This is a genomic window from Treponema bryantii NK4A124 (genome assembly GCF_000421345.1).
GTDB lineage: Bacteria > Spirochaetota > Spirochaetia > Treponematales > Treponemataceae > Treponema_D > Treponema_D bryantii_B.
Genome location: NZ_ATWV01000016.1, coordinates 1 through 55,675 on the forward strand (window position 1 = coordinate 1; position 55,675 = coordinate 55,675).

Annotated in this window: 41 protein-coding genes and 1 tRNA gene; 27 read left to right on the forward strand and 15 right to left on the reverse strand. The window is 40.7% G+C overall.

Features of this window, described 5'->3' with window-relative positions:
• From G626_RS18365 to G626_RS0113275, 4 genes are all read left to right on the forward strand, one after another.
• The coding region (locus tag G626_RS18365) for an IS66 family transposase (RefSeq protein WP_022933274.1) at positions 1-300 on the forward strand (300 nt) is incomplete at its 5' end.
• Between the two features lie 254 nt (positions 301-554).
• Positions 555-1,196 (forward strand): lysophospholipid acyltransferase family protein, encoded by a 642-nt coding sequence (locus tag G626_RS0113265; protein WP_196800497.1) that lies wholly within the window; start codon positions 555-557, stop codon positions 1,194-1,196.
• A 50-nt stretch (positions 1,197-1,246) separates the two neighbouring features.
• A complete protein-coding gene (locus tag G626_RS0113270; protein WP_022933276.1) occupies positions 1,247-2,854 on the forward strand; it encodes a PP2C family protein-serine/threonine phosphatase in 1,608 nt (535 codons plus the stop codon).
• Between the two features lie 19 nt (positions 2,855-2,873).
• The gene (locus tag G626_RS0113275) at positions 2,874-3,296 is read left to right on the forward strand and encodes an ATP-binding protein (RefSeq protein ID WP_022933277.1); all 423 of its coding nucleotides are present in this window, start codon (positions 2,874-2,876) and stop codon (positions 3,294-3,296) included.
• Here G626_RS0113275 and G626_RS0113280 read toward each other — a convergent pair.
• On the reverse strand, positions 3,282-3,581 hold the full coding sequence (locus G626_RS0113280) for an STAS domain-containing protein (RefSeq protein ID WP_022933278.1): 300 nt from the start codon (positions 3,579-3,581) through the stop codon (positions 3,282-3,284). The genes G626_RS0113275 and G626_RS0113280 overlap by 15 nt on opposite strands.
• Positions 3,582-3,601: 20 nt before the next feature.
• Positions 3,602-4,579, reverse strand: coding sequence for an SUMF1/EgtB/PvdO family nonheme iron enzyme (locus tag G626_RS16755; protein WP_081647555.1), 978 nt, complete (start codon positions 4,577-4,579; stop codon positions 3,602-3,604).
• 157 nt (positions 4,580-4,736) lie between these two features.
• Here G626_RS16755 and G626_RS0113290 point away from each other — a divergent pair, with 157 nt between their 5' ends.
• Positions 4,737-5,351, forward strand: coding sequence for a flavodoxin family protein (locus G626_RS0113290; protein WP_022933280.1), 615 nt, complete (start codon positions 4,737-4,739; stop codon positions 5,349-5,351).
• Here G626_RS0113290 and G626_RS0113295 read toward each other — a convergent pair.
• Positions 5,348-6,046 carry a queuosine precursor transporter gene (locus G626_RS0113295; protein ID WP_022933281.1) on the reverse strand — a complete coding sequence of 233 codons (699 nt, stop codon included), beginning with the start codon at positions 6,044-6,046 and terminating at the stop codon, positions 5,348-5,350. The two genes, G626_RS0113290 and G626_RS0113295, sit on opposite strands and share 4 nt — an antisense overlap.
• A 162-nt stretch (positions 6,047-6,208) precedes the next feature.
• Positions 6,209-7,111, reverse strand: coding sequence for a DMT family transporter (locus G626_RS0113300; protein ID WP_022933282.1), 903 nt, complete (start codon positions 7,109-7,111; stop codon positions 6,209-6,211).
• 85 nt (positions 7,112-7,196) lie between these two features.
• Here G626_RS0113300 and G626_RS0113305 point away from each other — a divergent pair, with 85 nt between their 5' ends.
• From G626_RS0113305 to G626_RS16760, 3 genes are all read left to right on the forward strand, one after another.
• Positions 7,197-8,123 carry an HD-GYP domain-containing protein gene (locus G626_RS0113305; protein WP_022933283.1) on the forward strand — a complete coding sequence of 309 codons (927 nt, stop codon included), beginning with the start codon at positions 7,197-7,199 and terminating at the stop codon, positions 8,121-8,123.
• Between the two features lie 203 nt (positions 8,124-8,326).
• The gene (locus G626_RS0113310; RefSeq protein ID WP_022933284.1) at positions 8,327-9,658 is read left to right on the forward strand and encodes an MATE family efflux transporter; all 1,332 of its coding nucleotides are present in this window, start codon (positions 8,327-8,329) and stop codon (positions 9,656-9,658) included.
• Between the two features lie 248 nt (positions 9,659-9,906).
• A complete protein-coding gene (locus tag G626_RS16760; RefSeq protein ID WP_022933285.1) occupies positions 9,907-12,510 on the forward strand; it encodes a glycoside hydrolase family 127 protein in 2,604 nt (867 codons plus the stop codon).
• On the opposite strand, the gene G626_RS0113320 is transcribed toward G626_RS16760, so the two are convergent.
• Both G626_RS0113320 and G626_RS0113325 read right to left on the reverse strand, forming a co-directional pair.
• Complete coding sequence (locus G626_RS0113320; RefSeq protein WP_027727200.1) at positions 12,481-12,969, reverse strand: YkgJ family cysteine cluster protein; 489 nt, start codon at positions 12,967-12,969, stop codon at positions 12,481-12,483. The two genes, G626_RS16760 and G626_RS0113320, sit on opposite strands and share 30 nt — an antisense overlap.
• Positions 12,970-13,055: 86 nt before the next feature.
• Complete coding sequence (locus G626_RS0113325) at positions 13,056-13,940, reverse strand: diacylglycerol/lipid kinase family protein (RefSeq protein ID WP_331270667.1); 885 nt, start codon at positions 13,938-13,940, stop codon at positions 13,056-13,058.
• On the opposite strand from G626_RS0113325, the gene G626_RS18315 reads away from it, so the two are divergent.
• Together G626_RS18315 and G626_RS0113335 are read left to right on the forward strand one after the other, a co-directional pair.
• Entirely contained in the window at positions 13,906-14,073 is a 168-nt protein-coding gene (locus G626_RS18315) for a hypothetical protein (RefSeq protein WP_022933288.1), read from the forward strand. The two genes, G626_RS0113325 and G626_RS18315, sit on opposite strands and share 35 nt — an antisense overlap.
• 264 nt (positions 14,074-14,337) lie before the next feature.
• Positions 14,338-15,843 carry a hypothetical protein gene (locus G626_RS0113335; RefSeq protein WP_022933289.1) on the forward strand — a complete coding sequence of 502 codons (1,506 nt, stop codon included), beginning with the start codon at positions 14,338-14,340 and terminating at the stop codon, positions 15,841-15,843.
• On the opposite strand, the gene G626_RS0113340 is transcribed toward G626_RS0113335, so the two are convergent.
• The 4 genes from G626_RS0113340 to rsmI all read right to left on the reverse strand — a co-directional run bounded on the left by G626_RS0113340 (position 15,840) and on the right by rsmI (position 18,968).
• Positions 15,840-16,655 (reverse strand): TrmH family RNA methyltransferase, encoded by an 816-nt coding sequence (locus G626_RS0113340; protein WP_022933290.1) that lies wholly within the window; start codon positions 16,653-16,655, stop codon positions 15,840-15,842. The two genes, G626_RS0113335 and G626_RS0113340, sit on opposite strands and share 4 nt — an antisense overlap.
• Positions 16,655-17,803 carry an iron-containing alcohol dehydrogenase gene (locus G626_RS0113345; protein ID WP_022933291.1) on the reverse strand — a complete coding sequence of 383 codons (1,149 nt, stop codon included), beginning with the start codon at positions 17,801-17,803 and terminating at the stop codon, positions 16,655-16,657. Before G626_RS0113345 ends, G626_RS0113340 begins: the two co-directional genes overlap by 1 nt.
• A 148-nt stretch (positions 17,804-17,951) precedes the next feature.
• Positions 17,952-18,239: a flagellar biosynthesis anti-sigma factor FlgM gene (locus G626_RS0113350; RefSeq protein ID WP_027727202.1), complete on the reverse strand. Its 288-nt coding sequence runs from the start codon at positions 18,237-18,239 to the stop codon at positions 17,952-17,954.
• Between the two features lie 21 nt (positions 18,240-18,260).
• A complete protein-coding gene (gene rsmI, locus G626_RS0113355) occupies positions 18,261-18,968 on the reverse strand; it encodes a 16S rRNA (cytidine(1402)-2'-O)-methyltransferase (RefSeq protein ID WP_022933293.1) in 708 nt (235 codons plus the stop codon).
• 84 nt (positions 18,969-19,052) lie between these two features.
• On the opposite strand from rsmI, the gene G626_RS0113360 reads away from it, so the two are divergent.
• On the forward strand, positions 19,053-20,825 hold the full coding sequence (locus tag G626_RS0113360; RefSeq protein WP_022933294.1) for an AMP-dependent synthetase/ligase: 1,773 nt from the start codon (positions 19,053-19,055) through the stop codon (positions 20,823-20,825).
• Positions 20,826-20,936: 111 nt separating this feature from the next.
• Here G626_RS0113360 and G626_RS0113365 read toward each other — a convergent pair whose 3' ends face one another.
• Complete coding sequence (locus G626_RS0113365; RefSeq protein ID WP_033421889.1) at positions 20,937-22,190, reverse strand: hypothetical protein; 1,254 nt, start codon at positions 22,188-22,190, stop codon at positions 20,937-20,939.
• 24 nt (positions 22,191-22,214) lie between these two features.
• Between G626_RS0113365 and G626_RS17710 the strand changes: the two genes are divergently transcribed.
• The 4 genes from G626_RS17710 to G626_RS0113390 all read left to right on the forward strand — a co-directional run bounded on the left by G626_RS17710 (position 22,215) and on the right by G626_RS0113390 (position 28,779).
• Positions 22,215-23,438 (forward strand): C40 family peptidase, encoded by a 1,224-nt coding sequence (locus tag G626_RS17710; protein WP_196800498.1) that lies wholly within the window; start codon positions 22,215-22,217, stop codon positions 23,436-23,438.
• A gap of 66 nt (positions 23,439-23,504) precedes the next feature.
• Positions 23,505-24,131: a hypothetical protein gene (locus G626_RS0113380; RefSeq protein WP_156003352.1), complete on the forward strand. Its 627-nt coding sequence runs from the start codon at positions 23,505-23,507 to the stop codon at positions 24,129-24,131.
• Positions 24,132-24,219: 88 nt separating this feature from the next.
• Positions 24,220-25,797, forward strand: coding sequence for a glycoside hydrolase family 9 protein (locus G626_RS16770; protein ID WP_022933299.1), 1,578 nt, complete (start codon positions 24,220-24,222; stop codon positions 25,795-25,797).
• A 33-nt stretch (positions 25,798-25,830) separates the two neighbouring features.
• Positions 25,831-28,779, forward strand: coding sequence for a hypothetical protein (locus G626_RS0113390; RefSeq protein ID WP_022933300.1), 2,949 nt, complete (start codon positions 25,831-25,833; stop codon positions 28,777-28,779).
• 27 nt (positions 28,780-28,806) lie between these two features.
• On the opposite strand, the gene G626_RS0113395 is transcribed toward G626_RS0113390, so the two are convergent.
• Positions 28,807-29,547 (reverse strand): NAD-dependent protein deacylase, encoded by a 741-nt coding sequence (locus G626_RS0113395; protein WP_022933301.1) that lies wholly within the window; start codon positions 29,545-29,547, stop codon positions 28,807-28,809.
• 130 nt (positions 29,548-29,677) lie between these two features.
• Here G626_RS0113395 and G626_RS17715 point away from each other — a divergent pair, with 130 nt between their 5' ends.
• The 6 genes from G626_RS17715 to glmS all read left to right on the forward strand — a co-directional run bounded on the left by G626_RS17715 (position 29,678) and on the right by glmS (position 44,226).
• Positions 29,678-35,722: an Ig-like domain-containing protein gene (locus G626_RS17715; RefSeq protein WP_022933302.1), complete on the forward strand. Its 6,045-nt coding sequence runs from the start codon at positions 29,678-29,680 to the stop codon at positions 35,720-35,722.
• A 14-nt stretch (positions 35,723-35,736) separates the two neighbouring features.
• A complete protein-coding gene (locus G626_RS0113405) occupies positions 35,737-36,870 on the forward strand; it encodes a hypothetical protein (RefSeq protein WP_022933303.1) in 1,134 nt (377 codons plus the stop codon).
• Positions 36,857-38,326: an HD domain-containing phosphohydrolase gene (locus tag G626_RS0113410; protein ID WP_022933304.1), complete on the forward strand. Its 1,470-nt coding sequence runs from the start codon at positions 36,857-36,859 to the stop codon at positions 38,324-38,326. The genes G626_RS0113405 and G626_RS0113410 overlap by 14 nt, the downstream gene beginning before the upstream one ends.
• A gap of 56 nt (positions 38,327-38,382) precedes the next feature.
• Positions 38,383-40,695, forward strand: a complete 2,313-nt coding sequence (locus tag G626_RS16780) for a putative glycoside hydrolase (protein ID WP_022933305.1) — start codon at positions 38,383-38,385, stop codon at positions 40,693-40,695.
• Between the two features lie 58 nt (positions 40,696-40,753).
• On the forward strand, positions 40,754-42,235 hold the full coding sequence (gene mnmE, locus G626_RS0113420; protein ID WP_022933306.1) for a tRNA uridine-5-carboxymethylaminomethyl(34) synthesis GTPase MnmE: 1,482 nt from the start codon (positions 40,754-40,756) through the stop codon (positions 42,233-42,235).
• 77 nt (positions 42,236-42,312) lie between these two features.
• Entirely contained in the window at positions 42,313-44,226 is a 1,914-nt protein-coding gene (gene glmS, locus G626_RS0113425; RefSeq protein WP_022933307.1) for a glutamine--fructose-6-phosphate transaminase (isomerizing), read from the forward strand.
• Between the two features lie 533 nt (positions 44,227-44,759).
• On the opposite strand, the gene G626_RS0113430 is transcribed toward glmS, so the two are convergent.
• Together G626_RS0113430 and G626_RS0113435 are read right to left on the reverse strand one after the other, a co-directional pair.
• A tRNA-Ile gene (locus G626_RS0113430) sits at positions 44,760-44,832 on the reverse strand.
• Between the two features lie 77 nt (positions 44,833-44,909).
• Entirely contained in the window at positions 44,910-45,566 is a 657-nt protein-coding gene (locus tag G626_RS0113435; RefSeq protein ID WP_022933308.1) for a helix-turn-helix domain-containing protein, read from the reverse strand.
• A gap of 211 nt (positions 45,567-45,777) precedes the next feature.
• On the opposite strand from G626_RS0113435, the gene G626_RS0113440 reads away from it, so the two are divergent.
• From G626_RS0113440 to G626_RS0113465, 6 genes are all read left to right on the forward strand, one after another.
• Entirely contained in the window at positions 45,778-46,194 is a 417-nt protein-coding gene (locus G626_RS0113440; RefSeq protein WP_022933309.1) for a hypothetical protein, read from the forward strand.
• Between the two features lie 165 nt (positions 46,195-46,359).
• On the forward strand, positions 46,360-47,523 hold the full coding sequence (locus G626_RS17720) for a hypothetical protein (RefSeq protein WP_022933310.1): 1,164 nt from the start codon (positions 46,360-46,362) through the stop codon (positions 47,521-47,523).
• Positions 47,516-48,286: a ParB N-terminal domain-containing protein gene (locus tag G626_RS0113450; protein ID WP_022933311.1), complete on the forward strand. Its 771-nt coding sequence runs from the start codon at positions 47,516-47,518 to the stop codon at positions 48,284-48,286. Before G626_RS17720 ends, G626_RS0113450 begins: the two co-directional genes overlap by 8 nt.
• Positions 48,283-49,080, forward strand: coding sequence for an HU family DNA-binding protein (locus tag G626_RS17725; protein WP_022933312.1), 798 nt, complete (start codon positions 48,283-48,285; stop codon positions 49,078-49,080). The genes G626_RS0113450 and G626_RS17725 overlap by 4 nt, the downstream gene beginning before the upstream one ends.
• Positions 49,081-49,774: 694 nt before the next feature.
• Complete coding sequence (locus tag G626_RS0113460) at positions 49,775-53,260, forward strand: hypothetical protein (protein WP_022933314.1); 3,486 nt, start codon at positions 49,775-49,777, stop codon at positions 53,258-53,260.
• A gap of 3 nt (positions 53,261-53,263) precedes the next feature.
• Positions 53,264-55,171 carry a hypothetical protein gene (locus G626_RS0113465; RefSeq protein ID WP_022933315.1) on the forward strand — a complete coding sequence of 636 codons (1,908 nt, stop codon included), beginning with the start codon at positions 53,264-53,266 and terminating at the stop codon, positions 55,169-55,171.
• Positions 55,172-55,350: 179 nt separating this feature from the next.
• On the opposite strand, the gene G626_RS0113470 is transcribed toward G626_RS0113465, so the two are convergent.
• On the reverse strand, positions 55,351-55,675 hold a 325-nt coding region (locus tag G626_RS0113470), incomplete at its 5' end, for an IS66 family transposase (RefSeq protein ID WP_022933316.1).

Genomic DNA, 55,675 nt, shown 5'->3' on the forward strand with positions numbered 1-55,675 from the left:
AACTACAGTTTTGTTACACCTGATACAAATGCCGCTGAGCGTGCTATAAAACCGTTTGTAATGGCAAGAAAGAATTTCTTGTTTTCTGGCAGCGGCAAGGGAGCCGAAAGTTCATGCTTCCTTTTCTCTCTGATTGAAACTGCAAAGTTCAACGGCAAAGCTCCGGAAGATTATCTGCGTTGTCTGTTTGAAAAAGCACCATATGCTGAAACCGAAGAAGACTGGAAAAAACTCCTGCCATGGAACATCGAAATTACACCCTTCCAGTTCCGCGGCGAATGGATGGAACTAGCTAAATAAGGTTAGATTTGACGGATACATTTGAATTGCTGTAAACAGCAGATCCAAAAATTCATACTGACTCATTGCATTTGTGGTCAAAAATTTTGACCACAAATAATCCAATCTTTTTCCCCCTTTGAACAATCCCTCAAAAAGTGTTATTATTACCTAACTAGAAAAAAATGGATAAAAAACGCAGCGCTTCGATTCTTTTTAAGGCAATATCAAGAAATTTTTTCAAAATTTTGGTCTACTATCCAAAAATGGTGTATATGGCTTTTCATCAGCATAAATATACTGTGGACCAGATGTATGCTTATTGTCTTAAGATGATTAAGTTTGCGGTTGATGAGGCGGGGCTTAAGGTACAGGCTTTTGGGCTGGAAAATATTCCGGAAAAAGACGGTTTTTATCTTTGTGCGAATCATCAGGAAAAATATGATCCGCTTGCAATCTGGTATTGTTTTCCGCGGCAGCTTGGGGTAATTCTGGATGATGTTGCTACCCACAGGCCTTTTATCCGCGAGGTTTGCAGGCTCATCAAATCAAAAAAACTTGTTAAGCACAGCACTCACTCTGTAGTTAAGGCTTATTCCGAAATTACTAAAGAATTAAAAGCCGGCCAGAATTATATGGTCTTTCCGGAAGGCGGCTATGAAGAAGAGCAGGGCAAGCTTGGAGAATTTCACGCTGGAAGTTTTAAGAGCCCACAGCGTGCTCACTGTACAATTCTGCCGGTAGCCATTGTTGATTCCTACAAAATCTTTGACCGCGGTTTTCAAACAACAAATCCTATTCAAATTCACTACCTCAAGCCTATTGCGCCGGAAGAGTACGACGGCATGTCTACCACAGAAATTGCTGAGCTGGTAAAGGCCCGTATTCAGGCTCATCTGGACATCTACCAGAAGTAATTTTTTCCTTTTCTTCAATTCTGTTGTATAATTAATGCGAGGTATTTCTTATGAAAAAGAAGCTGCGCATTTCTGTTCTTGGGCTTGAGCTGATTTTTGGGGCACTTGTTTTTGGTGCCGTCATGTGTCTTGTAAATTCTTATAACGGTTACCGAGAATTTAAAAACGAACTGGAAGTTATTTACGGAACTGTAACCGAGCAGTTTGCCCAGACGGCAGCTACCTATGTAGACGGCGACAAAATTGACCACTGGCTTACCGACGGCGCTGACCAGGAGTGGGTAGAAACAACCAGGCGTCTTGTAGATATTACTGAAGCTGCAGAAATTGTTTATGTTGCAGTCATGAAGGTTTCAGAAGATTATTCACAACGTATTTATGTTTTTGACACTGTAAACAGCAAGGAAGTAAAAAGCAAGGTTTATGAGCTTGGCTACAGGCAGTCTCTTGAAAAGAAAACGGCTGATTATATCGAAAAGCTTCGTGACATTCTTGAGCGGGGCGAGAGTAACAGCATGTTTTCTTACAAAAAGGGTGGCGGCCATGTAACCAGCTCCGTTCCTCTTTACAATTCTGAGGGAAAGCCTTGTGCCATTGTTAGTGTCTACAAACCAATGCATGAAATTAAGGCCTATAAAAAGCGCTTTCTTAAATCTATCATAATCTGGGCTCTTGTGGTTACGGCTGTCTTTGTTGCTCTTTACGCTCTCTTTTTGTATATGGGAATTATCCGGCCTATTCTTTTCGTAACTGAAGAAACCAGCCACTTTGCAGAGCACCAGGGAGAGCTTACGGGAATTTTGAAAAAGGTTCACGGCCGTAACGAAATTGCTACTCTGGCAAAGTCTGTAGAAAAGATGAGTCTTGATATGAACCGTTACATCAAAGACCTTACCAATGCCACTGCCGAAAAGGAACGGCTTGGTGCAGAGCTCAACGTTGCTAAAAAAATACAGGCAGAAATGCTGCCCCGTGTTTTTCCTCCTTATGATAATCATAAAGAAGTTGAGCTTTTTGCTTCCATGGAACCTGCCAAGGAAGTTGGCGGAGACTTTTATGATTTTTATATGATTGATGATGACCACTTTGCAGTTGTTGTCGGCGATGTTAGCGGCAAGGGTGTTCCTGCGGCCCTCTTTATGGTCATTACAAAAACTCTTCTCAAGGATACCGCTGCCCACGAACTGGACCCGGCAAAAATCTTTGAGCATGTAAACCAGATTTTGTGCGAAGGAAATGAGAGCGGACTTTTTGTTACCTGCTGGCTGGGTATTCTTGCTCTTTCTACAGGCGAACTCAAATTTGCAAATGCAGGCCACAATGCGCCTCTTATTTCTCAGAATGGCGAAATCAAATATCTTACTACCAAGCCTAACCTTATGCTTGCCGGCATGGACGGTATTCCTTACACAACTCATACTACACAGCTTGCAGCCGGTGACCGTCTCTTTATTTATACCGATGGTGTTACTGAGGCAACCAATTCTTCAAACGAACTTTACGGCGAGAACCGCCTGATTACTGTTATGAAATATGCCATCGATAAATCTTCGCGCGGGGTGCTCGATATTGTCCGCACCGACATTGATGAGTTTGTGGAAGATGCTCCTCAGTTTGATGATATTACAATGCTTGAGATGACATATCTGGGAAAGTAGGGAGAGGGGCGATTTGGACATGAACGAGAGTAAAACATTAAAAATACAAGCTTCTGATAAATGCATGCAGGCGGTTAATGATTTTGTTCATTCCATGCTGCCGGCCGGCTGCGATGAAATGCTCTTAAATCAAATTGATTTAGCAGTTGAAGAGATTTTTGTAAACATTGCGCATTATTCGGGCTCGGCAGAGGCGGTTGTTAGCTGCGACTATCATATAAGCGGAGATGGCAGCGGAACTTTGACTCTTGTTTTTAAGGATAGTGGTAAGCCTTTTAATCCGCTGGACAAGGCCGATCCTGACCTTAGCTTGAGTGCCGAGGAACGCAGAATCGGCGGCCTTGGAATTTTCCTGACAAAAAAGTTTATGGATTCTGTGGAGTATGAGTACGTGGATGGGATGAATTGCCTGACGATTAAAAAGACCTTACTCCACGGATAGAATACTATCCATACCTGTAGCTTCGAGTACCTGCTTGCAGAAGGCAGATGGCTGGCGGATAATCATCTTACCACCTGTAGGCAGCATGAGCTTGTGAGCCAGCAGAATTACGCGCAGTCCTGCACTTGATACATACTGAATATTTGAAAGGTTCAGATAAAGTGTCTGAATATCTTTTGGAATCTGTTTAAGCTTTGCTTCGAGCTCTGGCGCGGTTCCTGTGTCCAGGCGGCCACCAATTACGAGTTCAAGAGCATTTGAAGATTTGTTTTCTGTTATAGTCATATTTTTACCTCTCTAATTTATTACATCGTGTCGCCGACAGCACTGCAGCAAACTCTAAAGCCAAGGCTGCTGCTCTTTCCGTTTGGAGCACTACCGCTGCGGTAGAAAACCGTACACTGCTGCGGGTCATCAAGCCAGCTTCCGCCGCGTTTTACGTGCATATCGCCTGTACTTGGGCCGTGTGGGTTAGTCTGTGCGCCGGATGGCAGATTTGGAAGATAATAGTCCCAGCACCATTCGGCAACGTTTCCGCACATATCATAAAGCTTAAGGCCGTTAGGGTCTTTGCAGGCAACGTCGTGTGTTGTAATTGCTGAGTTTTCTCCATACCAGGCAACGGCATTAATATTTGCGCTTCCCGCATAAGGATTTGGTGTAGAAGTTTTTCCGTCACGGGCTGCATATTCCCATTCTGCTTCGGTAGGAAGGCGGTAGCCGTTTGCCGTAAAGTTGCAGTTGATTCTCTTCCATACCGGGCTGGTGGCTTCAAAGGCGCTTAAATCAGTTGTCGTACCAATGCTGTAGCATGGCATAAGGCCGTTTAATTTGCTGAGCATATTGCAGTAGATGATTGCTTCGCACCAGTTTACACTTTCAACCGGACGGTTTTCGCCCTGCAGCTTGGAAGGATTTTTTCCCATTACGTGGGCGTACTGCATCTGAGTTACAGGAACCTCGCTCATATAAAAGCTTACCAGTGTAACAAGGCTGTTAGTAGAGCCGCCGCCCATTACGAACTGTCCGCCTGGAATCAAAATCATTTTTGGATTTTTATTGATTGTAACGCGCGATTTATCTTCGGTCTGTGCTACACCGGCACCTTCTTTTACAACTTTAACAGGAACGCCGCAGCGGGAACAGAATTTGTCCATTGTGCTGAGGGTGTTGCCGCATTCTTCGCAGGAACGTAAAACCTTAACATCGCTGGTAGGGTATCCGCAATTAAAACAAAAGTGTGCTTGGTCAGGAAGCATCGTGCTACATTTGATACATTTCATATAGTATATTATAAACCATATATTGAAAAATAGAAAACAGAAATCGTTACTGGCGTGGGGCTGTTAAAAATTTGTTCATTTTTTATGGAGATTTTTTCATTGATTTATAGGCCTCTCTGCCTTATCTTTAAATCAGATTATTTTATAAGAGGTTATTATGAAGGTTTTACTGGTGAATGGAAGTCCGCGTGCTAACAGCAACACACTGCTTGGCCTGCACGAGATGGAAAAGATTTTTGCAGAGCAGGGCATTGAGACTGAGATTTTTAATATCGGAAATAAAGATATCCGGGGCTGTATTGCCTGCGGCCGCTGTGGAGAATTAGGCCATTGTGTTTTTGATGATGCAGTGAACGAGTTTGCCAAAAAGTTTGAGGGGGCAGATGGCATTGTTGTGGGGTCGCCTGTTTATTATTCAGCTCCAAACGCAACTGTTCAGGCTTTCTTACAGCGCCTTTTTTACAGCAGTCATTTTGATAAAACTATGAAGGTTGGTGCCGGCTTTGTTTGTGCCCGCCGCGGTGGTACAACTGCTTCTTTTGATGTTTTGAATAAGTTTTATACAATCAGCGGAATGCCGGTTGCAAGTAGTCAGTACTGGAATAATATTCACGGGGGTGCCTGTGGAGAAGCGGCCCAGGATGCAGAAGGAATGCAGACTCTGAGAGTTCTTGCCCGCAACATGTCCTTCCTTATAAAGTCCATAGCTCTCGGAAAAGAGAAGTATGGACTTCCGGAAAAAGAAGAACATGCCTGGACGAATTTTATTTAATTTGCCGAGGTTTCGCCGGCAATTTTTCGTGCCAGGTAAACGAATGGTGTGTCCAGCAGGGAAGTCGCGATGTAAATTACATAGCAGCTTCCTGTGATTGCGAGAAGCTCTCGGAAGGTGTAGATTCCAAGGAAAGCTCCAAAGTTAAAGAGCACGATGTTTACAAACTGAGAAATCAAAGTAGAAAAATTGTTACGGAACCAGAGCATTTTTGTGTGGCTGCCGGTTTTCTTTTCTGTGAGATTCCACCAGGCGTGGTAAAGAGAAACATCAACAAATTCAGAAATTACGTAAGCAATCAGACTTGAAAGCAGCATGCGTGGAGTGTTAGAGAAAAGTCCGCGAACAAATTCGCTTGCCCAGTCGCCCTCGGCAGGAATGTAGTGAATCCACATAAAGCTCAAAAGAATAAAAGAAAGGCTTGTGAAAACGCCGGCAAGTACCCCCTTGTTGGCTTCCTTCTTTCCATAAAGCTCGCTGAGAATATCAGTTGCGAGGAAGGTTGCAGCAAAGAGTGTGTTACCCAAAGTCTGATCCATACCAAAAGCGTGCACAAGAATTGTAACTTCAATGTTTGCAAGAACTGTACAGATTCCAATCCAGGCGAAAAGTCCGCCTTTACCAAAAACTTTCAAAAAGAGCAAAGTGCCCCCGAAAGCCACCAAAAGTGTGATAACGAGAAAAAGTTCATTCATTTGAAATGACCTCAAAAAATAGAATTGACCTGGTTTTGATTCGCAGCTAGCGTCATTGAGACGTCTCCGTGTAGCTGCCGGCAGGAAGGACTTCGAACTGCCTCTTGTGTCAGAATAAAATATAGAATTTTTATGATTTATGCAATATACGCCGCTATGCGGCTACTCAACTACTGGTGATTCTTCCGCGTGGCGATGTGTGTAAATATAATTCACAACTGCCATGCTTATAATGATGATATAGCCGGCAAGGCTCATCCAATCCGGGAACTGGCCAAAGAAGACCAGACCGAAAAGGGTTGAAAAGAGAATCTGAGAATAATCATAAATAGATATTTTGCTTGCAGGCGCATGGTAGTAGGCTGCTGTAATTGAGAACTGACCTCCTGCTGCACAGCCGCCGGCACACAAAAGCATAAGAGTCTGCTGCAGGCTCATAGGATTAAAGCTTGTAATCATATAAGGCACAGAAAGCATCATTGAAAAGGCAGAGAAGAAGAGAATGATGATTTTGCCGTTGCATTTGAGGTAACTTAATTTACGGATGCTGGCGTAAGCGAGCCCCGCACCAACACCGCCCATAAAAGCAGCCAGGGTTGGAATCATCTGAGTGAAATTAAAGGATGGTTTTACAATCAAAATAGAGCCGCTGAAGGCGATGATAATGCAAACAAGAGGCACAGGCTTGATCTTTTCACGCAGAATTATGTAGCAGAATATAATAGTAAAGAAGGGCGCCATTTTATTGAGGATTGCGGCGTCGGCAAGCAAAATGTGGTCTATTGCGTAAAAGTTCCCGAACACTCCTACAGAGCCGGCAAAGGCGCGGAGGAACAGATAAAGCGGAGCTCCCTTAGGAATGCGAACTGCTTCGCGCCCCTGGTGGCGGACATCTCTCAAAGTTCCGCCCAGGGCAATTAAAAAGGCCACAGCGTTTCTGAAAAAAGCCTTCTGCACAAAGTGAATGTCGCCTGCCAGCCTTACAAAAACGGCCATGAGTGCAAAGAAAAATGCCGAGCAGATTATGAAAAATATTCCCTTAGAAGTGTTTGACAAGGACTTCATTTCTTTAATTATACTGCAATTTACGCTGCCCGACAACGACTAATCTTTCGCTTGACTTTTAGCACTTTGGTATTAGACTTGATTTATGTTCATTTTAGGGCAGACTCTGATTCTGCTGGGATTTGTCCTGCAGATTGCTAACTTGATAATAGATATCCGCTTTATTTTTTCCAAGAGGCATAATGTTACGGAAAACAGGAGAAGCCAGTTTCTTGACTTTCTGATTTTAAGTATGGTTGTGCTCTTTTGTGTTGTCTATCTTATTATTTTTTTTGTAAGAGTTCAGACTGTCTGGGTTGGAATTCTTTTGTTTGCCGGTGCGGTTTTTGTTACTACCGTGCTGCTTTGGATTTTTACGCTTACAAAAGAAATCAGAACTTCGGCCTTTGCTATTTCCGAAACCCTGATTGGAATTGTCGAGGCCCGTGACCCGAACCTCAATGGTCACAGCCTTCATGTTCAGGAGCTTTCGCTTTTGATTTATAAAAATCTGCCGGCCGGTTTTAGACGTAGAATAAATGAAGAAAATCTGAAATATGCGGCACTTTTTCATGATGTCGGAAAACTCGGAGTTCCAGAAGCAATTCTGAATAAGCCCGCTGCCCTTAATCCAGAAGAATGGAATGTCATGCGCCGCCACCCGGAAATCTCCGTGCAGATTCTACGCCCGCTAAAATCCTTTGAGCTCATTAAAGAATGGATTTTGTATCACCACGAGCGCATTGACGGCTCGGGTTATTTTGGCATTCCCGGCGACAAGATTCCTTTTGCCGCCCGCATAATTTCCGTAGCCGACACTTACTCCGCAATAACTATGGCCCGTTCTTACAAACCCGGTAAGTCTCACGAAGAGGCTGTCGAAATCCTGCAGCGGGTAGAAGGCAAGCAGCTGGATACCTATATCGTCTCTCTTTTCTGTACAATTCCAAAGGAAGAGGTTGTGGCCTGCATGGAAAGAGTAAAAGAGAAGATTCGTGAACAGTCTTCCGTTTCTGAAATGCTGGAGGTGTAGGTGGGGGCGTTACGGGGGCGGAGCCCCCGTAGAGAGGGACAGACAGGCATAGCCTGTCTGTGCGCATTTTGGAGGAGAAGCCTAAAACGGCCCGCTGACGCAGCCCGTTTTTTAACGGCTTTCCAATAAGAGCGTTTATTACATATTTTTTCATATAATCATACAATTTCAGGGCGCGGCGACTCGCTATAATCACCATTAGTATGAGAGATAATACTGTTAACATGACGGAAGGCAGTCCTGTCCGTCTGCTGCTGGCTTTTTCGGTGCCGATGCTGATTGGGAATATTTTTCAGCAGCTTTATAATCTTGTGGATTCGGTGATCGTCGGTCAGTTTGTAGGGGCCCAGGCTCTGGCGGCTATTGGTGCTACCGGTTCGATTACCTTTTTCTTTTTTGCGCTTTGTAACGGAATTGGTGCGGGTGGCGGAATTGTTACTTCTCACTTTTTTGGAGAGGGCAGCACGGACAAGGTAAAAAACTGTATTGCCAACACTGCTTACATCATGCTGGTGATTCCGACTACGATTGGTGCGATTGCCTTTTTTACTGCCGGCCCGATTCTGCACCTTCTCAACACGCCGGATTCTATCATGGCTGATTCAAAGGCCTATATGCAGATTATGTGCGTCTGCATGGTGATGATTTCGGTTTACAATTTTGCTTCTTCCATGCTGCGGGCTCTGGGTGATTCTAAAACTCCGCTTTATTTTTTGATTTTCTCCTGCATTCTCAACGGCGTGCTGGATGTGATTTTTGTTTACAACCTCAAGCTTGGCGTTTGGGGTGCTGGTATTGCTACTCTGATTTCCAATATGGTCTGCGGTATTCTCTGCCTTGTTTTTGCTTTTAAGACAAATCCATATTTTAAGCTGTCGAGGGCAGACTGGCGTGTGAATCCTGTAATTATTGGACGTTGTATTAAGCTTGGTGTGCCACTTTCCCTTCAGTTTTCGCTGATTGCAATTTCCTGCATGGCGCTTCAGCGTGTTGTAAACTCCTTTGGGCCTGTTGCAGTTGCGGCCTTTACAGCAACAAGCCGCATTGAGCAGCTGATTCACCAGCCTTATGGAACTCTGGGAACGGCTCTTTCAACTTATACCGGCCAGAACTACGGGGCAAAAAAACATGACCGCATTATAGAAGGCTACCGCAAGAGTATGATCATGATGGCGATTTTTACGGTTGTAATGATTCCGTTGATTCAGATTTTCGGCAGCCCGATTACAAGGCTTTTTGTAAAGGAGCCTGAAGTTATTGAGATGGGAGCTAAGGCTTTGAGAATTACCAGCTGGTTCTACATCTTCCTTGGCGTGATTTATGTTGTGCGCGGAGTTCTCAACGGAATCGGCGACGCCACCTTTGCGCTGATTAACGGTGTGACCGAAGTTGTGGGCCGCTTTGTTGTGCCGGTGGCTTTGGTCGCAATTCCGCTGATTGGGGTCTGGGGCATCTGGTGGTCGGTCGGAATCGTATGGTTCTTAAGCGGACTTACAGCCTGGTTGAGATATTTGTATATGAAGAAAAAGATATAATGGATTGCCGCGTCATTGCGAGGAGCCCGGAGGGCGACGTGGCAATCCATAATGACAATTCTTTAATGAGTAAAAAACTTGATGGTTGAGCCTATTGAAAGCACTGTATTATATGACCATATAATATGATGAAATCCCATAAAAAGCATAGTATAATTATTGCTGCAAGTATATATGCGCTGGCGTGTGGAACGTCAGCTTTTCTTATTTCCTGCAGCAATGCAAAAGGTGACCAAGGAGAAATAAAAATGAGTAAAAATTTTGATTCAGAAGTTAAACGTTTAACTAATATAAAGGCTTTCAGCCTGGCTGATGTGAAGCTTGAAGACGAATATTTTCTTGATGTAACTCAAAAGGATATTGATTTTTTGAACACCTTTGATGTGGACCGGCTTTTATATAATTTCCGGCTCACAGCGGGGCTGCCGAACAAGGCAAAAGCACCGTATAGCGGCTGGGAAAACACCCGAATCGGCGGACACACTCTTGGGCATTACCTTGCGGCTGCGGCACAGGGAATCGCGGGCGGTTATGGGGACTGCAAGGGGAGTGACGGAGTGAGCCTGTGCGAGCGTCTTGCTTTACTGATTGAAGGCCTTGCAGAATGTCAGGCAGCAAGTGGCCGCGACGACCGCTGCAAGCCGGGCTTTATCTTTGGCGCCACAATGGCAGACCCGGCAAAGCCAGAGCTTCAGTTTGATAAGCTGGAGGCTGGAAATCAGGCAGACACCTGGGTGCCCTGGTATACGATGCATAAAATTATGAATGGCCTTGTGGAAACGGCTAAGCTTGCGGGTGGCCAGACGGCTGAGTGTGCCCTGGACATTGCAGAAAAGCTTGGCGAATGGATGTACAATCGAACCTCCCGCTGGGACGAGGAAACAAGAAAGCGCGTACTCTCTGTTGAATACGGCGGAATGAACGACTGTCTTTATGAGCTTTATAAAACTGCGAAGGCGGCCGGCTATGCACAGGCAGATCATTTTAAGCAGGTAGCCCATACTTTTGACGAAGAATATCTTTTTAAGGAGATTCTGACGGCACCGGCGGTAAAAGGAAAAGATGCCAATATTTTGAATAACCGCCACGCAAATACAACTATTCCAAAGTTTGTTGGCGCAGTGAATCGCTGTCTTACTTTGAAGGAAGAAGGCGACCCTGCATCTGAAGCAGAACAGAAGCAGTATCTTGAATACTGCAAGGCCTTCTGGAATCTGGTTACCCAGCATCATACTTATATTACCGGCGGTAACAGCGAGTGCGAGCATTTTGGTAAGGATGATATTCTTGATGCAGAGCGCAGTAATACAAACTGTGAGACCTGTAATGTTCACAATATGCTAAAGCTCACCCGTGCCCTTTTTATGCTGACCGGCGAGCGCAAGTACGCAGACTATTACGAGAACACTTTTATCAACTCAATTCTGGCTTCTGTAAACCGCGAGACCGGAATGACAACTTATTTTCAGCCTATGGCTACCGGCTGCTTTAAGACCTACTGTAATCCTGATGTAAACAAAAACTTTTTCTGGTGTTGTACTGGAACCGGCCTCGAAAACTTTACCAAGCTGGGCGACAGTATTTATTTTTATGATGATGAAAATGCGGCTCTGATTGTGAACCAGTATTTCAGCTCGACTGTAAACTGGAAGGCTCGCGGCATAAAGCTTTTCCAGAAATCAGACATCCCGATGGGAGAGGCTGTGACCTTTACAGTGGAGGCTCTGGGCGAGTCTGCAGCGGCCCTTTCTGATTTCACTCTGGCCCTTCGCATTCCGGACTGGTGCTGCGGTACTCCATCACTTTTGATAAACGATGCCGACGCTGATGTCAAAAACTTCACCGAGCAGGACGGCTATCTCCTGGTCAACAGAAAGTGGCAGGCCGGCGACACAATCACGCTGACCCTTCCAATGGAAATAAAGGCTTATACTCTGCCGGACAATCCGAATGCTGCCGCCTTTAAATACGGTCCTGTAGTTCTTGCTGCAGAACTCGGTCGCGACGATAAAATGAAGCTGCGCCAGGTCGGCGTTCAGTGCGATGTATGTGCAAACAAGATTATCCGCGGAATCGAAATCCCTCTCAACGGAAACTACGGCGGCACAAATAACCTTAAGCCCCTGGCCCCGGAATACATCAAAATCAAAAATGCGGACAGCACCGAGGCCTTCCTTGCGGATATCAACTCGCACTTTGAGCGGGAGCCGGGAAGTTTGAATTTTATTTTGCGGGATATTGAGTTGAATGATGGTGGTTTCGATACGTCCTCCGGACTACTCAACCACCGTGGAGAACTGAAGTTCTCACCATACTACCTCATCAACAATCAGCGCTATGGTATTTACTGGCTTTACGTTACAGAGCTGCCAAAGCAGACAGAAGCCGACGACGCAGAAAAAGAACTGGCAAAATATACATTTATTGAAGGAATTGGTGTAGGCTACGGCGCCCAGACAGAAGGCAACGAGACTACTGCCCCATACATGCAGGAGACAGGCTCCGGCTCAGTTGGAAACGCAGGCGAACTTACCCGCTATGCAAAGGATAAGGGCAGCTTCTCTTATGTCTGCAAGGTTATGCCTGACAAAAAGAACTTCCTGCAATGTAACTTCCTCCGCGAAGACAACGGTAAGCGAATTATCATTAAGGCTGCTGAAACAGACACTCTTATTGCAGATTACATTCTTTCCTGTGACGGTTCGGAAGAAAAGTTCTTTAAGATTTTTGAAATACCGGAAGCCCTCACAAAGGGAAAAGACGGCCTGAGAATAGATTTTTCTGCTGCAAGATGGTCTGATTCAGCCCGCCTTGCAGCTCCGTTAAACACTCTTTTTCTCGGCAGCAATTAAGGCTTCTACCTCTTCTCTGTGAAGAGGTTCGTTTTCGACATAGGCTTTTTTGTTTTTTTCAATTTCCTCATAAGGCCAGACCCGGCCTTTGTTCATGCCCGGGCACTCAGCAGCGCATTCATCCCAGGTTGCCTTGTCAGCAATCATCCAGGACCAGAAAGGGTAGGTTGAACACTGGATAGGGCGTGCTTCATAAGCAGAGCAGCCGTTTTCCCAGAGTATGCAGTCGTAGTTCTTTTTTTCCTGAAGAGAGAGTACCTGAGTACCGTAATAGTAGTCTGCCCAGCGGCAGTATTTTGCAACAAAGTCGCTCACACTCATTTTGAAGTGCGAACAAAGAGTCATCAGGTCGCGCTTAGAAAGATATACAAAGCCAGGTGAGTGACCGCAGCAGTAAGAGCAGCGCTGGCATTCAAAATGGAGTCCGTTTTTGTAGAAGCAATCTTTTGTGTTTTCCATAAGTAAAAGATGCTGAAACAAGTTCAGCATGACGCGTATTTGTCATCCTGAACTTGTTTCAGGATCTATGTGACACGCTTAGATTATCACAAACTTACCGGTTTGAGAACCCTGAGGCAGGGATCAGTCAGCTCAATAATCAGAGGGAAGTGGGCCGGTGTAAGCATAACAGTTTCGCCGTCGCACTGCATGAGAATAGACTTGTCATAAGAAAGCCTAATTTTTTCTACAGTGTGCAGGGATGCGATTGGAGTGCCCTTAAAAGAGCCGTCTACAAAGCGGTGATTTTCTTTAATCAGATTCCAGAGGGAAATTTTTGGAGCAAGGCAGAAGTTATTTTCATCCGGTAAAACCTTATGACCACCACCGTAAACCCTATAGCCGGAAGCACCAAAGGCCATTAAGGTAAAAGGCATATTTATCTCATCAGTTTTTACATTATCTTTACCAAACATTTCGATTTTAGCATTGCCCAGAGGAAATACCTTGTCGTAAGTAAAGCCGCTTAGAGGAACGCAAAGATGATAAAAGTTTCCTGGCAGTTTCTTTTTTACAGTGTTAGTCATATGAACAACGTAGGCGTCTAGCCCCAGACTGGCAATGTTAAAGGCATACCATGGAGGCAGAAAATCCGGATCTCCGTATTTTGCAGGATTTTTTCCATCCGCACTTGCAAGAATATCAGCTTCCGAAGGCTCTTTTTCCGGATAGATTCTTACAGCTCTTTCGTTTGCAAAAACAAGACCGCCGCGTAAAAGCTCAATGGTTTCTTCGATTTTATGACCATCAGTTCCATCATTACCGGTACCAAGCGGTAAGCGCAGGATTGTTATATGATTTGTAATTGCATCGTGATGTTTTGGCCCCTGCATGGCTTCTTTAAAAAGTGCAGTCTGAACCTCCAGAGAAGTACCATCGCCGCCCGCAGTAACGATAATGCTTTCAGTATCAGCTTCATCACTTGCAATCAGCTGGGCTACTACAGATTGTGTTAAATCTTTTGCATGTCCTGCATATTCAGTAGAAAAATCTTATAAGACACAGAAGCTGCGCATTCAGGCTGGGGCATGGCTTCTTTTTGAACAGAGGAAAGATATTTTTTAAGCCTTTCTGATTTTGCAGAATTTGTAAAACACCCGGCTGTTTTATTTGCAATAAAATAAAGAAAAACCTTCTTTTTACTCCACAGCTTGTTACGTGCTACAAGGGAGCTTATGCATTCAGCAATATCCTGGGGTGTAAGATTTAAGTCCATATTTAACTATAAAACCGCTTATATAATTTAGTCAAATAGATTTTTGTAATAGTTTTGAAGATTATTATTCTTTTGCAATTTATGGTATTTAGGGTATATAATATTTGTTATAAATGGATGAGTTAGAAGAACACTTAGAGATTGACAGACAAAAGATTCAGACATCTGTTGGCTTACAGCTGCCAATAGAAATGACCTCTTATACCCTGCCTCGAAACACAGAGGTTTATATTCGCGGAATAATGGAAATATTTCTTGAAGAATGTCACCAGGATCATCTTAAGGAATATCTGAACTTCTGTTTGAGTGAGCTTTTGACCAACGCTAAAAAGGCAAATACAAAGCGCGTCTACTTTCAGGAAAAGGGGCTGGATATAAATAATCCTGAGGATTATGAAAAGGGTATGGAAAACTTTAAGATGGATACCCTTACAAATATTGACCACTATCTTGAGCTGCAGAAAAAAGCCGGCCTTTATATAAAACTTTCACTTAGAATCCTTGCCGATAAAATCTACATAGAAATCCGAAATAATAGTACATTAACAGTTTTTGAAAAGGAAAGAATTCAGCAGAAGCTGGACAGTGTTCAGCAGTATAAGGAAATGGACGAGGTATTTACAAACGTACTCGACCAGTCTGAAGGTGCCGGTCTTGGTATCATCATCATCATTCTTATGCTGCAGAAGGTAGGTCTTTCTAAAGAAAATTACCAGGTACTTTCTGAATATGATGAAACTGTAACAAGAATTATTCTTCCTTGTAATCAAACCGTTTTTGCCGGTGTAGAAATGCTTTCTTATGAGTTTGTTAATCTTGAAGATTCAATTCCAATTCTTAAAGAGCATTTTGATGAAGCAAATAAGATTGTAAATGCAAGTGAACCTATAGACCGCAAGGCTCTTAATGAAGTAGTTCGAAAGGATTTGTCTTTGTCCCTGCTTGCTATAAGAGCGGCTGTTGATAAGGAAAATAAATTCCTGAATCTGCAGAAGGCTATAGCACTGCTTTCTGATTATGATTTAAAATATCTTTACAGCGAAAGTAATCCAAGAAACCGCTTAGTAGAAAATCAGGGCTTCTTTGAACGGATTTTACTGCACTCAAGAAAGGTTGCTTATTATACTTATATGCTTTATATGAACTGCTCTGTAAAAGATACCTTCCCTCAGGATGAAAATCATATGTACCTTCTGGGACTCTTTAATAGTCTTGGTGCAGTTCTTCTTGCTGGTGCAAGTAAAAATCAGATGGACTATATCACCGAGCTCAGCAAGCAGTATACTGATTATGGTGACAAGATTCTTGACCTCTTTATGCATAGAAATGCTTCTACTTATTTGAGTATGGTGGCTGCAAAACGCTATGGCTTTGACAGAAGCATTTATTATGACCTTGTAGGCTGGAATGGACTTTCTATTGTTCCGGAAGAAGATAAAAACAGAATTGCAATTCTTCATCTTGCCGAAATGGTAGATTTTTATTCCCGCGGTATGGTCGATTTTTATCAGGTCGACAGGTACGCTCTTAAGCTCTTTAATATTATTGATGAGAATCAGTTTAATAAGCTTTCAAAGGATTTAATCGAAGGCTATAAAAAAGAGTACGGCGAAGACTAGCTTAAAGATTCTACCCACTTCTGCATTAAAATTCCAAATGCCACACCAACATTAAGCGATGCCTTAAGTCCCTTCATAGGGATTGTGACTGTGCCGTAAGTGGCGCGGGCAAGGGCTTCGGGGCTCACCCCCAGCTCTTCTGAACCGATTATGCAGATACCCTGTTTTGGAAAGACGAAATCGTTTATGTCTGTGCCGCCGGTTTCCAGGGCAAATACAGGAAGGTCTGCCGGCAGCTGGTCGAGCCCGCAGCGTTCCCAGCCCATAGTTTCTATGCAGCCCATGCCGGAGCGGATAGCTCTTGGCTGTGTCGGGTCTATACAGTGGGGTGAAATTAAAACCTTTTCTGCACCCATTGCTTCTGCAGTACGGAAAATTGAACCAATGTTAAAGGGCGAGCGGATATCTTCTGCGTAAACACAGACTCCAGGGAAAAAGTCGCGGGCGCGGACGGTGCCGTCTTCGGCAGTGCCGGGGCTGTGGGGCGCGATAACAAGGTCCCATTCCGCAGGAAATGTACCGAGCAGCTCAAGCAGGGTGTTGCGGGCGTAGTTGCAAAGGCGGAGCTCGTCCAGCGGTTCTGCCGCAAGCAGTGCGCGGATGCGCGCGCCGGCATCTTTGCTTAGCTTCGGATCCCGGAGTAAAACTGCTGCAACCTGCTTTATATATTCGGCGCGCGGCAGACTATAGTTGTACTCAGTGCCTTTTTCTGCAATTCCTAAAATATCGCGTTCAAGGGCACCAAAGGTGAGGGCGAGTTTGCGGCGCTTCTGACCGCCTTCGAGTTGAAAAAGTTTTCCGGGTTCAATCATTAATATGCTAATTTCACAAAATCAAACAAGTCGTCTGTGGTCATACTGCGTGGAAGATTGTTTATAAGGTTTACAGCCCTTATATCTTCAACCGGCAGAGAAAGCTGTTCGATTGTAAGATTTAAGTCTTTAAGACGGGTTGGCAGAGCAGATTTAGCAATCTTCTGGCGTACATATTCGGTAAACTGTTTTGCTGCATCTTCTCCGCTTGATTCTTCAGGGCAGGCACGCAGAATGTGAGCCAGCTTATCAAGTTTTGCAAGCTTAAACTTTGTCAGATCTTCCAGCTGGAAAGGCAGCAGAATAGAAGAAATAAGCGACTTAGACTTGTGGTAGCGTGAATAAATGCTCAAAGAAAGCAGAGTACCAATACCCACAGAAGAAGCGGCGGCTCCAAGAGAAATCATACAACCTGCCTGGGCCAGAAGCACTTCTGCCGGAGTTGTAATGTCGAGAGTAGGGGAACCGTCCAGAGCGTAAGAAAGAATCTCAAGCCCTTTTTCTACAAACATATCACTAAAGAAGTTTGCTTTCTGTGAAAGGTATGCTTCTACTGCAATAGAAATCAGCTCAATGGAAAGTGAAGCCTTCTGGTTGTCTGTAAGGGTAAGCATAAGGTTAGGATCTGTAAGAACAAGCTTGCAGACACCGCCCTGAACACGCAGAAACTTAAGCTGATGGCTTCTTGAATCTACAATTGGAATGTCCTGGGTAAACATAAAAGGACTTCTGTAGGTTGTTGGAATACAGATACATGGAATTGCGTTTGATGTAGGAAGGGCTCCGTCTACAAAGTTATAAAAATCGTGAACTTCGTTGTAGTAAGCGGCAACGGCGCGGCCTACCTGAATGGCCTTTTCACCACCAATTGCGATAATTCCGTGAACATGACCTTCTTTTGCAAGGCCGAGAGCGCGTGAAATAACCTGGGTGGTAGGGCCTTCTGCGAGTTCTGCAAATACAAAGCTTTCAATCTTGCGGTCAATTAAAGACTGCATAATCTGGCCTGCAAGCTGGGCCTCATTAAGCATAGGGTCCATAATTACCATATAGCGTGAACCCCATTCGTGTACCTGGGCACCCAGTCGTGCAATTGTGTATGGGCCTAAAATAATATTTGGATTGATTCTGAATGCTAAATCTGCCATTTTATAACTCTTCCTTATTTATATACAATGTGATTTCGATACGCCCTTCGGGCTACTCAATCACCGGTGGTTGAGCTTGTCGAAACCACCGTAAACAAAAAAAGACGGAAGCTCCTTCCGTCTTTTTCGTGTCTGTTAAAGACCACTGTTAGATACCAAGTGCAGACAAGAACTTATCTGCAGCTGACTTAATAACAGCATCATTCAAGTAGTTAGGATCCTTGAGCTTTTCTTTTACTTCGGCAACGCGATCTGCTCTTACATCTGGAGTCTCATTAGCTACTTTCTCCAGGTAGTAAGCTTCGGCCATTTCTTTGGCTTCTGCAGAAACGCTGATAGAATCGTATTCGCGGTCTACCTTTGCAGAGCTTTCGGTTTTGCGGAGATTCTGAACATTGTTTACCTGAGTAACATTGTTTACACCATTTATCATCATAACGTCCTACCCCTCTACCCTTTAATTATCGGTAGATTCTTCAGAATTCTTAATATTTTTTACACCAGAAATAAAAACTGCAAACTCACCTTTTATGGATTGTCGCGAAGAATAATCATTGTACAGGTCAACGGCCGTGCCACTGGTTATCTCTTCGTGCAGTTTTGTCAATTCACGTCCTACAACGATGCGCCGGTTACCTTCAATATCGGCAATGTCCGCAAGAAGTTTAGTAATTCTGAACGGACTTTCGTAAATAACTACCGCATTTCCGGTTTCCATCAGCTCTTTAAGGCGGCTGCGGCGCCTTCCTGGTTTTGGAGAAAGAAATCCCTCAAAAATAAGTGTTTTACCGCCCGTACCCGCAACGCTCACAAGAGTTGCAAACGCAGCCGGGCCTGGAATCGGCACCACATCAAAACCTGCCTGGCGAACGACATCTACCAGAACTGCTCCCGGGTCAGAAACTCCAGGAGTTCCTGCATCGCTTGCATAAGCAATATCGTGTCCTTCTTCCAGCAGTTTGACTATCTTTTCCCCAGCAATTCTTTCGTTTTGGGCCCTGCAGGAAATAAGCGGCTTTTTGATTTCAAAATGATTCAAAAGCTGCAGCGTATGGCGGGTATCTTCCGCTGCAATGAAGTCTACGCTTTTGAGCGTTTCAATTGCACGGTAAGTTATATCACCAAGATTCCCAATCGGAGTTCCAACAACAAAAAGCTTTGCCACGCATATATTATAGAATGAAAAGGGGGCACATGCAAGACATTTTTATTTTTGCGTTACTTAGGATTGTGGTGTAAAATATTAACTATGGCAGACATAAACAATATTCCATGGAAATATCTTGATGATTTCAGGGGCACAGACTTTAAAGGCGAATGGCCAACATTCCCGGAGCTTGTGCGTATTCAGGCAAAACGTAACGGCGAAAGGCCTTGTTTTGTAGCTTTTGATGGTCCGGGTGATTCTAAGCGCAGCCTCACTTATAACGAAGTTCTGGCAAACGTAGAAGCCCTGACAAACTGGCTCACTGCAAATGGCCTTAAAAAAGGTGATCGTGTTGCCGTAATGGGTAAAAACTCACCGGAATGGGCTACAGTCTACCTTGCAGCACTTTTTGCAAGCGGAATTGTAGTTCCTGTTGATAACGGCCTGCATGAGCCGGAAGTTGTAAATATTGTAAACACAGCTCAGCCGGATTTTGTTTTCTGCGATGATGAAAAGGCAGAAATATATACAAAGAACTTTCCAAAACTCAAAGTTTACTCTATAAATCCGGAAGCAGGAGACCGCTTTATTTATAACCTTAAAGCGGAGCCTGTAGCAGAAGATAAAAAGAACGAACCATGCAACGAATATGATACTGCCGCAATTCTTTTTACCTCTGGAACAACAGGAAAACCAAAGGGTGTAATGCTTTCTCACAGAAACCTTATGTCTGACGGTTTTATTGCCCAGCGCCATTTTAACCACTACAACACAGATGTTTTCTATGCTCTGCTTCCAATTCACCATGCTTACACAATGCAGGCGGCCTTCATCAATCCGCTGATGACTGGTGCCAGCATAGTATTTGGTAAGAGCATGGCTGTTTCCAAGCTGCTTCGAGAGCTTAAAGAAGGAAAAATCACCGTTATGCTGGGTGTTCCTCTTCTATATAATAAGCTGCTTTCTGGCATCCGCAAGGGAATTAAGGCAAAGGGGCCGGTTGTAGCAGGTCTCCTTGGATTTATCAGCTGGCTTTCTTTTATAATCAAAAAGATTTTCAAGATAAATCCTGGAAAACGCTTTTTTAAGCCTGTTCTCGAGCAGGCAAGTATTTACACCCTGCGTGTTGCAATTTCCGGTGGTGGTCCACTTGCTGCCAGCGTCTGCCGACAGTACAACTCTATGGGTATTGATTTTATACAGGGCTATGGTCTTACAGAAACCTCTCCTATTATTGCCCTGAATCCGGTTGAGCACTTTAAGATTGAAAGTGTCGGCCGCGCCTTTACCCCTTACGAGGAAGTAAAAATCCTGAATCCGGAAAAGGTAATTACAAAGAATGGAATAGAGGAAGTTGGTGAAATTGCCGTAAAGGGGCCTATGGTAATGCAGGGCTACTACAACATGCCCGAAGAAACCAAGGCTATGTTTACAGAAGACGGCTTCCTTAAAACAGGTGACCTTGGAAGTATTGATAAAGAAGGCTACATTAAGCTTTGCGGTCGTGCAAAGAATCTTATTGTTACCAGCGGCGGTAAAAATGTTTACCCGGAAGAAATTGAAGACGCCTTCCAGCTTTACGATGAAATTCAGCAGGTTACTGTCCGCGGATATTATTCTGATGAGGATAAAACTTCTGAAGAAATTGAAGCGCTTATTTATCCAAGTGATGAATTATACAAGACCCTTGGAGTTGAGCGAAATAACGAGTTTGTTCAGGATGAAGTTCGCGATGCCGTACAGAAGATTGTAAGTAAGGTAAACAAGAATTTCCAGGCTTATTCACAGATTTCGAAAGTCACCCTGCTCAAGGAGCCGCTCGAAATGACTACTTCGCAGAAAGTTAAACGAAATTTTGTGGCTAAGACCTACTAATAAATAACGGTGGTTTCGATACGCCGCTTCGCGGCACTCAACCACCGTATGCACAGAACGTCCGGTGGTTGAGTAGGCCGAAGGCCATATCGAAACCACCGTGGCAATCCACTATCTAACATACCCTCTGATTTCTTCACAAATCTTCTTCAACTCTTCCGGCTTACGCTGGTAAACTGCCAGATAGAGGTCTGGCTGGGCGCCGCCGGCACATGAAGCTGCCCAGAAGCGTACGTCGTCTGCCTGGCGGTCGTATGCCTGGGCCCGGTAGTGAACTGGCGCGAGACAAGACTTATCAGAAAATTCAGTCTGTGTATCTTCTGTAAAAAGTTCTGCAATATAGCGTTTACAGTTTGAATTATCAGAAAGCAGCATTGCAGAAACTGCAGGAGCCAGCAGACCAAAATTATCGGCATTTACATCCGGCGGAAATAAATAAGATTCATAGTTTTTAATTACATTATACGGAATCTTTCTGTGCTCGCTGAGCAGGGTAAAGAAGGAACCAAGCTGGCCGTCTTCTGCAAAATATAAAAGGTCATTTCCACGGCCGTTATACCAGGAAGGATGAGTAAAACCTTCTTTTGGCCAGCCTTTAAGCATATCCAGAACAGAACGCAGGGTAAGGTCTTTGCTGTTAAGCTTTACATCAAGCAGGCTTTCCAGATTTTCGGCCTTGCGAAACTCTTCAATCAGTTTTTGATAGGCTTTAAGTCCGCCTTCTGCGAGTACAATTGCACCCACTAAATCAATTAAAATCCGGTCTTCTGCTCCGTTACAGAAAAACGGGCTGAACACCTTATTCTTAGCTGTTTTAAGATAATTTAAATATGAAGTGAAGCTTGCAGGAACTTCAACATTTGCTTCTTTGAGTACTTTTGTATAAAAAGCCAGTTCGCAATGATCAAGCAGAATCGGAATGCACTTTTTATCCTTGTCTCTTAAAGATCTTGGAATAGCTTCGAATATTCTGCCTGGAATTTCTTCTGCGGAATCAGCAAGTGTGTCTGTAATTTCACCCTTCCAGGTAAAAAGCATATCGTATTTTTGCTTCACTATAGATGTATCAAAAGCCCCTTCAGAAATAACATCAAAATTTAAGATAATATCTTCTTCCTGAGGTATTTTTTCCCTGATCATATTGCAAAGCTCCTCGGAAAGTCCGTAAAAGGCAATGCGTACGGTTCGGTCGGTTATACGTTTTTTGTAGGTACGTATACCAATAATGCTTCCGGTAATTACAAGAAGGCCGCAGATTACTGCAATAATAATCAGCATGTTCTTTTTAGAGATTTTTATTCTGGATATAAAAGATGCCTTCGAGTTTTTCTTTGATTTTTTTGATGTTTTCTTTGAATTCTTCATAATCAGATTATCGGAATGAAGGTTATGTTTATTAAAAAAACTTACGACAATATAATTATGAAGATTTTTGATTATGCTAAAGCATTTTTTGTTGATAAAGGGGCTCGTGCGGCCGCTAAAAAAACTCTTTCGCTTTTACTGCTGGTTTTCTGCTTGTGTTGTGTAAAGCTTTGTGCAGAAGACACCTCGCCGGCCGAGGCTCAGGTTATGCGCGAAAAATTTGTAGCAGAGTCTAAAAAATGCGTGGGCTCACCTTATGTGCTTGGAGCTGTTGGTCCGGATAAATTTGACTGTTCAGGACTTGTATATTATTGTGCCCGCGAATCTATTCAAAAGCAGCTTCCCCGTACGGCAAAGGCTCTTTACAATTACTGCCGTATTGTACCAGATAAGGATAAGGAAGTAGGCGACCTTTTATTTTTTAAGACCAATAATACAGCTCCAATTACTCATGTTGGTATTTATATAGGAAATAATCAGTTTATTTCGGCTATAAGCGATGGTCCTAATACTGGAGTTATTATCTCTTCTCTTAAACAGGATTACTGGCGGCCAAAATATGTTGCCTGCGGTCAGTTTATAAAATCAGGTAAACATGGAGGGGCTGGAGCTTCTGATGATTTTGATGAAGAAGATTTTATTGATGATGATAATCCTAAAACTGCAGGATGTTCGGGCGGGGCTCGTTCGGGTGGCAGCAATGTAAACTTTAAAGGCAGCAGTTTTTATAATCCGGATGCAGAAGGCTTGAATGTTCTTGCTGCAGATGCCGCTTTATTCTGCAACTGGTCTCTTATTTCTCCAAATTCTTTTATGTTCCAGTGGCGGGGTCTTGAGTTTCAGACAAATGTTCGTTATACAAAATGGTTTCTGGAACCGGGCTTAGGCTTTGGCTTCAGATTTAATTATGGACTTGGAGTTTTCCAGATACCGGTTTATTTTTCAGCAACTGTTAATGACTATTTCAGATTTTATGCAGGACCGGTTATTACCTTTGGAAATGCAAATATGATGGTAACCGGCGAAGAAGTAAAGGCTTCTGTTTTTCCTGGTGTAATAGGAGTTTCTCTTTCTACTCCATCACTTAACATTGGAAAAGTAAAGGGACAGGTTGTTCAGGATATAAGTTATACAGTCTTTAACAGTCCTGACAATTCTGCACTGTCATTTACTAATTCAATTTCTGCCGGTCTGGTATTTTTTACAGGCATAAGGGTAACCTTAAATCCCGGCAGCTTGTTTAAATAGTTGAATATGATGAACTCTGTTGCATGGTGGTTTCGATACGCCCTTCGGGCACTCAACCACCGGTGGTTGAGTAGACGCTTTAGCGTCGTATCGAAACCACTTTTTTTACTATTAATACTTACTCTCCTGACTTCCTGCACTACGGAAGTAACTCTTACTCTGAAGGCAGACGATTCTCTTGCTATCCGTTTTGAAGGCGGGGCAAGAGAGGCCTTTACAAAAATGATTTCCAGCGCGTCTGGCCTGGCAGGAGATTCTCTTGTTGATCCTGATTCTGTTTCTTTTGAGCTTGCAAAGGCAGGTTTTGCAGATGTAAAGGTCGAAGAGAAAGCCGGAGCTGCTGTTACTATCAGTATGAGCGACAAAGCAAAGAGCTCTTATATTTTTTCTTCAGGAATACTAAAGGCAGAAAAAGGAAAGCTTAAGGCTGCCATAACACGTAAAAGTCTGGAAGATTTCTATAATAATGCAGATGAACAGACCCGCATGACACTGGATTTGTTTCTGGCTCCAGTTTTTAATAATGAAAACATGAGCGAAGAAGAATATCTGGAAATGCTGGGGTCTTTTTACGGGGAAGCTGCAGCGAAAGAAGTAAGCCAGAGTCTTGTAAAAATCAATTTGATTTCAAAAGACGGCAGTAAAGAGACGTTGACATATCCGCTGACACAAGTATTCTGCGGTAATTTCTAAAACAAGTTAGCGATAACGTATTATTTTCAACTACAAGCATAGACATTTATTCAATTAATTTTTCTGAAAATCAGTATAACGTTATGTTATGAAAGAGTCAGAAATTTTTATTAATCAGCTTGGTTACAGGCCACATGATAAGAAAAACCTTGTTGTAAGCAAAGAGGCAAAGGGGGAAGCTAAAGAGTTTTCTGTATGCCAGAAAGCAGACGGCAAGGTTGTTTTTTCTGCTTCACTTTATGAAGCTGCCGAAGACCCTCAGTCTGGCAGCGGGTATTTTACCGGCAACTTTTCTGCAGTAAAAGCTGAAGGCGACTATTATGTCAGCGTGGGAGCGGGCAGAAGTTTTGATTTTAAGATTTCTGATAAAGTTTATGATGAAGTTACTCTTTCTACTCTAAAATATTTTACAGATTCCCGCTGCGGTCAGGGCCTTTGCCATACAGGTACTGCCGAGGTTTATGGAACTGGCGAAAAAAAAGATGTTCAGGGCGGCTGGCACGATGCCGGTGATTATGGCCGCTATATTGTTGCCGGTACAAAAGCTGTTATGGATCTGTTGCTGGCTTATAAAAAATGCCCGGAAAAGGCGGCATCTTTTAATCTTCTTAGTGAAGTAAGATTTGAACTTGAATGGATGCTTCAAATGCAGAGGGATGATGGCGCGGTTTATCATAAAATCTCCTGCTATCACTTTTGTCCTTTTATAATGCCGCAGGAAGAAAAAGACCAGCTTGTTCTTGCACCGGTTTCTACAGCCGCTACGGCAGATTTTGCGGGGTGTCTTGCTTATGCTTCTGGCTTTTACAAGGCAGAAGGTCCGGAACACGACGAAGCTTTTGCTAAGAAACTTCTTGATGCAGCCCTTAAAGCTCAGACCTATCTTTTTTCTCATGATGATGAGCTTTATATAAATCCTCCTGAAATTACTACAGGCGGTTATGGCGACCGCGATGTACGCGATGAGCGTTACTTTGCCCTCTGTTCTCTTTTTGCCGCTACAGGTGAAGAAAATTATCTTAATCAGGCATTGAAAATCCGCGAAGACAAAAAAAAGGACAACACTGATCCAAAACATCCATGGAATTGCGGCTGGCAGGAAGGCTTTGGCTGGCCTTTTGTTACCGGCTACGGAACAGAATGTCTTCTCGAAGTTGCAGATCAGCTGCCGGAAGAACTTCTTGCAGAAATAAGCAGCGGGATAATCAGCCAGGCAGAAAAGTATCTTACCCTGAGTAATGGGTCTGTCTTTAAATACTGCTCAAAATTTGTAATGTGGGGAAGTAACGGAGCAATCTGCGACCTTGCTCATGTTATGCTCATGGCATATGACCTTACAGGCCGCGAAGATTTTAAGGATGCGGCTAAGGCTCAGATTGATTATATCTTTGGTTGTAATCCGCTTAATTACTGCTATGTAACCGGGGCCGGTACAAAGCAGGTTCTTAATCCCCATCACAGACCAAGCGGGGCAAGCGGAAAGGTTTATCCTGGAATGCTTAGCGGAGGCCCTTGTTCGGCCTTACTGGACGCTTATGCAAAAGAGCATCTTACCGGCCGCCCGCCGCTCAAATGCTTTGCAGATGCCCAGCCAAGTTATTCAACAAATGAAGTAGCCATTTACTGGAATTCTGCTCTTGTTTACGTGCTTTTCCGTGTTATATAATATCCCCCATTAAAGGAGCGGGATATTATAAATATGCAGAAAAGAAAGTTAAAGATATGTAAAAAAATTAGTGCACTTGTAATTATTCTTTTACTGTGCGCAGAAGTTTTTGCTCACGGCGGAATGTTTTCGGGTGAAAAAAGACTTCGTGTCTTAAAAACACAGTGGTTTGATATTATTTATCCGGAACGATGCCAGGTAAGTGCCACAATTTTATATGAAAAGGCAGATGATATTTATGATGAAGTTACCGCGCAATACGGGCTTAGACCTGCCTTCAGAATGCCCCTTATAATTACTCCTGCAGTAGATCAGTTTAATGCCTTCTGGACGGCAGTGCCCTATAATCATATTGCAATTTACGATACCGGAACTTCCGGGGCAAGTGAACTTGCTGTATTCTCAGAAACCCTGCTTTCTACTTTCCGCCATGAGCTTACCCATGCAGTTACTTTTAATATGAAAAACGGATTCTGGCGGGTAATGGGAAAGGTTTTTGGAGATGAATTTGCTCCGGGAATGCTTGCTGTAACAACAGGAATGGCAGAAGGTGCAACCGTAGTAAGTGAAAGTACTTCCGGCGAAGGAAGATTAAATGATGAATATGCTAAGCATTATGTAAAACAGGCAAAAATTGAGGGACAGTTTCCATCATATCATGATGTTTCAGGTGCTTCCGATGTGTCACCTGGAGGGGCACCCTATTATTTTAACGGGGCCTTTCACGACTGGCTGCAGAAAAAATATGGAATGGAAGCCTATGTTGAGTTCTGGTATAGGGTTGTAAATGGAAAAAACATAACCATAACCGGGGCTTTTAAAAAGTCTTTTGGTGTAAAACTAAAAAAAGCCTGGAAGGCCTTTGCAGAAGATTATGAAGTTCCTGAACTTGCGGCAAATCCGGTAAAGAGTGGGGAAGTTCAGGACTTTTTTCAGCCGGAATTAAAGGATTATTCAGAATTAAATAAGGCGGGTTCCCTGTATGGCAGCTTAAATGCCGGAGGAAACAGACTTATATGGACGGATCGCTTTGGAGGCCGGGTATTTTTACAGGAAGGGGAAGCTAAAGCCCGTGAAATCTTTTCTATTAGGGGGCTTACAGGTGCCCGCCTTTCCAGCGACGGACGTTTTATAGCGGCCTCTTATCTTAGCGATGGGGCCGCAACAATAAAAGGTCGTGTGAAAATATACGACATAGAGCGCCATTCCTTTTATACGGTAAAAGATGAAGGCTTAAAAGAAGCGGCTCTTCTGGCTGCCGAGGAAGGCTATTACCTTATAGCTCAGAAATATTTTGATCAGAAATATTCTATTGTAATTTATAAATTAGAGCTGAAGGAAGCTGGCAGTTCTATAAGAGCCTGCCAGCTGATAAAAGAAATTACCTTTAATCCGGAAACTAACCCCTACGCTTTTACACCTTTGAGCGACGGCACATTTGCCTGGCTTAAAAAAGAGGGCCTTAATTACAGCCTTTGCATAAGCGGCGTGGACGGAAGTCTGCTTAATGAATTTGTTTTTCCACAGGGAATGGTAGTGCATTCACTTTCTTCTGGCCCGGAGAATGACTTTTACTTCAGCTATGCACGGCAGGGAACTTTACCAAGGGCCGGCCGTCTGCAGACAGACCAGGCAGACACAGACTCTTCTGCCCTACTTTATCTGGGCAGCTTCGACATTTCCGGCGGTATTTTTGAACCTGTCTGGTGGAAAGGGAAAATCGTTTATACCGGTGAATTCTATCGCCAGAACAGACTTTTGATTTTAAAAGATGATGAATATTTTACAGACAGGTCTTTGTCTTTAGCTTCAGGCGGCGAGGGGGAATCACTTTCTGACTTGCAGAATATTTCAGGTCTTTCAAAAGCTTATAATCCTTTTCCATATATTATACATGGAATTCTGATTCCCATTGGAAGTTATAGTCCAGACTTTATAGGGCCAAGGGCTTCTGATACAGCAGATATCTTGTCTTACAGACTTGGAGCAAGTTATATAACAGCTTCGCCATGGACAAGCGGGGCAGGCGAACTTTTTGTTCTTACTTCCGGCTGGGATTTCAAAACCGATACAGCAGGCCTTTCCCTGCAGTTTAATAAAGGTACGGATACTTCTCTTTTTCAGACCCAGACAGAAGTTAAGTCTGAGTTTGATGCAAGGGGCTGGAAGCAGGGAGGCGGCTCCTTTACTGCTTCTTCAAGTATTGGTATTGGGAATAATTCAAAAATAACGCTTTCTAATAAGGCAACGGCGCTTTTTGGAATTGAGAAAGAATATTTTTATTCTTTGCAGGATGTTGTATCTTTAACATATTCAAATGCCAGAAAAGCAGGCCCCGGCCGTTATGAAAACCGTGGACTTGCACTTTCAGTAAGTTATGGAAGAAGAATAGATGAAAGTTTAAGCGGACCTGCAACTACTTATGTAGATATTTCTGTACTTTCTGCTGCAGGCAGGCTGTATATTCCTCATCTTCTTCCATTTGAATCACAATATAGTTTCACTTATAATTTTCCTCTTACATTAAGTGTAAGAGTTTTACCATCTTCTTCAAATTATGCTTTTGCAAATGTTGATAAAGATACACTTGGCCGTGCAGTTTTTGATGCTTCAGTAGAAACCATAGTCTTTTCAGCGGATTTCCAGAGAGCACTTCCGGGAATTACGGCAGTTTACCTTAATGATTTATATATGTCGGCTGGTTATGCTGCGAGCGGAACAGCCGGCTCGGCAAACTATGGCGGCTTTCAGACTTCAAAGATTGCAGAATACTTTAAGGCAGTTGGAGATGGCAGGGGGTATTATCTGGATTCTGTATATATAAAAGCAGGAGCTGAATTAACACCAAATATTGGAGTTTTTTCAAATTCTAACTATAAAATGAATGTTTATTCTGTATACAGCATAACAATTAATACAGATAAAGAGCTAAAGGCGGCCGAAAGAATCCGCCTAACCCTTGGCTTAGATATGAATTTTTAGATCCTCGGGTCAAGCCCGAGGATGACATCATACTTTAATCTGGCCCAGTACTTCGCCAATAGGTTCATGTATAACCAGAGTAGCCATGCTGTCCTGCGGAGTGCTGGATTTATTTAATAAAATAAGATTTTCGCCATGGAAATAATCTACAAGTCCGGCTGCAGGGTAAACGGTCAGAGATGTACCGCCAATAATCAGGGTATCTGCAGCCTTAATAGCCTTAACTGCTCCTTCAATTATGCGCTGGTCAAGTCCTTCTTCGTATAAAACTACATCCGGTTTTACAAGACCACCGCATTTTTTGCAGTGAGGCAGTTTATCAGGGGAGTTTTCGCTTTCAATAATGATTTTTTCATCATAAAATTCGTGACAGTCCAGACAGTAATTACGTAAAGTGCTGCCGTGGAGTTCAAAAACATTTTTGCTGCCGGCCATCTGGTGTAAGCCATCAATATTCTGGGTTACAACTGCAAGAAGTTTGCCCGCCTGCTCGAGTTCTGCCAGCTTGTAGTGGGCTGCATTTGGTTTAATGCCCTGAGGCAGCAGCTTTGCCCTGTAAAAACGGTAAAACTCCGGAGTATTCTGATAAAAAAAGGTGCGGCTTATAATCTGTTCAGGCGGATACTTCCACTGCTGATTGTAAAGTCCGTCTACACTGCGAAAATCAGGTATACCGGATTCTGTAGAAACACCCGCACCACCGAAAAAAACAATTTTTTTGCTTTTATTAACAATTTGTTGTAAAATTGCTATATTTGATGCACTCATTTTTGCTCTCCTTATAAAAGTTTAAATATATTATAACTCAACTTTTTCTAATTAAACAATGCCATTCGACCGATAATATAATGAGGGATTTTAAATTAAAGGATTTTTTTTCGAAAAACAGAGGTGTTTAATGATTAAACTGAAAAAAAGTTTTTTTATTTCCATTCTAACCATTCTCACGGCAACATCGCTTTTTGCTCACGGTAAAGGTGATATAGAAGATATTGCTGTTGAGAATATGAACAGCTGGCAGGAACAGTTTGATCTGGACAGCCGCAAGCCGGGAAAATACAACATTATGATTACTGCGCGCGACCTGGGTGGAAATGTCCATATTGAAGGTCCTCACAACCTTTATCTTGATCCAAAGTCAGACCTTCCTATCTGTGGTATTACAAACCCATATCCAAATATGCGTGTTGTAGGTAACCTTAATATTGTAGGTACCTGTGTTGATGATGATGGTGTTTCAAGGGTAGACCTCGTCCTTGATGAAGGCACCGATATCGAAAAGCATGTAACTGCAGAAGGAAAAGAATTCTGGTCATATTATCTCGACACAAACGACCTGGAAGAAGGTCCTCATACAATTAAAGTAATTGGTTACGATATAAATGATGAGCCTCGTGTAAGTAACCCTTATACGCTCACCTGGCAGCTGGACCGTAAACAGCCGGTAACAGAAGTTCAGGACAAGGCTATGGGTATTCTTGTTTCTGGTAACGTTAAATTTGACGGTATAGTTTCCGACGGAAACGGAATTAAAGAGCTTTATTATTCAACAGATAATGGAGAAAACTTTATTCCTCTTAAATTCGGCGGAAATAAAAATAAGGCTCTCTGTGACTTTACAGTTACAGTTGATACAAAGAAATTTGATGATGGACCTGCCGTTCTCTGGTTTAAGGCTATAGATATGGCAGGCTCTGTGGGAATGTATTCATTCCTTTATTTTATTGATAATACAAAACCGGATGTAGGAATTGTTTATCCGGCAGCAGACCAGGTAATGGACGGTATTTTTACAGTTGCCGGTTATGCAAAAGATACAATAGGTGTAACAGAGCTTTCATGGACCTTTGGAACACAGTCAGGAGAGTTTGAACTTGTTCCAGGTAACCCATACTGGGCTGTAAATGTAGATACTCTTTCCAGCAAAGATAAAGCCACAAAGTTTACGATTCACGCAAAAGACCGGGCTGGTAACGTTGTAGATGTAACTCAGAGTATTAACCTTAATCAGGAAAATGATAAGCCTGTAGTTACAATTTCGGAACCGGTTGACGGCCAGAATTTTGGTGATGAAGATCCTCTTTTTGTTCGCGGTATTGCAACAGACCCTGATGGAGTAAAAGAAGTACGTATTATTTTGGATGGAAATGAACCGATTGTACAGGAAACAAAGGGTGTATTCTACTATCATCTTTGTACTGCAGCAGATCTTTCGGCAGGAAATCATAAGGTAACCGTTACAGCAGTAGATGTAAATGGTGTAGCAGGAAATCCTGTTTCAATTAATATCGTATCCCGTGGAATTGCTCCGGTCTTTGAAAATCCAAAGATTGTCAGTGGTAAAGACGGCGAAGACTTTGTAAACGGTATGGAAATCCATCCGGAAAGCGGAAAAAGCTTCTCGGTTGATATTTCTTCCGGCGTTGGTATTGTAAAGGTAAATTCTGAAGTAACCTGGGGTAATGACGGTAGAGCAGAAACTTCGGTAGATCTTAAAAATTCAACTTCTTATACTTATACTCTGCCTGTTCTGCCTGATTCAGCAAAGGGTGTAATGAACCTTACTGTTACTGCAGAAGATGTTATAGGCCGTGTTTCAACATATAAAGCTCTTTATTATGTAACTAATACAACTATAGTAAAATCTGAAGAACCTCAGATTGTATTTGACGACAGTACAGTTGGAGAAGACGGCTCAATAATCAGTAATATGGAATTCCCTGTTACCGGTTACTTAATAGGTGCAAATGCTTCTTCTGTAGAACTTGTTCCGGCTACAAAATTTGCCAGAGCAGAGCTTCAGGGAAATCTTATAAAGCTTATTCCTCAGGAAGCTGTAGGAAGCTCAGAGCCTGTTGTTGTCAGAATCAAAACTGATAAGGGCAAGACTGTTGAATCGCGTCAGTTACGCTTCCGTGCAGATACAGCACTGCCTCAGATTTCTATAAATGATTATTCAGAAAATAAAGCAATAAACGGTCTGGAAGGGCCGGTAACTGTAAGCGGTAATGTAAGCTGCGAAACTGGTGTCGGTGGACTTAAGTATCGTGTTATGTCTGCAAAGGTCGATATTGCAAAGGGAATTATTGGAACTGTAACAGCCCCTTCTGCAAATGATGATTTTACAAAAGTTGATGTTGCTAAAGACGGTTCTTTCAGCTTCTCATTCAACGCAGACAGCTATGGCTATGGTCTTCATATTATTGAACTTATTGCCGAAAGTGCAGGTGGAAATCAGCTTGCTAAAGGAATTGCAGTTAAAAATATTCCGGAGGTAGAAGAGCAGGGCGGAAAAATGCCGGCTCCAAAAGCTCCTGCAGTTTACTGGGCAGACGGTTTTGATGTTTATGCCCTTGCTGTTTATCAGGGCGAAATGACAAATGACTACCAGGCCTTCTATCGTTCAGATATGATTGAAGGAAATAATCCTTTAGGCTTTGCTTCTTCAACTGTTGAAAATAAACTTGTAGCTGCTAAGTATACTGCTGTTAAAAAGCCTTCGCTTTCTGCCCATATTGTTCAGATTAATGATGCAGAATATTTCAGCGGAATGCCTGTAGTTCTTGCTTACAACTCAAAAGATACTGCAACAATCCGTCTCTATATTGATACAGGTGCTGCAGTTAATTCTGTAAACTTTGAAGTTACCGGAGAGGAAATTGCCGGTGGTCTTGTAAGTCAGAAGGGAGCTGCTAAACTTACAAAACCAACTCCAGATAATCCTATGCGCTGGATTGCAGAAATTCCTGTTTCAAATCTTCCTTCCCGCGTAAACAAGATCAGCGCTACAATTAAAGCCGGAGCGCTTGAACAGACAGTAAGCGGTTCCTTTACAGTTATCCGACAGGACGAGGAATACCTTATTAATGATAAGGAAGGCATTTATCCAATGCCTGCTGCAGAAACTGTTTATGACGAAGTAGATAATAATTACGTTTTGAGCAATGGTTCAAAATTCTACTATTATGTAAATTACAATGCTCCTTTTAAGGTAGAGCTTGTTTCTAATACTCAGGGACTTATTGTAGACACAAACGGAAAGCTTATTACTCTTTCTGCAGAAAAAGACGGTGTTTACAAAAATGTTGTGGTAAGGGTGACAGACCGCTTTGGTGATGTTCACACTTCATCTCCTTTGAGCTTTATTGCAAACAATAACCTGCCGGAAATTAATTTTGTTACTCCGGAATTGTTCCAGTGGGTAGGAAATACCTTTAAGCTTTCGGGAACAGCTGCTCATCCTCTTGGAATCAGAGCGGTAGAATACTCTCTTGATAACGGAGAGACTTGGGAAAGCTTTGATCTTAGTAAGAATAACAATAGAGTTGGTGTAACCTTCTCTAAAGATGTAAATATTTCTGAGCTGCCGGATGGCCTTATCAGAATTAATATGCGTGCCCGCGACACATCTGGTCATGAAGCATACGTGTATACATCTGCTTATAAAGATGTAACACCTCCAGAGGTACGAGTAATTGAACCTCAGGAAGTAGATGTTGTAAACGGTGATAACCTGATTGTATTTGAAGTTAAGGATAATGCCCTGCTTGCAAAAGCAGAGTATATTGCTCCTCCAGAAAAGGGCCGCTCACAGGTTCGTCTGCCAATAGACTTGAATCCTCTTATTTACACTCATATTGGTACACCGGAAGCACCTATCAGCGATGCAATGTCATTTGCCTTTACTGATGATGCAGGTAACGTAACTCCAATTGAGTCATGGGCATTCAGTATTGATAATGAATCAGACCTGCCTCGTGCAGAAATCCACGTTCCGGAAGATATGCAGGTAATTACCCGCGACTTTACAATTTCGGGCGTTGTTTATGATGATGATGGTGAATCTTCTATCTTCTATAAGATTGATAACGGAGAATACAAACAGGTTTCTACAAAAGAAGTATTCAAGCAGACCAGCCCTGATGCAGAATATAAATTAAATACAAGCTTCTCTATTGATGTACCGCTTGCAACAATGACAGATAACGAGCATACAGTTACTGTATACGCAGTAGATATCAACGGAGTAAAGGGTCCAGAGGTAGAAAGAACCTACCGTATCTCTCTTGAAGAGCCTAAGGGTGCTGTAGAAAAACCTACTATTGATACTTCAGTACGTAAGATTGTAACAATTTCTGGTTGGGCAAGCGATAAGAACGGTATTGCAAATGTAAAGGTTTCTCTTGATAACGGTAACTCTTACAACGAGGCTGTTGGTACAGAGAACTGGAGCTACACTGTAGATACCCGCGCAATTCCTGGTGGAACTCAGGTAGTCTTCCTTAAGGTAACAGATAATTATGGAATTCAGGGTCTCTATTCCAGCCTTATCAATATTGATAACGATGCTCCAGAACTGAATCTTGAACTTCCTCTTGATGATTCAACTACAACAGGACAGCTATTCTTCTCCGGTTATACATTTGATAATGTTGAAGTTACAGAACTTTATCTTACAATCCGTAACCTTGAAAAAGGTTCAAAGCCGGATGTTCGACCGTTCAAGATTGACCGTATCATTGGTGAAACAATTGATATGCGCGATTTGCCGGACGGCTTCTATAACGTAGAACTTACCGGAAAAGATAAGGCCGGAAACATTACAAATGTCAGCCGTAATATTCACCTTGAAAAGAATATTGAACCTGCTACCGTAGATATTCTTTATCCGCTTGAAGGAGAGCATAAGAATGGTGTATTCACAGTTTACGGACAGGCAGAATCAGAAAATGAAATTACTCTTCTGAATCTTTATGTTGATGATAAGCTGGTCGATGAAACAACTCTTACAAGCAGTGGCTTCTTTAAGTTTGATCTTGGACCAGATAAGATTGAAGAAGGCGTTCACACTTACCGTGTAGATACAGTTCTTTCAACAGGAAAGGTTGTAAGATCCCGAAACCAGACAATTACCTATAGTCCAGTTGGACCATGGATTACAATTGAAAACTTTACTTACGGAGACTTTGCTATCAATCGTCCTTATATCAGAGGTCAGGCTGGTTATTCCATCAGCGAAGATGAATTGCTCTTCTCAAGAACTAAGGAAGCAACTGCAGAACAGAAAGCTGCAACTGCCGCTAAGAAGGTTGCAAAAATTGAGATAAGTTTTGATAACGGTAAGACATTCACAGAACTTTCTAAAAATGAGAAGTGGATGTACCGTATTGAAAATCAGGATATTGCAGAAGGTTATCACTTCTTCCTTATTCGTGCCACAATGAAGAATGGAGAAACTGCTATTACAAGAACAATCATTCAGGTTGATAATACACCACCTTCAATCCGTTTGATTGCACCTGTAAATGGTGGTCGTTATAACCAGGTACTTAATGCTTCCGGACTTTCAAACGATGATGTAGAGCTTGAGGACGTAACAGTAACTCTGCGTAAGGGTGATAAATCTGCATATGAGATTCCATCCTTCATTCAGGGTCTCTATGTAGACTTCCGCTTCTGGGGTGCAAGCTTGTTTGCAGTAGGTGCCGGACTTACCTTCTTTGATGATGTTGTAAAAGTACAGGCTTCTTACGGACAGTTTACACAGCAGCAGCGCGACGCAGTATCAGACCTGTTTAAGGTTGACCTTACAGAAATGCGTTACGGAGGAAATATCTTTAGCCTTAAGATTCTGGCAAATGTTGCTTCCCTGCCGTTCAGTTTCTTCCTGGGACATGACTGGGACTGGCTCTATGCACAGTTTGCCGTAGGTGCAGAGTTTGCCCTCTTCTCTCAAACTAACAGTGGAAAGGCTCAGATTCTTTCTTCACTGCTGGCTCAGATAGAATTCCCTAAGGTTAAGCTTCAGAATGTAAAGATGTTCAGTTCATTCGCTATGTATACTGAAGGTTCTTTGTGGTTTATTCCTACGGACGTTTCTGGAGCAGATATTAAGAGTATTATTCCTCAGATTGCCCTTGGATTCAGAGCAAATATCTTCTAGGCAAAGGAGTTAGAATGTTTGGAAGAAAAATAAAAATACTGTTGTTAGCAGTTTTGTTCATCTTCTTCTCAGGTAGTCTTTTTGCCCTGGAAGAATATGTAAGCGAAGTTTACAAACAGATAGACTCCTGCTTTTCTGCAAAAGATGAGAATAAGTTGAATAGTGTACTTTCGAAAAATGTAAACGATAAGTATTACTATTTAATGGAAAACTACACGCAGAAAAAAATCAGACGTCTGATTGTAAATAACGATTATGATTTTGCCATGGCTGCAACACTTGTTATTATTGAGAATAATCTTGATAATGAAGAAGCAGTTGAAATGTATTCTGTGATTTCTGATGCCTACGAAATTCAGCGCAAGCATGAGCTTGAAGTTGAACAGCAGAGACAGTATGAGCTTGCAAGAATACAGATGGAAAAAGAAAAGCAGAGAGGCAATGTTGAAAAAGAATATGTTGCTGCAAGTAAAACTTCCGGTGGTTCAGTTTATGTTTCTGGAAAAGAAACAAAACTTACAAGTACAAACTGGAAACTTAATCTTGGAATTGTTGACCTTGCTTTCCTGATGGATAATGCATCTGAAATACAGTCTCTGCATTACGGTGTTTCCTTAGATTTTGATTATGAATATGTAATGGAAAATAAAAATGTGCTTGGAGCAGAAGCCTTTGTCGGAGGACAATTCCTTACAATTCCGCTTTCAGAGGATGAAGGTAAAATTGTTCCGCTCCTTGTAGACCTTGAAGCAGCAGTAAAATATGCAATTGCAAATATTTCAAAAAATCTGTTTATTAGAGTTGGATTTAATGCTATTATAACAGGTAAATCTGAAACGGCACCACTGACTGCAGGCGTTCTTGATAACTTTTACTCTCCTTTTATTGGAGTTAAGTTTGCGAATGTTGCAATTGGTCCTGCTAAATTAGAAATAGGAGCAGACTGGCTGGCCGGACATTTGTTCTACCCGGATGTAACAGCGGCAGCAGGAGTTGCAATGAATATTGCGATTCCATTTGCCGAATTGGAAAAAGTTAAGTTAAATTTTAATATAGGAGTTAGAGATAAGTTCTTCCTTAAGGAAGAGGGCTTTGAAAACCGAGCCAGCTTAATTGTAGCTATTGGAGTGGAAAATGTTGTTAGATAAACTTAAACGAATTGTAATCGTATTATTAGTGACGTGCTTCACCGCACAGGTATTTGCGGCAACAACAGATCTTACGCAGCGCTTCCTTGATAAAGCAAACGAGGCATATGACGATGGAAATGTTGAAGATGCTTACAAGTATGTAAATCAGGCTCTTGCAGTTGCTAAGGATGAATCTTCACAGGCGAATGTTCTTTTCTTTGCGCAGAACGTTTACAAACAGAAACTTCTGAACCTTCAGAAGAAATATGATGATATGGCACTTATCGATATCAAGATGAATCTCGAGAAGTATCCTAATATTGAAAATACTACTATTAAAAAGCTTGTAAAACAGATTGAACAGGATCAGGAAAATAAAGAAAAGGCTGCCCAGAAGGCAGAAACTGCTGCTCAGCGTAAAGTAGAGCAGGAGCGCTTTGAAGCCCAGCAGGAATCTATGGAAGCACAGGCTAAGGCTATGAAAGATCAGGCCGAAGCAATGCAGAAGCAGGCTGAAGCAACAAAGCAGGGGCAGGAAGATTTTAAGAATGCCCTTGAATCTGGCCTTAAGGATATGGGAAATACCTTTACAGATGCCTTCTCTGAATCTGCTAAAGAAACAAAAAGATCTACCCGTGTAATTGCAATCTCAATTATCGCAATTGCCGTTATTATTGTTCTTCTTGTTCTTTTGATTATGGTAATCATTAAGAAAGCTGCAAAGGCAAACCAGTACCAGCAGGAACAGTATGCACAGGCTTTCAAAATGCTTGCTGCAAACCAGAATCAGACAAACCGCCTTATGCTTGGTGGAATTACAGACATATATGGTGGAAATGCTTCTCTTAGAATTGCAGGTTCTTCTACCTGGGCTCCTGCAGCAGCACTTCCTGATGTTACTTTCTCAGAAGAAGACGAAGAAGAACTTAAACAGCTTGCCGTTAAGTGTGAAGAAATCGGCCAGCAGATTGATAATGTAACAGGTCGTAAAAATAACTCTAAGAACGTATCTGAACTTGTATATAAGCTCTCTATTCAGCTTGGACTTCCACAGGGAATGGCAATGCTCAACTTCTGTGCAGGTATGATTTACGATGCGGGCTTCCTTGCAATTGATCCTGATCTTCTTGTAGCAACTCAGCTTACAGAAGAAGAAAAACAGGCAATGAAAGAGCATGTTAATCTTGCAGAAAAACATCTTGAATTTGTTCCAAAGAAATACTGGAGCGTATTTGAAGATGCAGCTACAAAGCATCATGAAAATATTGATGGTACAGGTTATCCTCATGGACTCAAGGGTGACGAGATTCCACAGATTGCACGTCTTATCCGTGTAGCAGAATCTTATGTTTCACTTTCAAGTAAGCGAAGCTACCGTGGTGCAATGGATAAGGAAACTGCCGTTAATACACTTAAAGAACAGCCTGGTTTCTACGACCAGGAAGTAGTAGATGCTCTTGATAAGATTGTGTAAGCCGTCATGCTGAACTTGTATTAAATATTTATCAATATTTTGCCGATAAAGAGAGTATGAAAAAGTCAATTTTTGTACTCTCTTTCTTTTTTTTAACAGCGCTTGCTTTTGCAGATGAAGTTAAGCCACTTTACCGTCTTCCCGAAAAAAATCCTGTAAGCTCACAGGAAGGTGAAAACGAAACAGATATATTTCTCGTAGGTTCTGATAACGGACTTTTCCGTGTTACCAATAGAAATTCCGCAATTCCGGTTTGGACAGAAGGCCGCGTAGACCAGCTTTTACGCATAAACAATGGCTGGCTCATGCGCACCCAGAAGGGAATTTTTTATTCTGCCGACCTTAAGACTTTTGAAGAACGCGATACAGGACTCCCTTTTCTTACAATCAAAACCTTTAAGGAGGGAGAGAAAACACTTTCCCTGCAGATTCAGGAGCTTAAAGACCTGAGCGTAAATCCGCTTAATCATAATGAAGTTGTTACTGCAACTAAAGACAGCGTATATTTCAGCCGTGACGGAGGCCTTACCTGGAAGGACCTTGGTTCAATGAGTAAAAACTCGCCGGGCATAAAGGCAGTAGCCGTTGCAAGTCTGGAAGATCAGCCTATTGTCTTTATGGCACATCCTATTTTCGGGCTTTCTTATATTCTGCCGGACAAGCCAAAACCAAGCTGGACAGATATAGATGCAGGCTTTGAAAAAATGCCGTCCCTTACATCACCTGATGAAATTGCAGACATTCTTCCCGTTTTACGCACAAATGCAGACGGCTCGCAATATACAGAAATCTATATTTCGCAGACTTATATGCCTCGAATTTACCGCCTGAACTGGCAGGAGAAACAGGCAGAACTGATTTACACAGGCTCAGAGCCTACAGATGTAACAGACGGACTTACAACAATTGACAATGTTCTTCTTTATACAAAGCTCGAAGGCTTTGGAGCCATAGACCTGGATTCTTTGCAGAGCCCTGGAACTCCAAGTCAGGAGCGGGACTGGCACGAAGCCTTTTCTGCAGTACCGGGTATGATTAACACCGCCTGGATTCCTCAGTCTCGCAGCGGCTTTGCCCGCGGACTTCAGCTCAACGAACTCTGGCTCCTTTACCCAGGCACAGTAAATTCTCCATATGCCGAAATTGCAAACGGCCGCAAGAGTATTTATGCTTCTGCCTACCAGTGCAGCTTCCCGGACGGTGTTGCAAAATTTAAAAAGATTATTAAAGATCGCAACATGAATTCCATGGTAATTGATATGAAGGATGATTACGGCTACCTTCGTTACGATTCGCATGACCCTCTGGTTCTGGAAAAGTGTTCGACTTCGGGCTATGCAATAAAAGACCTTGATAAGTTTATTAAGGAATTCAAGGACGAAGGAATTTATCTTATTGCCCGCATTGTTACTTTTAAGGACCGTTCTCTTTCGAAATATCAGAATGGAAAATACGCGGTGTGGGACAAAAAGCTTAATAAGCCATGGCTTGGAATTAAGGGCTATGATGATGTTCTTGATGAAAATGAACAGCCAACAGGAAATAAAGAAACCACTTATTACGATGAGCAGTGGGTAGACCCTTATTCCGAAGAGGTCTGGGAGTACAACGTTGCAATTGCAAAGGAGCTCGTTGCCCGTGGTTTTGACGAAATTCAGTTTGACTATATCCGCTTTCCAACCGACGGTTTGAACCTTTACAATGCACAGTACCGCTGGCAGGACAAGGGAATGGACAAGGAATCTGCTTTGATTTCCTTCCTCTCTTATGCACGCGCAAATATTCAGGCCCCGATTGGAATTGATATTTATGGTGCAAACGGCTGGTACCGCTCTGGAACCCGTACAGGCCAGGATGCAGAAATGCTTGCAGAGTATGTTGATGTAATTGGCCCTATGTTCTATCCGAGTCACTTTGAGCAGACCTTCCTGAACTATGCTCCGGTTGCAGACAGAACTTACAGAATTTATTATTACGGTTCTTTCCGTAACACTGTGCTCTGCCGTAACCGTGCAATTATCCGTCCGTGGGTTCAGTCTTTCTATCTGAATGTCAGTTACGACCGACTTTATTATGATTCTGATTATATTAAAAAGCAGTTCTTTGGAGTAAGAGACTCTCTGGACCGCGGTTATATGTGCTGGAATAATTCGGGTGATTATGGAACCACACCTCCTGATGTTGAAGCAACAGAAGCCTTTATAGGAACAACCGCAGAAGCAAGCAGAGAATTCCGTAAACCTGCAATTGGTGATACAATGAAACCGCTTTTTGTAGATTCTGATGTTTCTGTACTCGACAGCATTTTGTATCCTTATCGCGAAGAAGAAACAACAGTATTCCGTCCTTTCCTTAAGGTTATGCCTTAAGTGGTGATGGGGTCTGCAGAGAGACAAAAGCTCGCAAGGGGCCCCAGAAGGACAGATTATGACACCAAATCAATACACACCAGAAGAACCAATTTCCTCAATTGCAACAGCGCTGGCACCAGCCGCGCTGGGTATTGTCCGCGTTTCGGGCAAGGGCTGCATTGAGCTTGTGAGTAAGGTTTTTAGCCGGCCGAAGGCATTATTGGAAGCGGCAGGAAACACTCTGGTTTACGGCTGGATTCAGGCTCCGGTGGTTGAGTGCCCGCAAAGCGGGTGTATCGAAACCACCAAAATCGACGAAGTAATGCTGGCCGTTTACCGCGCACCTAAAAGCTTTACCGGTGAAGACATGGTGGAGATTTTCTGCCACGGCGGCCCTGCTGTTGTAATGGCTGTGCAGAACCTTATGCTTAAAAGCGGCTTTAGACAGGCTAATCGTGGAGAGTATACCTTCCGCGCTTTTATAAATGGAAAGACGGACCTTACGAAGGCCGAGGCTGTAAAAGAAATTATTGATTCCCACACTGATGTTTCGCGCTCGCATGCAGCGGGTCGTCTTGCCGGCGGCTTGTTCGAAGAAATAGACTCAATTAAAAAGCTGATTATAGATACTCTCGCTGCCATTGAGGTGGAGATTGAATACCCGGAAGACGAGGAAACTATTGCAGACTCCTTTGACCGCAGCGACATAGAACTTGCAGCGAGCAGGCTTCAGGCCCTGGTAGATTCCTGGCGTGGCGAAAAACTCTATCAGGATGGTGCGAGGGTTGTATTGGCGGGACGCACTAATGCGGGAAAGTCTTCTTTGTTTAACGCTATTTTGAAGGAAGAACGGGCCATTGTTAGTGACATTGAAGGAACTACCCGAGACTGGCTGGAAAGCTGGGCCAGCATTAACGGAATTCCTGTACGGCTTTTTGATACTGCAGGTTTGCGCCAGACAAGTGATGTAATTGAAGCACAGGGTGTTGAAATAAGCCGCAGCCTTGTTCACGATGCCGACGTGGTTTTGTATCTTGTTGATGGAACTCAGGGAATGAATGAAGAGGACCAGCAGTTTATTGATAATTGTAAAGAACCGCTGATTGTGGTGTACACTAAGAGTGATAAAGGCGGGGTCTTAGGGGATAAGCAGCTTTGCTGCGACCCCCTAGGAGAAGGGGTAGCGAGCAACGAAGTGCGAGCGAGGGGAAGGCTTTCCCCTCCTGCCTGCAAAATCTCTTCAAAAACCGGCGCCGGCCTTTCGGACCTCTTTGCAAAAATCTACGGACTCCTCACGGCAGACCTTGGCGGCAGCGGCGCAGGCAGCACAACAGAGCGGGCACAGGCTGGTCTGGGCTCGGCACGTCAGAAGGAAGCGGTAAGCGAAGCTCTGGAATGCGTGCGCCACGCCCTGGTAAGTGCCGACGACAACTATTCACTGGACGCAGTGGTACAGGACCTGGAAGACGCGCTGGACTCGCTTGGCGAAGTAACCGGTGACGTAACCCCGGATGATGTACTTGGAAGTATTTTTGCTAACTTCTGTGTAGGAAAGTAAGCAAAAAAAGTAACTGCGTTGCGAAAACGTTGTTTTTTCATTACAATCAGAATACTAAATTGGAAAAGGAGACCTCTATGTGCGGCATTGTCGGCTACGTTGGAAATAAAAATGCGACTTCGGTTTTGATTCGGGCGCTTAAAAAACTGGAATATCGCGGATATGATTCTGCGGGAATTGCGGTTTATACAGGGGAAGAAATTGTTGTTCAGAAAGTAAAGGGAATGCTCAAAAATCTTTCTGAGAGAATTACCGGAGAAGTGATTCCTGAAGGACTTAAGGGCAAGGAATATTCTGATTACGAAAATAAGCTTGCTCTTAAGACTGATGATTTTATTAAGGGCAACATTGGAATCGGCCATACCCGCTGGGCTACTCACGGTGAGCCAAGTGATTTGAACAGCCATCCTCACACAAACATGGACGGCACAATCTCTATCGTTCATAACGGTATCATCGAAAACTATGCTGAGCTCAAGGCTAAGCTGCAGGCTCAGGGTGTTGTATTTAAATCTCAGACGGATACTGAAGTTGTTGTTCATCTTCTCGACCAGAAGTATAAGGCAAGCGGCGATATCTTTAAGGCTGTAATTGAGACTCTGCACGTGCTCGAAGGTTCTTATGCCCTCGGCGTAATCTGCAAAAACTATCCGGACCGTATTATTGCTGCCCGCAAGGAAAGTCCTCTTATCGTTGGTCTTGGAAAGGGTGAAAACTTTATTGCTTCTGATGTTCCTGCTATTCTTGAGCACACACGTGATGTTTATTATCTTGGTGAGCGAGAGCTTGCTGTTTTGTATAACGACCATGTTGATCTCTTTAACTTTGAAGGTGAGAAAATCATTAAAGAGCCTAGTCATGTTGAATGGGATATGGATGCAGCAACTAAGGGTGGTTACGAGCACTTTATGATTAAGGAAATCCATGAGCAGCCTAAGGGCCTTACTGATACTATGCGCCCTCGTATTGTAAAGGATGCTTCTGGTAAGCCGGTTGATGTTTTCTTTGAAGAGAACAAGATGGATGATGCCTGGAAGACTGCTGACCGCGTTGTAATTACTGCCTGCGGTACTGCTTATCATGCGGGCGTTGTTGCTAAATATGCTTTTGAAAAGATTGCCCGTATGAAGGTTGATGTTGATGTTGCTTCTGAGTTCCGTTACCGCGACCCGATTCTGGACAAAAAAGATATCTTTATTGTAATTTCTCAGTCCGGTGAAACTGCCGACACTCTGAGCGCCCTTCGCCTTGCTAAGGAAAACGGCCTTAAGGTTGTTGCAATTACTAACTGCGTTGGTTCAACTGTAAGCCGTGAGGCAGATGATGTTATTTACACTCTGGCTGGCCCTGAAATTGCAGTTGCATCTACTAAGGCTTATACAACCCAGCTTTTGTGTCTTTATCTGCTTGCCATTAAGGCTGGTAAGCTGCGCGGTACTTTATCTGATGAAGAGGCAACAAAGCTTTTGACTGAGCTTGAAGGTATTCCTGCAAAGATTCAGCAGATTCTTGATGGAAAAGAAGTTATTCAGAAATTTGCAGCACAGCAGTTCAATAAGGATAAGATTTTCTATATCGGACGTCAGTTTGATTCGGCTACTTCTCTGGAAAGTGCCCTTAAGCTGAAAGAGGTAAGCTACATGCATTCCGAAGCTTTTGCTGCCGGAGAACTTAAGCATGGTCCTATTGCTTTGATTGACCCTCAGACTCTGGTTGTGGCAATTGCAAGTCAGCCTGCTCTCTACGACAAAATCGGTTCAAACATGGTTGAGGTAAAGAGCCGAGGGGCAACAGTGCTTGTTATTACCCAGGATGAAAAGGCTTTTGAAGGCAAAACTGATGAAGTATTCAAGATCCCGGAGTGCTCAGATACTCTCGCATCAATCCTGACAGTAATCCCGGCCCAGCTTTTTGCATATTACTGTGCCGTACAGCGCGGCTTTGACCCGGATAAGCCAAGAAATCTTGCTAAGTCGGTAACTGTAGAATAAAACAAAAAACCAGTCGCTGTGCGACTGGTTTTTTTATCGTTACGAAACTATCTGGGCCATCTTGGACTTGAACTAAATCTATACAATTCACAGCGAATAATTATCCTTAGTTACTGTAGTTTAGAACGTTTCTAGCTCTTAATCAACAGTAATTATCGTTAATTTGTGGCTTTACTTTTCACTTTACATTGGGAATTTTAAAGCACTTAACATTTTGCTTAACATTTTTGTAAGCTGCTAAGTGCCGGAGGGCATTAAAAAAGGATTTATAACTCAAATGAATTATAAATCCTGAAAGATGGGCCATGTCGGACTTGAACCAAAATGACCAATCTATTTACAAATATTAAGCGTTATTTATTGTATATTAGCTTGTATTTTGGAGTTAATCAACGGTATTTATAGATATTTATAGGCTTAACAAATTAATTAACATCTGGCACTTAACATTTTGCTTAACATTTTTTTAAACATGTAAAATGCTGCGGGTATTAAAAAAGGATTTACAAAAAAAATTGTAAATCCTTAAAAAATGGGCCATCAAAGACTTGAACTTTGGACCAAAGGATTATGAGTCCTCTGCTCTAACCACTGAGCTAATGGCCCGAAAATGATGTAAACTAATATATCATAAATCGGGGCTTGTGACAATATAGCCTGATTTTCTTAAATATATGAATTAATTATTTTTGCGTTTTTTTAATTTCTTCTTCTCGCTTTAATCTGTAATTCTCTTTTTTAGTTTCAATATAATCGTTGATAAATTGCTGTTCTTCTTTTTCAAGGGTACTATAACCTGTTAAAAATTTTGAATACATTTTTGCGCGCTCATAAAGCTGTGGATCAAAGTCATCTTTGTTATAGTGATTTCCACTTAAAAGATACTGCAATGATACATCTAATTTATCAGCAATTCGCGGAAGAACATCTTCTGGTAGATTCGCTTTTCCACAAACCCAGTTGGAAATGATTTCATACTCAACAATATCAGCTAAATATTTTTTATATAGAGTTTGTATGTCAGAACATGTATCATCATAATCTTGTATAAGATATTTATGTATTCTATCAAATATACTTCTACGACTGTATGGATTATTTGTAGTATTATCTACATTTGCATTTTCATATTGTTCACCATAAACAAGCCAGTCGAGAGAAACATTCATAAATTGTGCAACCTTAGCTACTAATTCAACAGAAGGTATAACATTTTTTGATTTCCAGGTACCAATAGTTGAGTTAGGAATATCTGTTAATGAACAGAATTGCCGTCGGCTAAGCCCTTTTTCTTTGAGGTAATTATCTAAAATTTCTACAAATTCAATGCCATCTCGCATAATTTTCTTGACAGATTAGAAGACTAATACTATATTATTTATATGTTCGTTATAACGAATGGTATTAAATATCACTTAGCGTTATTACGGACATACCAATAATTATCATGCCTGTTAGGTCGTGATTATTAGTTAATGCTTGTTTAATTATTATAACACAAAACTGCGAGTTTTGTAATATCCCAACATTACTCGCAGGAAAGGAGGCCAAATGTCTAATGTTGACCTGGACGTCAAAGTTCTTATGGTTCAGCAAGAAAGAGAAGCTCGTGATATACAGGAGCTTAAGGAGAGTATTAGTAAAATACTCTCAGCTTTAGTGGATCGCAATGAAATTCCAGAATGGTTAACGCTCGAACAGGCAGTAAAATTGAAAGGAGGAAGTGCGCTTAACACGGTCAAGAATAATATCTGGCTTAGACCAGGTGCAATTAACCCTCAGCTCCATCGTTATTGTGGAGGCCGTTTGGTTTATAACCGCGACGAAGTTGTACTTCCATGGCTGCGAGTCACAGATGAGAATTTACGCGATTACTTAACCCACACGTGCGGAATCTCTAGTATTCCAGCTGAACTGGAAGCAAAATTGCGAAAAGCAGAAATGCGAATTGGAGTAGAAAATGCTTGAAAAAACAGAAAAGTCCTTATGCTGCAACATAAGGACTTTAGATAATGATAATTTTAGAAATTGCGTTAAAACTTATCATCAAGTAAATTATATCACTAATAAATTTCTTTTTCCACATAAAAAAAATTGTGATTCTTGCTGATGGTATTTCACTTAGGAGGAATCATGAACAATACAAAAGATGACAACGAGAAAGATGTTAAGCTCATCAACAAATCCAGAATGCAGAATGATTTTCTTGTTGTCGCAAATAAAGGTTTTATCAGAGATACGCGGCTTTCACTCAAGGAAAAAGGAATTCTGACTCTGTTATTGACGAATAACGCTGACTGGGTAATTCATCTCAGCGAAGTGGTCCACCATTCTAGCGACGGTATTACATCCCTCGCTTCGGGCTTTAAAAGACTCATCGATCTGAAATATATGAAAAAAGAGATCACGAGAAATGATAAGGGCCACTTCAAGGGGACTACATATTACATATATGACAGACCTTATGATGGTTCAGAGATTATTTTTTATTCTAGACCTGACCAGAAAAAGTCTACAGAAGAAGAACTGAATTCTGATAATCCAGAGCAGGAAACCCCGAATGCGGAAATTCCAGTTTCGGATAGTCCGAATTGCGAACCTCCAGATGCCGATTGTCCGAAAACCGCGAATGGCATTATAACTAATATTAATTTTAAAGAAAAAGAATCTAAACAAACTAACCTTGAGCATCCTGCCTCAGAAGAAGTTGAAGAAGTTAGTGTGTCAGAAATTATTAAATCATTAAAAGAATTATTCGATGGAAAATATCCGTTTCCTGATAATTTTGACAAAGATGTTTTAGCTTTAATTCGTGAGTCTAACATTGATGATGACAATAGAGAATCTTACTTACGGTATGTTTTTGAGAGGGCAAAACAGGAAAAAGTTAAAAAATCGTTTGTAGGATTATATTACACAATGGCATTGTCTGATTCTGTTGTTACTGATTTCAAGAATTCTAATTTTATAAACAAAAATGCTGAAAAAAAGAATGAGCCTGTTATTGAATATATAACTTGCCCTATCTGTGGTTCGCAGGTCGCGAAATACGGCAATGAATGTCCTACATGTCGCACTGAGGTACGAGTGCTCCAGGATCATGAGTCTGATGAATTTATTGTTGCTAGAAAAGTATGGAGCATGTCCCCTGAAAAGAAAGACGCTTTTGAGCAGGCTCGTTCAGATTACGAGATATCTGTTAAAGCAAAAACTGGCAGAACATTTGTGACGTCTGGAGAATATCATGAATTCTGGAGGGATTATGGATTGTTGAATCAGGAGGTAACAAATGAATAAATTCAAAAATACTTTGAACGTTGTTAAAGAGCATACTGCAAAAATTATAAAGAGTGCAGAGACTCTCGCTAATGCAAAAAAGACAGATGAAGTTGTTCTTCTGCCATTATCATTAATAAATCGGACTACAGAACCATTCGTGTCTCTGAATCCTGTTGACGAAGCTCAGCGTTTGCGTCTTGAAGATTCAATCAAGAAAGTCGGACTTCTGAAAAGTAATCCAGTAATCATCTGGCGTCGCAAGAATGGTAAAAAGACAGATCTTGTACTCATTGAAGGATTCTCGAGATGTGCCGTTGCAAAGAAATTAGGTATCGCTAATGTATATTGTATTATTAAAGAATTTAAGGATGCTGAAGAAGCAGAAGAAGCTGCTAGATTCAATGAATACGCTAGACGGCATGATGATGCAAAGTCCCTGTACCAGCAGTTTGAGAAATTGAATTTAGTAGAGTTAAAAAAAGAACCTGGTCGTCTTAACGAAGTTGTCGCAAAACAGCTAGGAATATCTGCCCATAATGCTCATAAGCTCCTTCAGATAAATGCCAAGGCCTCTGATGAAGTAAAGACTGCATTACGTGATGGAACTATCTCTACAGCAAGCGCATTCCAATCTGTTGCTAAAGAGAAAAAATATTCGCCAAAAGATAAGGCATTCATACAGGGGGTTGAATTCTGTCTTAAGCATATCAAAGAAAAAAAATCTCCCGACGAAATTATCAAAATGGCCAATGATTCTATTAATAAGGCGGTAATGAAATGAATATAAATAAAGAAAATATCTGTGAGTTAGTTTATAACTCTATTAATCAATCATTAAGACATGGGGAACGAAGTTTTGATTATTCTCATTCGAAGATATCAACAATCGTAGATGAATTGTTTTTTGTTTTGGGTCAACAATTGAAAAATCAAAATTCAGTAGAAATCAGAGGATTCGGGCGATTTTCAATTGAAGAATCAAAAGTTAAAAAAGGTAGAAACTTTAAGACAGGAGAATCAATTCTCATTCCTTCTAAGAAAAGAATTAGATTTAAGCCTTCTCCAGCATTATATGAACCGATTACACAAAAAATCATATGCGAAAATGAATTAAACTGTCCATCAAGGATTTCAACAATCATTAAAAAAGATCAACTGCCTATAAGAATCTGCAGGTACTATTACCGATGTCCTTCGAGGACTCCTGATTTATTTCAGAATGATCCGAAGTTCTCAAAATATGCAAGAGTATTAAATGTAACAACAGGAGAACTCGTAAGAGCAAAGAAGATTAACTCAGAAAAAGTTCAAATGTTAGGAAAACCTCTGGTGATAATCTACTGCGAAACGAAGCCCGAATGTCAGAAGATTAAGTTTCCTCATTATTTTATAATAACTTTTGAAAAAGATTTAGTTTGCCCAAATTTTAATTCTGGTCCTTCGGAGGTATCGTTTAATAATCAGTTAAAAAAATGCTATGTTCGTAATTCATATCTCGATTACGAATTTAATATTCATCAGCCTGTTTTCAAAAATGATGAAGTCTTAAAAATCTTGTTGAATGCACGATTTTAATTATTTCAAAAATAATAGCAGCAGCAGTTGTTACAGCAGTTCTTAAATCTAGATAATTCTTTTTTTTCACCACCAGTGAATGACATTATCAATGATACTGTTTGTCCTAGCTGGATGGTGTCAAAAAAAATAAAAACTCCACTTCGTATTTTCTTCCATTTGATAGTTTTTACAGTATTAGTCTTTATATATTACTGGTGAAAAAATGTTTCATGAATGAAACGCATTAAAACATGCTTAGTTCTCCCCTAAAAAAATGAGAAAAACTATATTTACGACAAAATATATAGAAGAAAATCAAATAACTTAAGTATCTCAATATGAGGAAGTTAGGCAAATAATAGAAAAATAAGGGGTGGTAAGTCCTTCATATAGAGAAACATAATTCAAAAAAGATAGAAAAATCTACCACGAAAAGAAAAAGTGATGCCAATATAATACGCACAGAGAGAACGACTTAGCGGCATTGTGTATCATATTCTTTATCTTGCCTAAGGAAATAATTAATATACCAGGTGTCTTTATAAAGTTTGAATATAACTCTGTTTACAGAGTTATTCCTGGTATTTTTTTTCTCTCGAAGATTGAATGTTTCATGCATGAAACAAAAATTTCCTGCTTTCAAAAAAGTTTCAGCCATAGTCTTCTGAACTGTGTTATAATAAAAATACATTCAGTAGCATGTGGTAAATATATGAAAAAACTTGATGATATTATTAATGAGTATGCTTTTGAAAAAATGACGAATAATGGGTTGCTATTAATTCCACTTCCTACTGGCGCAGGCAAAAGTTATACAGTTTTTGAATTTATACATAAGACACTTACTCAATCTGATAGAAAAGATAAAATCATTTTTGTTACAACCTTAAAGAAAAATCTCCAGTTAGATTCATTGAAAGAAAGATTTTCTGAAAACGAAATGGAAATCTTTAACAGCAAAGTTTTGATTATGAAATCATATCTTGATTGCGTTTTAGATAAACTTTTGACAATAGATGTGCCAGCTCCTATGTCTGAAACAAGGGAATATAAATATCTAAAACAAGCTGTAGAATTTTGTAAGAAGTTTGAAGATAGTAGAGATTTTCAGATACAAGATAATGTTCAAGAGAAGAAAAAAGAAATTGGAGAAACATACGAAAGAAACTTTCGTCGGAAAATTAAGGCTCTTCTTGAAACTGAAATAAAAGCAAAATATGCCAAAAATGTGAGTTATAAATATAGATTAGATTTTGTGAAATCGTCAGAACGATGGTCTTGGATATTAGAGCTATATCCACAGATTCTTACAAAAGAGAAACAAGTCTTTATGATGAGTATGGATAAATTTCTCTTACGTAATGATCCAATCATTGATAAAAAATATTATATTTACAAAGAACTTGCAAAGGATGCAATTGTTTTCATAGATGAGTTTGATGCAACAAAAGATACCATATTAGATAGATTAATTGAAAATGCTACAAAAGGCAGAATAGATTATGTATCTGCCTATAAGCTTATTTATGATCGATTGCTTCAAGATGATTTTCCAACAGATATGACGGTACCATCTCAAAAACAATTAGAATCTAAAAACAAAGGTTTTGGTGAAGATAAAATAAATGCTGTAATTCCTGGTTGGAAAAAACGTGCTCAAGAAATCTATGACAGATTTAATATGAAATACATCTTTAAGAATTCTGATACAGAGGTTTTTGGTTCAGCATTTTTGTTTCAAGATGTTCATAGTATGGCCGTCACAAATCAAGTTGATCAACATCATATAGCATTTAAGTTTAATGAAGAAAAACGAATTAATGAAATTCTATATACAAAGGCAAAAGAAAAGAATAAGGAATTGAAAGATTTTATGTACATGATAAAAGATGTACGAGGCTTTCTTAAATATTTTTGTGGTGGCGTTCAGATTCTTGGAATCAATTTAATGCAGTATAAACAGGAAAATGGTCAGGACGATTTTTCGTATGAAGAAGGTATAACATCTATTCTTGATGTTTTCTTTCCTGGAGAAAATTATAGCAGAATAAAAAAATACTTTATTGATCAAATCCTTTTATATAGAAAAAATAAAGAAGAAACAAAAAAACAATTTTTTGATGCGTCTTTCATAGAAAATGGTTTCTCGTATTATGCAATCGAAGATGATAATACGCACACATTACGTTCTTCAATCATAATGACATCCCTTGAGTCTACACCTGAAAAGATCCTTCTTGAATTAAGTCAAAATGCAAGAGTCTTTGGAATATCAGCGACAGCTAATTACAATTCTTTGATTGGTAATTATGCATTATATAATTATTTAATTCCAAAATTAAAAGATAGATATTACGAACTCACAGAAGATGAGGATCAAATTCTAAAAGAGCAATTTGAACAGTCAATTTCAAAATATAATGAAATAAATATAAGAATAAAACAAATCACTACTAGAGATATATACAGTGAAGATTCATGGGCTGAAGTTTTCGCATCCGAAGAAAAACAAAAGGCTGCATATAATATGGTTTCTCAAACCGTATCTTATAGTGATAAAAATGATTATTTTAAAAATCGATATTTAAGAATTATGAAAGCTTTTGGAGTATTCAATACTGCAAAGGACATAAAATCTATGTTATGCCTTCTAACAAAATTCCCAGATAGTAAAAACGAATTAAATAAGGATCTTCTATATAAATTATTTGATTTGGGACTTGGTGCAGAAAAATCTAAAGATATGGTTGTTATCTTAAGAAGTGGCCCGAATTATGAAAAAGATAAAGAGAATCTGTTAAATAGACTTGCAGCAGGCGAGAAAATATTTGTCATTTCAACATATCAAACAATAGGTGCTGGACAAAACTTACAATATTCTATTCCTGAGAAGTTTAGAAAAAATGTAATTTGTATTAATGGACGAACTGAATCTTCTGAAAAAGATTTTGATGCAATATATTTAGACAGACCAACAAATCTTATTTCTCTTCTTTCAGAATCAAGTGATGATTCCGACTTTACAAAATACATAGCTCAGGTTGAGTATTTAAAAGATGCTGGAGAAATTAATAGAGCTGAATGTCGTAAATTTATACGAGACGCTTTTAATCATTACTTCTTTAATGGTAAACAAATAAACTTCAGATCTTCTGATATTCCAAGTTATTCAACCTATGCAACTAAAGTTATTGTTCAAGCTATTGGAAGAATCTGTCGTACAAACATGAAAAATAAGAATGTATATATTTGTTATGATTCTGCTATCAATGACATGATTGATATTGATACTTGTAGAATGAATAAGCTTAATCCTGAGTTTGAGAAACTCTTGAATGAAGTAATAAGGAAGCCCCGAATAACTGATAAGGAAGAATTGTATAAAAATAGAGCAGAAACAATTAGTGATAATATGCATTCACGTATTATTACCTATGTATCTAGAGGTAGAAATGGATGGGATGATATTTCAATGGATGAATGGCAGAGAATACGAAAATTTGTCCTACAGCATCCTACTTTATCAAAAGAAGAATATGTTATGTGTGATGAATTGTTTAAGCCTTTATACATTGAACTTCCTAAGAGATCAAATAAGCTCTGGTTTAAGCGAGAAAAAGATTATCGGAAAATTGAAGTTTCATTTACTCAACAAAAGAATTTTGAATGTGTCTCAGATGATTCTGCAAATTTAAACGCATTGCTGCGACTAAATGGAATAGAACAGTTATTTGATGTTAATGGATTCAAAAAAGAATTTGAAATAAATGACTATATTATCTGTCCTCCTGTATTTACAAACATTTATAAAGGTGCTCTTGGTGAATATGCAGGACGAGAATTATTACAACAGTTTGATATAGAACTTGAGGAAATACATGAGAATCAATTTTTCGAGTTGTTCGATTATAAAGTAAAAAATAAGCCTGTATATGTTGACTTCAAATATTGGAATGAGTATTCAGCATTTATTCCCCGAGAACAAGATCTTTTACCTCATATCTATGAAAAGCTTAATAAGTGTAATGGCAAAACTGCACTTATAATTAATATCTTTACGGAAGGAAAATATTATATTAATGATAGAAAACAGGATGGAATAACGGTTTCTGAAATTGCATGTTTATACGACAAAAATACATCAATGTTAAATAAAACTAATTTCGATAAAGTAATGAATTTGATTGAGAGGAACTGATAATTGGCAAAGGTATTTATAAATAAAATTGACCTAACAAAAAGTAAAATTGATTATGATAAAATCAATTCCATTTATGATTTTTATTTGATTGAGAATAAGAGCCTGAATTTTAAGATAAGTGCAAAAATATTGGACGAACCAACACTAACACCGGATGTTTTAGCTATTCAATTTACCTCTGGCAATAGTTTTATTGTTATGTTGAAAAAAAATATTTTAAATGAAAGTCGAATCGTTAATATAATAAATGCTTATAATCAGGAAAATAATGATTCACTCTGCAAGAAAAAATTAAGCGTTCCTTTTTCAGATTATCCACATTCATTATTACAAATATTATTTAATGCTCTAGCAAAACAGTATGAATCAATTAGTAACATAACTGGAAAATTGTTTTATTTTTCAGAGAAAAAAGCAAATCAGGTATATGGTTTAGAATTAAAGATTGATTATTCATATTCGATAAGTCTTGCATCCAAGACATTTACAAAAAATAAAGAAGAGAAAAAGAATCAATCGTATAAGAAGTTATTTGTTTTAGAGCCGAATAATACTTTACGAATAAAAACAGATAATGATAAGACCTCTGAACTTTATTCCTTGTTTCAATTTAAGAATACGAAGCATTCCATTAGTTTTGCAAACACAAAGACCCCATCACTATATTCATCATCAAAAACTGGTATTCTTCAAAAACTTGTTAAAGAATTTAATAAAGAATATTCTGGTATATCGGAACTTGTTTTATTACAGGAAGATGATTGGAATAAACTTGATGTTCAGAGTTCTAATGCACAGAAAAGAGATCATCTGAGGCATCTAAAAGAAATTCTGAAAGGACGAACAATACGCATTATTGATAAAGTTGGAGATAAGGAAACTTTTGAGTTCGCTAATGAATTGAAATTGGCTATTGAGAATATTTTCTTAAACAAGAAATATTTTTTGAAAGATCAAAACACGGTTGATTTCTCAATAACGATAACTGATACAACATGTAATAACGATTTTAATCTTATTATTATTCGAGAAAAAAAATATTACGAAATCCATAAAGAAGAACATGATCTCCATGAAGTTTCTAATTCAGTAGCGATACAAAATATTACCTTTGAGTCTTTCCCTAGAGATAAGATTACTAAACTTCCGAGTGAAGCAGCTTGTATAGTTCTGCTAAATGAGTTGATTGTTAAGAAGGATTTGATTTGTAACAATCCTGTAAGACAAATATCGATATTTAATTGGAAGAAGATGGCCTACAAAAATAAATGGACATTTTGTGTTTGTGATACAGAAGAGATAAAAGAATCTGAAGATAAAACAATAAATGTGGATCATTATTATTTTATGACAATTAATCCTGATGGTTCTTTCTTAATCGGAGAAAAGACAAGAGATATGTTTAATCAAAAGGAGTATCAGAAGATACAAGATATCTTCCAACTAAACAATATGACTTTGGAACGTCATAATCGATATGATGAAAAATATAAAGCCCTGGTAATAAACGAAAGTGGAGATATTAACATAATTCAAGATACTCCTAATATCATGCTTCCAAATATAGAATTAATATCAGAAGATATTAAAAAAGAAAAACTGAGCCGTAGTTTAGAATCATTAGAAAAATACTATGCTGGCTGCTTAGATGTTTATTATAAAAAGGATACTGCAAATAATTGCGAGTATTATTCTTCTGGACAAATAGGTGCTGGAATGCAAAATGTCATTGAACGTGCAGCTCATATCCGAAAGGTCATTCCTTATGAATCTAATGTTTTATTCTTTAAGGAACTACTAGAATTAATGAATGTAACTTTTATTAGGAATGGACAACTAACTGTGATGCCTTTTCCTATAAAATATTTGAGAGAGTATATTCAGATGCAAAAAAGTCTTAATCCCTAATAAGAAACAATCATCAAGGATTAAAACTTCTTCTAAAGATAGTCCTGCCGTAGATTTGAAGCTTGAAGGCGTACATAATGGGGTAAAAACTCACCAGAAAATACATTTTGTTAGAACATGAGGATCAAAATGATTATTCACTGTATAATAGAAAAAAAGCGTATCCGTCAAATCTAACCTTATTTAGCTAGTTCCATCCATTCGCCGCGGAACTGGAAGGGTGTAATTTCGATGTTCCATGGCAGGAGTTTTTTCCAGTCTTCTTCGGTTTCAGCATATGGTGCTTTTTCAAACAGACAACGCAGATAATCTTCCGGAGCTTTGCCGTTGAACTTTGCAGTTTCAATCAGAGAGAAAAGGAAGCATGAACTTTCGGCTCCCTTGCCGCTGCCAGAAAACAAGAAATTCTTTCTTGCCATTACAAACGGTTTTATAGCACGCTCAGCGGCATTTGTATCAGGTGTAACAAAACTGTAGTTGAGGAACTTCACAAGATTATCCCAG

Excerpts from the sequence above, each read along its gene's own strand:
- G626_RS0113350 (WP_027727202.1), bottom strand. The coding sequence starts at position 18,239 with ATGATGATAAATGGTGTAAACAATGTTACTCAGGTAAACAATGTTCAG.
- G626_RS0113360 (WP_022933294.1), top strand. The coding sequence starts at position 19,053 with ATGGCAGACATAAACAATATTCCATGGAAATATCTTGATGATTTCAGG.
- G626_RS0113280 (WP_022933278.1), bottom strand. The coding sequence starts at position 3,581 with ATGACTATAACAGAAAACAAATCTTCAAATGCTCTTGAACTCGTAATT.
- G626_RS0113320 (WP_027727200.1), bottom strand. The coding sequence starts at position 12,969 with ATGGAAAACACAAAAGATTGCTTCTACAAAAACGGACTCCATTTTGAA.
- G626_RS0113440 (WP_022933309.1), top strand. The coding sequence starts at position 45,778 with ATGTCTAATGTTGACCTGGACGTCAAAGTTCTTATGGTTCAGCAAGAA.
- G626_RS0113410 (WP_022933304.1), top strand. The coding sequence starts at position 36,857 with ATGTTGTTAGATAAACTTAAACGAATTGTAATCGTATTATTAGTGACG.
- G626_RS0113335 (WP_022933289.1), top strand. The coding sequence starts at position 14,338 with ATGGATGAGTTAGAAGAACACTTAGAGATTGACAGACAAAAGATTCAG.
- G626_RS0113405 (WP_022933303.1), top strand. The coding sequence starts at position 35,737 with ATGTTTGGAAGAAAAATAAAAATACTGTTGTTAGCAGTTTTGTTCATC.
- G626_RS16770 (WP_022933299.1), top strand. The coding sequence starts at position 24,220 with ATGAAAGAGTCAGAAATTTTTATTAATCAGCTTGGTTACAGGCCACAT.
- G626_RS0113275 (WP_022933277.1), top strand. The coding sequence starts at position 2,874 with ATGAACGAGAGTAAAACATTAAAAATACAAGCTTCTGATAAATGCATG.
- G626_RS0113345 (WP_022933291.1), bottom strand. The coding sequence starts at position 17,803 with ATGGCAGATTTAGCATTCAGAATCAATCCAAATATTATTTTAGGCCCA.
- G626_RS0113290 (WP_022933280.1), top strand. The coding sequence starts at position 4,737 with ATGAAGGTTTTACTGGTGAATGGAAGTCCGCGTGCTAACAGCAACACA.
- G626_RS0113365 (WP_033421889.1), bottom strand. The coding sequence starts at position 22,190 with ATGAAGAATTCAAAGAAAACATCAAAAAAATCAAAGAAAAACTCGAAG.
- G626_RS0113310 (WP_022933284.1), top strand. The coding sequence starts at position 8,327 with ATGAGAGATAATACTGTTAACATGACGGAAGGCAGTCCTGTCCGTCTG.
- G626_RS0113390 (WP_022933300.1), top strand. The coding sequence starts at position 25,831 with ATGCAGAAAAGAAAGTTAAAGATATGTAAAAAAATTAGTGCACTTGTA.
- G626_RS0113265 (WP_196800497.1), top strand. The coding sequence starts at position 555 with ATGGCTTTTCATCAGCATAAATATACTGTGGACCAGATGTATGCTTAT.
- G626_RS0113435 (WP_022933308.1), bottom strand. The coding sequence starts at position 45,566 with ATGCGAGATGGCATTGAATTTGTAGAAATTTTAGATAATTACCTCAAA.
- G626_RS0113300 (WP_022933282.1), bottom strand. The coding sequence starts at position 7,111 with ATGAAGTCCTTGTCAAACACTTCTAAGGGAATATTTTTCATAATCTGC.
- G626_RS17725 (WP_022933312.1), top strand. The coding sequence starts at position 48,283 with ATGAATATAAATAAAGAAAATATCTGTGAGTTAGTTTATAACTCTATT.
- G626_RS18315 (WP_022933288.1), top strand. The coding sequence starts at position 13,906 with ATGCTTTCAGTATCAGCTTCATCACTTGCAATCAGCTGGGCTACTACA.
- G626_RS0113460 (WP_022933314.1), top strand. The coding sequence starts at position 49,775 with ATGAAAAAACTTGATGATATTATTAATGAGTATGCTTTTGAAAAAATG.
- glmS (WP_022933307.1), top strand. The coding sequence starts at position 42,313 with ATGTGCGGCATTGTCGGCTACGTTGGAAATAAAAATGCGACTTCGGTT.
- mnmE (WP_022933306.1), top strand. The coding sequence starts at position 40,754 with ATGACACCAAATCAATACACACCAGAAGAACCAATTTCCTCAATTGCA.
- G626_RS16755 (WP_081647555.1), bottom strand. The coding sequence starts at position 4,579 with ATGAAATGTATCAAATGTAGCACGATGCTTCCTGACCAAGCACACTTT.
- G626_RS0113340 (WP_022933290.1), bottom strand. The coding sequence starts at position 16,655 with ATGATTGAACCCGGAAAACTTTTTCAACTCGAAGGCGGTCAGAAGCGC.
- G626_RS17715 (WP_022933302.1), top strand. The coding sequence starts at position 29,678 with ATGATTAAACTGAAAAAAAGTTTTTTTATTTCCATTCTAACCATTCTC.
- G626_RS17720 (WP_022933310.1), top strand. The coding sequence starts at position 46,360 with ATGAACAATACAAAAGATGACAACGAGAAAGATGTTAAGCTCATCAAC.
- G626_RS0113270 (WP_022933276.1), top strand. The coding sequence starts at position 1,247 with ATGAAAAAGAAGCTGCGCATTTCTGTTCTTGGGCTTGAGCTGATTTTT.
- G626_RS0113395 (WP_022933301.1), bottom strand. The coding sequence starts at position 29,547 with ATGAGTGCATCAAATATAGCAATTTTACAACAAATTGTTAATAAAAGC.
- G626_RS16760 (WP_022933285.1), top strand. The coding sequence starts at position 9,907 with ATGAGTAAAAATTTTGATTCAGAAGTTAAACGTTTAACTAATATAAAG.
- G626_RS0113305 (WP_022933283.1), top strand. The coding sequence starts at position 7,197 with ATGTTCATTTTAGGGCAGACTCTGATTCTGCTGGGATTTGTCCTGCAG.
- G626_RS17710 (WP_196800498.1), top strand. The coding sequence starts at position 22,215 with ATGTTTATTAAAAAAACTTACGACAATATAATTATGAAGATTTTTGAT.
- G626_RS0113450 (WP_022933311.1), top strand. The coding sequence starts at position 47,516 with ATGAATAAATTCAAAAATACTTTGAACGTTGTTAAAGAGCATACTGCA.
- G626_RS0113295 (WP_022933281.1), bottom strand. The coding sequence starts at position 6,046 with ATGAATGAACTTTTTCTCGTTATCACACTTTTGGTGGCTTTCGGGGGC.
- G626_RS16780 (WP_022933305.1), top strand. The coding sequence starts at position 38,383 with ATGAAAAAGTCAATTTTTGTACTCTCTTTCTTTTTTTTAACAGCGCTT.